Annotated in this window: 58 protein-coding genes (1 of these 58 cut by a window edge); 44 read left to right on the top strand and 14 right to left on the bottom strand. The window is 52.7% G+C overall.

Features of this window, described 5'->3' with window-relative positions; all coding sequences use genetic code 11:
• Positions 1–268, bottom strand: the 5' portion of a protein-coding gene (locus WNY38_RS16415) for an RNA polymerase sigma factor (protein ID WP_342858444.1). It extends 323 nt beyond the left edge of the window; the window shows 268 of its 591 coding nt (coding positions 1–268); it begins with the start codon at positions 266–268; the stop codon falls past the left edge of the window.
• Entirely contained in the window at positions 261–410 is a 150-nt protein-coding gene (locus WNY38_RS16410) for a NepR family anti-sigma factor (protein WP_342858443.1), read from the bottom strand. Before WNY38_RS16410 ends, WNY38_RS16415 begins: the two co-directional genes overlap by 8 nt.
• A gap of 108 nt (positions 411–518) precedes the next feature.
• On the opposite strand from WNY38_RS16410, the gene WNY38_RS16405 reads away from it, so the two are divergent.
• A complete protein-coding gene (locus WNY38_RS16405) occupies positions 519–1,331 on the top strand; it encodes a response regulator (protein WP_342858442.1) in 813 nt (270 codons plus the stop codon).
• A 207-nt stretch (positions 1,332–1,538) separates the two neighbouring features.
• On the opposite strand, the gene WNY38_RS16400 is transcribed toward WNY38_RS16405, so the two are convergent.
• Positions 1,539–1,712, bottom strand: a complete 174-nt coding sequence (locus tag WNY38_RS16400; RefSeq protein ID WP_342858441.1) for a DUF1328 domain-containing protein — start codon at positions 1,710–1,712, stop codon at positions 1,539–1,541.
• Between the two features lie 162 nt (positions 1,713–1,874).
• Here WNY38_RS16400 and WNY38_RS16395 point away from each other — a divergent pair, with 162 nt between their 5' ends.
• The 5 genes from WNY38_RS16395 to WNY38_RS16375 all read left to right on the top strand — a co-directional run bounded on the left by WNY38_RS16395 (position 1,875) and on the right by WNY38_RS16375 (position 4,158).
• Positions 1,875–2,201, top strand: coding sequence for a DUF883 domain-containing protein (locus tag WNY38_RS16395; RefSeq protein WP_342858440.1), 327 nt, complete (start codon positions 1,875–1,877; stop codon positions 2,199–2,201).
• A gap of 8 nt (positions 2,202–2,209) precedes the next feature.
• Positions 2,210–2,542, top strand: coding sequence for a phage holin family protein (locus tag WNY38_RS16390; RefSeq protein ID WP_342858439.1), 333 nt, complete (start codon positions 2,210–2,212; stop codon positions 2,540–2,542).
• A 588-nt stretch (positions 2,543–3,130) separates the two neighbouring features.
• Positions 3,131–3,316: a PLDc N-terminal domain-containing protein gene (locus tag WNY38_RS16385; RefSeq protein ID WP_342858438.1), complete on the top strand. Its 186-nt coding sequence runs from the start codon at positions 3,131–3,133 to the stop codon at positions 3,314–3,316.
• A gap of 99 nt (positions 3,317–3,415) precedes the next feature.
• On the top strand, positions 3,416–3,613 hold the full coding sequence (locus WNY38_RS16380; protein ID WP_342858437.1) for a CsbD family protein: 198 nt from the start codon (positions 3,416–3,418) through the stop codon (positions 3,611–3,613).
• A 50-nt stretch (positions 3,614–3,663) separates the two neighbouring features.
• Positions 3,664–4,158 (top strand): ferritin-like domain-containing protein, encoded by a 495-nt coding sequence (locus tag WNY38_RS16375; RefSeq protein WP_342858436.1) that lies wholly within the window; start codon positions 3,664–3,666, stop codon positions 4,156–4,158.
• Between the two features lie 338 nt (positions 4,159–4,496).
• Here WNY38_RS16375 and WNY38_RS16370 read toward each other — a convergent pair whose 3' ends face one another.
• On the bottom strand, positions 4,497–5,279 hold the full coding sequence (locus WNY38_RS16370; protein WP_342858435.1) for a GntR family transcriptional regulator: 783 nt from the start codon (positions 5,277–5,279) through the stop codon (positions 4,497–4,499).
• A gap of 158 nt (positions 5,280–5,437) precedes the next feature.
• Here WNY38_RS16370 and WNY38_RS16365 point away from each other — a divergent pair, with 158 nt between their 5' ends.
• Genes WNY38_RS16365 through WNY38_RS16340 form a run of 6 tightly spaced genes read left to right on the top strand, consistent with a single transcriptional unit; the run spans position 5,438 to position 11,523 of the window.
• Positions 5,438–6,976, top strand: a complete 1,539-nt coding sequence (locus tag WNY38_RS16365) for an ABC transporter substrate-binding protein (RefSeq protein ID WP_342858434.1) — start codon at positions 5,438–5,440, stop codon at positions 6,974–6,976.
• On the top strand, positions 6,976–8,634 hold the full coding sequence (locus tag WNY38_RS16360) for an ABC transporter ATP-binding protein (RefSeq protein WP_342858433.1): 1,659 nt from the start codon (positions 6,976–6,978) through the stop codon (positions 8,632–8,634). The genes WNY38_RS16365 and WNY38_RS16360 overlap by 1 nt, the downstream gene beginning before the upstream one ends.
• Entirely contained in the window at positions 8,631–9,587 is a 957-nt protein-coding gene (locus WNY38_RS16355; RefSeq protein ID WP_342858432.1) for an ABC transporter permease, read from the top strand. Before WNY38_RS16360 ends, WNY38_RS16355 begins: the two co-directional genes overlap by 4 nt.
• A complete protein-coding gene (locus WNY38_RS16350) occupies positions 9,584–10,414 on the top strand; it encodes an ABC transporter permease (protein ID WP_342858431.1) in 831 nt (276 codons plus the stop codon). Before WNY38_RS16355 ends, WNY38_RS16350 begins: the two co-directional genes overlap by 4 nt.
• A 4-nt stretch (positions 10,415–10,418) precedes the next feature.
• Positions 10,419–11,312 (top strand): metallophosphoesterase, encoded by an 894-nt coding sequence (locus WNY38_RS16345; RefSeq protein ID WP_342858430.1) that lies wholly within the window; start codon positions 10,419–10,421, stop codon positions 11,310–11,312.
• Positions 11,313–11,322: 10 nt separating this feature from the next.
• Positions 11,323–11,523 carry a hypothetical protein gene (locus WNY38_RS16340; RefSeq protein ID WP_342858429.1) on the top strand — a complete coding sequence of 67 codons (201 nt, stop codon included), beginning with the start codon at positions 11,323–11,325 and terminating at the stop codon, positions 11,521–11,523.
• A gap of 369 nt (positions 11,524–11,892) precedes the next feature.
• On the opposite strand, the gene ugpC is transcribed toward WNY38_RS16340, so the two are convergent.
• Together ugpC and WNY38_RS16330 are read right to left on the bottom strand one after the other, a co-directional pair.
• Positions 11,893–12,954 (bottom strand): sn-glycerol-3-phosphate ABC transporter ATP-binding protein UgpC, encoded by a 1,062-nt coding sequence (ugpC, locus tag WNY38_RS16335; protein ID WP_342858428.1) that lies wholly within the window; start codon positions 12,952–12,954, stop codon positions 11,893–11,895.
• Position 12,955: 1 nt separating this feature from the next.
• Positions 12,956–13,747: an IclR family transcriptional regulator gene (locus tag WNY38_RS16330; protein WP_342858427.1), complete on the bottom strand. Its 792-nt coding sequence runs from the start codon at positions 13,745–13,747 to the stop codon at positions 12,956–12,958.
• Between the two features lie 128 nt (positions 13,748–13,875).
• Between WNY38_RS16330 and WNY38_RS16325 the strand changes: the two genes are divergently transcribed.
• The 8 genes from WNY38_RS16325 to WNY38_RS16290 all read left to right on the top strand — a co-directional run bounded on the left by WNY38_RS16325 (position 13,876) and on the right by WNY38_RS16290 (position 23,393).
• Positions 13,876–15,111: an ABC transporter substrate-binding protein gene (locus tag WNY38_RS16325; RefSeq protein WP_342858426.1), complete on the top strand. Its 1,236-nt coding sequence runs from the start codon at positions 13,876–13,878 to the stop codon at positions 15,109–15,111.
• Between the two features lie 108 nt (positions 15,112–15,219).
• A complete protein-coding gene (locus tag WNY38_RS16320) occupies positions 15,220–16,125 on the top strand; it encodes a sugar ABC transporter permease (RefSeq protein ID WP_342858425.1) in 906 nt (301 codons plus the stop codon).
• Between the two features lie 4 nt (positions 16,126–16,129).
• Complete coding sequence (locus WNY38_RS16315; RefSeq protein WP_342858424.1) at positions 16,130–16,978, top strand: carbohydrate ABC transporter permease; 849 nt, start codon at positions 16,130–16,132, stop codon at positions 16,976–16,978.
• Positions 16,975–19,062 carry an alpha-galactosidase gene (locus WNY38_RS16310; protein ID WP_342858423.1) on the top strand — a complete coding sequence of 696 codons (2,088 nt, stop codon included), beginning with the start codon at positions 16,975–16,977 and terminating at the stop codon, positions 19,060–19,062. Before WNY38_RS16315 ends, WNY38_RS16310 begins: the two co-directional genes overlap by 4 nt.
• 95 nt (positions 19,063–19,157) lie before the next feature.
• Complete coding sequence (locus WNY38_RS16305; RefSeq protein WP_342858422.1) at positions 19,158–19,922, top strand: SDR family oxidoreductase; 765 nt, start codon at positions 19,158–19,160, stop codon at positions 19,920–19,922.
• Positions 19,919–20,809 (top strand): 2-dehydro-3-deoxygalactonokinase, encoded by an 891-nt coding sequence (locus tag WNY38_RS16300; RefSeq protein WP_342858421.1) that lies wholly within the window; start codon positions 19,919–19,921, stop codon positions 20,807–20,809. The genes WNY38_RS16305 and WNY38_RS16300 overlap by 4 nt, the downstream gene beginning before the upstream one ends.
• A complete protein-coding gene (locus tag WNY38_RS16295) occupies positions 20,806–21,408 on the top strand; it encodes a 2-dehydro-3-deoxy-6-phosphogalactonate aldolase (RefSeq protein ID WP_342858420.1) in 603 nt (200 codons plus the stop codon). Before WNY38_RS16300 ends, WNY38_RS16295 begins: the two co-directional genes overlap by 4 nt.
• An 80-nt stretch (positions 21,409–21,488) precedes the next feature.
• Positions 21,489–23,393: a beta-galactosidase gene (locus WNY38_RS16290; RefSeq protein WP_342858419.1), complete on the top strand. Its 1,905-nt coding sequence runs from the start codon at positions 21,489–21,491 to the stop codon at positions 23,391–23,393.
• Positions 23,394–23,458: 65 nt separating this feature from the next.
• Here the strand turns inward: WNY38_RS16290 and WNY38_RS16285 are convergent, their stop codons facing one another.
• Complete coding sequence (locus tag WNY38_RS16285; protein WP_342858418.1) at positions 23,459–23,887, bottom strand: glyoxalase superfamily protein; 429 nt, start codon at positions 23,885–23,887, stop codon at positions 23,459–23,461.
• Positions 23,884–25,275, bottom strand: a complete 1,392-nt coding sequence (locus WNY38_RS16280; protein WP_342858417.1) for an MATE family efflux transporter — start codon at positions 25,273–25,275, stop codon at positions 23,884–23,886. The genes WNY38_RS16285 and WNY38_RS16280 overlap by 4 nt, the downstream gene beginning before the upstream one ends.
• Before the next feature lie 482 nt (positions 25,276–25,757).
• Here WNY38_RS16280 and WNY38_RS16275 point away from each other — a divergent pair, with 482 nt between their 5' ends.
• The 15 genes from WNY38_RS16275 (at position 25,758) to WNY38_RS16205 (ending at position 40,366) form a co-directional block, all read left to right on the top strand.
• Positions 25,758–26,717 (top strand): MYG1 family protein, encoded by a 960-nt coding sequence (locus tag WNY38_RS16275; RefSeq protein ID WP_342858416.1) that lies wholly within the window; start codon positions 25,758–25,760, stop codon positions 26,715–26,717.
• 309 nt (positions 26,718–27,026) lie between these two features.
• A complete protein-coding gene (locus WNY38_RS16270; RefSeq protein ID WP_342858452.1) occupies positions 27,027–27,878 on the top strand; it encodes a metal ABC transporter substrate-binding protein in 852 nt (283 codons plus the stop codon).
• A 78-nt stretch (positions 27,879–27,956) separates the two neighbouring features.
• Positions 27,957–28,796 (top strand): manganese/iron ABC transporter ATP-binding protein, encoded by an 840-nt coding sequence (locus tag WNY38_RS16265; RefSeq protein ID WP_342858451.1) that lies wholly within the window; start codon positions 27,957–27,959, stop codon positions 28,794–28,796.
• Positions 28,793–29,677, top strand: a complete 885-nt coding sequence (locus WNY38_RS16260) for a metal ABC transporter permease (RefSeq protein WP_342858415.1) — start codon at positions 28,793–28,795, stop codon at positions 29,675–29,677. Before WNY38_RS16265 ends, WNY38_RS16260 begins: the two co-directional genes overlap by 4 nt.
• Positions 29,674–30,519 (top strand): metal ABC transporter permease, encoded by an 846-nt coding sequence (locus WNY38_RS16255; protein ID WP_342858414.1) that lies wholly within the window; start codon positions 29,674–29,676, stop codon positions 30,517–30,519. Before WNY38_RS16260 ends, WNY38_RS16255 begins: the two co-directional genes overlap by 4 nt.
• Before the next feature lie 540 nt (positions 30,520–31,059).
• Positions 31,060–32,316 carry an imelysin family protein gene (locus tag WNY38_RS16250; RefSeq protein WP_342858413.1) on the top strand — a complete coding sequence of 419 codons (1,257 nt, stop codon included), beginning with the start codon at positions 31,060–31,062 and terminating at the stop codon, positions 32,314–32,316.
• Positions 32,317–32,467: 151 nt separating this feature from the next.
• The gene (locus tag WNY38_RS16245) at positions 32,468–34,003 is read left to right on the top strand and encodes a di-heme oxidoredictase family protein (protein ID WP_342858450.1); all 1,536 of its coding nucleotides are present in this window, start codon (positions 32,468–32,470) and stop codon (positions 34,001–34,003) included.
• Positions 34,000–35,040 carry an imelysin family protein gene (locus WNY38_RS16240; RefSeq protein WP_342858412.1) on the top strand — a complete coding sequence of 347 codons (1,041 nt, stop codon included), beginning with the start codon at positions 34,000–34,002 and terminating at the stop codon, positions 35,038–35,040. The genes WNY38_RS16245 and WNY38_RS16240 overlap by 4 nt, the downstream gene beginning before the upstream one ends.
• Before the next feature lies 1 nt (position 35,041).
• Positions 35,042–36,127, top strand: coding sequence for a DUF1513 domain-containing protein (locus tag WNY38_RS16235; RefSeq protein WP_342858411.1), 1,086 nt, complete (start codon positions 35,042–35,044; stop codon positions 36,125–36,127).
• A 9-nt stretch (positions 36,128–36,136) separates the two neighbouring features.
• On the top strand, positions 36,137–36,352 hold the full coding sequence (locus WNY38_RS16230; RefSeq protein WP_342858410.1) for a hypothetical protein: 216 nt from the start codon (positions 36,137–36,139) through the stop codon (positions 36,350–36,352).
• 383 nt (positions 36,353–36,735) lie between these two features.
• On the top strand, positions 36,736–37,365 hold the full coding sequence (locus tag WNY38_RS16225) for an ATP-dependent Clp protease proteolytic subunit (RefSeq protein ID WP_342858409.1): 630 nt from the start codon (positions 36,736–36,738) through the stop codon (positions 37,363–37,365).
• A gap of 157 nt (positions 37,366–37,522) precedes the next feature.
• Complete coding sequence (gene clpX / locus WNY38_RS16220) at positions 37,523–38,791, top strand: ATP-dependent Clp protease ATP-binding subunit ClpX (RefSeq protein ID WP_342858408.1); 1,269 nt, start codon at positions 37,523–37,525, stop codon at positions 38,789–38,791.
• A 193-nt stretch (positions 38,792–38,984) separates the two neighbouring features.
• Positions 38,985–39,368, top strand: a complete 384-nt coding sequence (locus WNY38_RS16215) for an NADH:ubiquinone oxidoreductase subunit NDUFA12 (protein ID WP_342858407.1) — start codon at positions 38,985–38,987, stop codon at positions 39,366–39,368.
• Positions 39,369–39,827 (top strand): outer membrane lipid asymmetry maintenance protein MlaD, encoded by a 459-nt coding sequence (gene mlaD, locus WNY38_RS16210; RefSeq protein WP_342858406.1) that lies wholly within the window; start codon positions 39,369–39,371, stop codon positions 39,825–39,827.
• Positions 39,827–40,366 carry a DUF2155 domain-containing protein gene (locus WNY38_RS16205; RefSeq protein WP_342858405.1) on the top strand — a complete coding sequence of 180 codons (540 nt, stop codon included), beginning with the start codon at positions 39,827–39,829 and terminating at the stop codon, positions 40,364–40,366. Before mlaD ends, WNY38_RS16205 begins: the two co-directional genes overlap by 1 nt.
• Here the strand turns inward: WNY38_RS16205 and aat are convergent.
• The 3 genes from aat to accB all read right to left on the bottom strand — a co-directional run bounded on the left by aat (position 40,330) and on the right by accB (position 42,903).
• Positions 40,330–40,974: a leucyl/phenylalanyl-tRNA--protein transferase gene (gene aat / locus WNY38_RS16200; protein ID WP_342858404.1), complete on the bottom strand. Its 645-nt coding sequence runs from the start codon at positions 40,972–40,974 to the stop codon at positions 40,330–40,332. The genes WNY38_RS16205 and aat overlap by 37 nt on opposite strands.
• An 87-nt stretch (positions 40,975–41,061) precedes the next feature.
• Complete coding sequence (gene accC, locus WNY38_RS16195; protein ID WP_342858403.1) at positions 41,062–42,408, bottom strand: acetyl-CoA carboxylase biotin carboxylase subunit; 1,347 nt, start codon at positions 42,406–42,408, stop codon at positions 41,062–41,064.
• 12 nt (positions 42,409–42,420) lie between these two features.
• The gene (accB, locus tag WNY38_RS16190; RefSeq protein WP_342858402.1) at positions 42,421–42,903 is read right to left on the bottom strand and encodes an acetyl-CoA carboxylase biotin carboxyl carrier protein; all 483 of its coding nucleotides are present in this window, start codon (positions 42,901–42,903) and stop codon (positions 42,421–42,423) included.
• A gap of 261 nt (positions 42,904–43,164) precedes the next feature.
• Between accB and WNY38_RS16185 the strand changes: the two genes are divergently transcribed.
• Positions 43,165–44,505 carry an NAD(P)-dependent oxidoreductase gene (locus WNY38_RS16185; protein WP_342858401.1) on the top strand — a complete coding sequence of 447 codons (1,341 nt, stop codon included), beginning with the start codon at positions 43,165–43,167 and terminating at the stop codon, positions 44,503–44,505.
• 3 nt (positions 44,506–44,508) lie between these two features.
• Positions 44,509–45,813 carry an NAD-dependent dihydropyrimidine dehydrogenase subunit PreA gene (gene preA, locus WNY38_RS16180; protein ID WP_342858400.1) on the top strand — a complete coding sequence of 435 codons (1,305 nt, stop codon included), beginning with the start codon at positions 44,509–44,511 and terminating at the stop codon, positions 45,811–45,813.
• A 187-nt stretch (positions 45,814–46,000) separates the two neighbouring features.
• Here preA and WNY38_RS16175 read toward each other — a convergent pair whose 3' ends face one another.
• Together WNY38_RS16175 and WNY38_RS16170 are read right to left on the bottom strand one after the other, a co-directional pair.
• Positions 46,001–46,636: a hypothetical protein gene (locus WNY38_RS16175; RefSeq protein ID WP_342858399.1), complete on the bottom strand. Its 636-nt coding sequence runs from the start codon at positions 46,634–46,636 to the stop codon at positions 46,001–46,003.
• A gap of 104 nt (positions 46,637–46,740) precedes the next feature.
• Entirely contained in the window at positions 46,741–47,367 is a 627-nt protein-coding gene (locus WNY38_RS16170; RefSeq protein ID WP_342858398.1) for a TetR family transcriptional regulator C-terminal domain-containing protein, read from the bottom strand.
• Between the two features lie 276 nt (positions 47,368–47,643).
• Here WNY38_RS16170 and WNY38_RS16165 point away from each other — a divergent pair, with 276 nt between their 5' ends.
• The 7 genes from WNY38_RS16165 (at position 47,644) to WNY38_RS16135 (ending at position 55,543) form a co-directional block, all read left to right on the top strand.
• Positions 47,644–48,972, top strand: coding sequence for an aspartate aminotransferase family protein (locus tag WNY38_RS16165; RefSeq protein WP_342858397.1), 1,329 nt, complete (start codon positions 47,644–47,646; stop codon positions 48,970–48,972).
• A gap of 224 nt (positions 48,973–49,196) precedes the next feature.
• Positions 49,197–50,453: a Zn-dependent hydrolase gene (locus WNY38_RS16160; RefSeq protein ID WP_342858396.1), complete on the top strand. Its 1,257-nt coding sequence runs from the start codon at positions 49,197–49,199 to the stop codon at positions 50,451–50,453.
• Positions 50,454–50,519: 66 nt separating this feature from the next.
• Positions 50,520–51,974, top strand: coding sequence for a dihydropyrimidinase (hydA, locus tag WNY38_RS16155; RefSeq protein ID WP_342858395.1), 1,455 nt, complete (start codon positions 50,520–50,522; stop codon positions 51,972–51,974).
• An 85-nt stretch (positions 51,975–52,059) separates the two neighbouring features.
• The gene (locus WNY38_RS16150; protein ID WP_342858394.1) at positions 52,060–52,836 is read left to right on the top strand and encodes an ABC transporter ATP-binding protein; all 777 of its coding nucleotides are present in this window, start codon (positions 52,060–52,062) and stop codon (positions 52,834–52,836) included.
• On the top strand, positions 52,833–53,729 hold the full coding sequence (locus WNY38_RS16145; RefSeq protein ID WP_342858393.1) for an ABC transporter permease: 897 nt from the start codon (positions 52,833–52,835) through the stop codon (positions 53,727–53,729). The genes WNY38_RS16150 and WNY38_RS16145 overlap by 4 nt, the downstream gene beginning before the upstream one ends.
• Positions 53,726–54,502: an ABC transporter permease gene (locus WNY38_RS16140; protein WP_342858392.1), complete on the top strand. Its 777-nt coding sequence runs from the start codon at positions 53,726–53,728 to the stop codon at positions 54,500–54,502. Before WNY38_RS16145 ends, WNY38_RS16140 begins: the two co-directional genes overlap by 4 nt.
• A 57-nt stretch (positions 54,503–54,559) precedes the next feature.
• Positions 54,560–55,543, top strand: coding sequence for an ABC transporter substrate-binding protein (locus WNY38_RS16135; RefSeq protein ID WP_342858391.1), 984 nt, complete (start codon positions 54,560–54,562; stop codon positions 55,541–55,543).
• Between the two features lie 62 nt (positions 55,544–55,605).
• Here the strand turns inward: WNY38_RS16135 and WNY38_RS16130 are convergent, their stop codons facing one another.
• A complete protein-coding gene (locus tag WNY38_RS16130) occupies positions 55,606–56,463 on the bottom strand; it encodes a hypothetical protein (protein ID WP_342858390.1) in 858 nt (285 codons plus the stop codon).
• Positions 56,464–56,740: the final 277 nt, after the last annotated feature.

The raw sequence follows: 56,740 nt of genomic DNA, 5'->3' as shown, positions 1-56,740 counted from the left end.
CGCTGTCTTGGACTTCGCGCTTGCGTTTGCGTTGGTCTGAATAAAACGTGTTGCGTAAAATCGTAAACAGCCACGCGCGCATATTTGTGCCAACCTCAAAACTGCTTAGGTTTTCCCAAGCTTTCATAATCGCGTCTTGAACAAGGTCATCTGCGTGACTTGAACTGCGTGTTAAACTTAACGCAAATGCACGCATCGCGGGCAGGTGCTCTACGATTTCCTGAGTAGGGTCCTTCATAGCGACACCATCTTTGGATATATTATCCATGTTTTTCATCTTGCTGGCGCAATTTTTCAAGCAGGTCCATGAAACGATCTGGAACCTGTTCGTTGAGTGTCTTTTGATACACTTTGCGTAGATTTTCCTCGATTTGTTCCTCGAGGGGAGTTTTTGATCCGTGTTGGTCCATTACTCTGCCTACATCCTACATTTATTTTAGATTATTTTCACTTCTTACGGAACCTAACGCATAAGATCTGCGTTAGGTTCCCGAGAAAACATAAAAAGGACGAAAAAAATGTCGACAGCTCCAACGCAGGCGTCTTTGGCCACAGTGGTGGCAAACCTTTTGCCGTATTTGCGTCGGTACGCACGCGCCTTAACGGGGGATCAAATTACTGGTGACAAATACGCCGCCATCACGCTTGAGGCGCTTTTGAGCGACCGCACAGTGTTTGATGAGATCGAAGAGCCAAAGGTGGCGCTGTTTCATGCCTTTCACTTGATATGGGCCAGCGCGGGCGCGCCAACGGGTGAGGATGAAACAGGGATTGCCAAGCGCGCTCAGGCGCATTTGCGCCGTTTGACTCAAAACACACGCGAGGCACTTTTGTTGCGCACAATCGAGGGGTTCACCCTTGATGACATCGCGGTGATCATGGCGATCGATGTGGATGACGTTGAGCATCTTTTGTCTGTTGCACAGGATGAGATGTCCGAGAGTGTTTGCGGCCGTGTCATGGTGATCGAAGACGAAGCCATTATTGCGCTCGATTTGCAGGGCATTGTCTCTGACATGGGACACAAAATTACAGGCGTCGCAACGACACGCACACAGGCACAAGCGCTGTTCTCACAAGACACCCCTGATCTGATTTTGTCCGACATCCAGTTGGCTGATGGTTCCAGCGGAATTGATGCGGTCAATGATATCCTAAAGACAAATTCGGATATCCCAGTGATCTTTATCACTGCTTTCCCCGAGCGCCTGTTGACAGGAGAACGCCCAGAGCCAGCGTTTGTTATCACCAAGCCATACAGCGAAGAGCAAGTGACCTCAGCCGTAAGCCAAGCGATGTTCTTTGCAAGCACAGAAACTTTGCTGGCCTAACGGCGCCGTAGGCTGATCCAACAATGCATGATGACTGCACGATGACTGTAAAGTTCATCTCATCTGCTTTGCTCAAAGCAAACGCCCCGCCGGATAACCGTGCGGGGCGTTTTTTGAGGTGCGCAATGCGGAACCCCAACTGCGCGGGTCTCATACTAGGGGATGAGAGGGAGACCCGCGCAATCACAATTGATCGAAGGGATCGTTTTAGACTGGCGGCTTGCCGCGTACGGCCCGCACAACCATTGCGAGAACAAACAACACAACAAACACAAAGAACAAGAATTGTGCGATCCCTACAGATGCACTTGCGATGCCACCAAAACCGAACACGCCAGCGATAATCGCAACGATGAGAAATGTAATTGCCCAACCTAACATAGCTAAACTCCTTTAAATTATTCACGCGCCAAGATGACGCTTTCTGGTGGACCAACGCGTCGACATGCAGATTGGTTCCGAAGTTTTAAAAACTTATTTTTTGGAACGTTTGTGCTGAGCCATGCGTTGAGTAAGCGAAACCTAAAACAAAGGAGAACCACAATGCCACGTACTCAAACAGCCACACCCGTTGAAAAAACAACCGCCGAACTGGAGGCCCAAATCGCAACTCTGAAATCAGATGTTGCAGCCTTGACCTCTACATTGTCTGACTATGGTCAGGCACAAAAAGCCCAGCTGGGCGATGCTGCCTCTGAAACTTTGGACCTCGCACGTCAAAAAGGTATCGAAGCGGCAGAGCAAGCCCGCCTGCAAACGCGTGATGCAATTGCGTCGGCAGAGAAAACCGTTCGTGCAAATCCTGGAGCTTCAATTGGTATTGCCGCAGGCGTTGGTTTTCTTGCGGGTATTCTGGTCACACGTCGCTGAGGTGTAGCATGATAAAAAAATTTCAAAGACAGTTGGCCCAAGGCGCGCGACGCGCGGCTTGGGCCACCGCAGGCACCCTCCTCTTGGTGGTGGGCATCGGTTTCTTAACCGCTGCGGCTTGGATGGTGCTCAGCACCCTTAAAGATGCGCAATTTGCTGCTCTTGTGATTGGCTTTGTCTACGTTGGCCTCGGCGGCCTTGTTGTCGCCATCGGCATGACATCAAACCGAGCTCCTGATATCCGGCCCTTACCACATCCTGTCGGTCCAGACGACACGCTTGAGCGCATGGCCGCTGCGTTCTTTACAGGGTTCCAATCGGCAAAAGACTTTCGCCGATAAGCCACAAGCAACCAACCGCGATTCAAATGCGCAAAGGTACACCTTCGCAAGTTTGGATCGCTGCACGAGGTGACGTTTTTGCAGTGCCTTGAAGTGATGCGGCTTATTCCGGCGGATAGGAAGCTGCAAAGGTGTCATTTCATGGTCACCTCATGATCACCGCTGGTCACTGCCAAAAAAGGCGCTGGGCCAAAAAGGCGCTGGGCCAAAAAGGCGCTGGGTCTGTGAGGGCAAGGGTGAAAGCCTGAGCCAGCATAGACCGGCTCGTCGCCTGTATAGCCGCCTGTATGATTGTAATTCATGCCGGCGGCGTCGGCTAAAGGCAAACGCATACTCCCACAAACAACATAATCCCAAATATGTCTGGTCGATCCGTGTAAGATTTGAACTGGATGTAAATCATCGAGAGCATGCTCTATTCAACATCGCGAGCGACAGAAAGCTGCGCAGATTGGATTTTGTGCGACCGAAATTCGTGGATGTTTAGTGGGTGTTTATCGGTGCGCCAAGAAAAAAAACAATATTTTGAGGAACCTTTTGGTGGTTCGCGTGTTGGTTAAGTGAAACTCACATAGAAGGACATTCTCAATGGAATATGGCATTTTTGGACTACTCGTTCTGGTTGCTGATATCTATGCGATCATCAGCATCATATCGAGCCGAGCGTCTGTGGGCGCAAAAGTGATCTGGACACTTCTCGTTCTTTTGCTGCCGATTTTGGGCTTCGTCATTTGGTTCTTTGTCGGACCTCGTGGCAGCGCAAAGATCGCCTAACACAACGTAACTTCTGCAAGACTGATATCAAATCGATGACCGACCTGTAGATGCACTGTGGGTCGTGTGACATCGCTTGGAAATTGAAAGGAAATTAAAATGAACTGGGATCAAATCGAAGGTAAATGGAAAGAGATGACTGGCTCCGTGAAAGCAAAATGGGGCGAGTTGACGGATGACGATATCGCCGAAATCGACGGCAATCGCGAAGTGCTTGAAGGCAAAGTCCAAGCCAAATACGGCAAGACAAAAGAACAAGTAAAGGCTGAGGTCGACGCGTTTTTGGACAGTCATTAATCGCCGAATTTCGGGTAGTTTAGAAACCTCTCAATAGAAGGATCAAACTCATGACCTTGAACACACTTGAAGACGTTTACCATGATCAGCTCCAAGACATTTGGAGCGCAAACAAGCAGGCCCTAAGCGTGCTGACCGAACTCGGTCAGGCCGCCAAAGATGAAGACTTATCCAAGGCTTTGATCGCGGGTTCCAACGGAATCCGCGATGGGATGAATATGATCGAATCAATCTGCAGCAAGCACGATATTGATCCAAACGGCGAACATTGCAAAGGCATGGAAGGCCTCGTTGCAGAAGCCGCAGCCCATGTTCTGGAAGAAGACTTCGGCGACAATGATGTGCGCGACGCAATGATCATCACACAGTATCAGCGTATGGTGCACTATGCCTTGGCCGGTTACGGGTGCTTGGTCGCATTTGCCAATCGTTTGGGGCACGATGACGATGGCGCAGTCCTTCAGGATTGCCTGAATCACACCTACGACGGCGACAAAACGATGACAGCCATCGCAACCGGTGGCGTTAACGCGAAAGCTGCCTAAGATTTCAAACAATCTCAGGTTTAGATATGGCCTGATGGGAGGGCGGCGAAAGATTCGCCGCCCTCAAACGCCTTTCACATATTTGCCCCTGACACGCAGCGAGACACGGGGGCTTGAAGTGCAAGGTGGCGTCGCACTTGCGTGAATTTCGAAAGAGAGTAACGCAGAATTGCGATCCGTCACACGCGATTGGTGGGTAAGGCCCGCGTGGTCAGTGTACGCAAAATTGCTGTGATCGCGAACTGCGCGTCCAAAGCTGCGGCTTGAAATATGCGTCTGCGCAAAACCAAAGTGCCATCATATCCTTCGAGCGTCTCACAAAGGTAAATTTGAACGGTTTACTTTGGCGTATTCTCAAATTCCAACTCGACAGCGTCGCTCAACCAAAAACTCCGGTCTACCAAAACAACCTGTCCTTCTAACTTTCGGACATGCGTCATGCTGATTCCCATTGTATCAGTGGGGACGCCTAAGTGTTTAGACGGCACAAATGGAATATTCGTGACCCGCATACGTGCCGACACTTCATTTGCTTTGAGGCCATAGTTTTTATGCAAATTTTGCGTCATGGGCGAAATGTAAGGCTGCTCCGCATATCCGGGGGCCGCCTCCAAAAGCAAACAGTCTTCGCCATACACAAGGCGACGCCCCTCAATTTGCACAACGGATTTCTCAAGAACAAGTGGGGTACCGATTGGGACTTCAAAGCGATCTGCATACCACCCCTTTGCCTCCAAGATTTCGCGACCAATGTAGATATTTTCAGTGAGCAAGCCTTGGTTGCGCATCTGCCGCATAAGGTTGACTGAACTCAACGGATTATACAGCACACGTCGCTTACTGACAAAATAACCACGACGATCAGAGCTATAGATTGCGCCCTCAGTTTCTAGAATACTGAGGGCCTTGCGTGCGGTCATGCGCGCCACCCCGTGGTCTTCAGCAATAGTGCGCTCTGATGGCAACCGGTCACCGGGGGCGCGCAAGCCGGAACGAATTTCTTCGATCAAAACGTCACGGATTGTCAGATAAAGCGGTAGGTTGAGATTCACCTCGATGGGGGATTGCTGCGTCAAAAGCGTAGGATCGCTATGGGGGCCAGAAGGCGTGTCAGCAGTCAAGTTAGATCCCTTTTCGTCTTGCTGGACAGCTCAATCAGAACTGCAAAATGTCAAAAGCCAGTGTCATGAAAGCTATACAAACCTGAGATAGGTCACAATCAAGTTCTCTGGTCTATACCAGATCTTCAGAGGCTAAATGTAGTTCAAAGGAACACCCCATGTCGACACATCACTCCATCGCGTTTGCCGCATTGGCCGCATTCTTTATTGCAACCGGTCCTGGCGATGCCCAAGCGAATGACCTGATCATCGCCGTTCAGGATGTTCCCGACAGCCTTGATCCTGTCACAGAGAATTCAAACGTAAATCTGCGGATGGTCTATTCCCTTTACGAAACGCTGGTGAAAACGGATTATCGCGATGGCGGTAAGTTGAAGCCAGGTTTGGCCAGTGAATGGACCGTAATTGACGGTAAAACATTGGAATTCAAACTGCGCGAAGGCGTAACATTCCACAATGGCGACACTTTGGATGCAGCTGATGTTGTTGCCAGCTTTGCGCCTGTGCGTCGCGGATTGGACGAGAATGTGCCTGTTGAATCTCGCCAGTTTTTTAGTGGTATCGACAGTGTCGAAATCATCGATGACATGACGGTGCGTATCCACATGAAGGCTAACGACGCGATTGCGCTAAACCGTTTTGCATCCTTCCCATCGCATATTATCTCCGCTGATGCCTTTAATGCCGCCGAAAGCTATGCAGATTTCGCAGCGCAGGCAATCGGAACTGGGCCTTATAAACTTGCCACGTATGAAGTCGGCAATAAGGTCGTTTTTGAAGCTTTCGATGGCTATTGGGGCGAACCCAAAGCGGCAGCTGACACCGTGACATTTTCCGCAGTCGGCGAACTGTCTACACGGATCGCGGGTCTGTTTTCCGGCCAGTTTGACATCATCACCGAGATCGGCGCAGACGATTTTGCCCAGATCGAAGGAAACCCGCTAACCGCAGTTGCGGGTGCTTCAAGCGAAAATATTCGCGGCTTGTTTTACGATTCCACAAATGAGACACTGAAAGACCCACGTATCCGTCACGCGCTGAACCTGTCCATCGATCGTCAACTTTTGGCGGATACGTTTTATGCGGGTAAGACAGTTGTGACCAACGGGTGGCAAATGCCAACCTTTGGCGACATGTATCTCGCGGATCGCCCTCAGCCAGAATACAACGTCGAAAAAGCCAAAGCCCTGCTCAAAGAAGCTGGGTATAAGAACCAAGAAATCGTCTATCGCGTCCTCAACGGCTATTACACCAAACAGTTGGAAACAGCTCAAGTTCTGCAATCTATGTGGCAAGAAGCAGGCCTGAACGTAAAGCTTGAGGTCAAAGAAAACTGGGACCAAATCAACGAAGATACGGAAACACGCCATATCTTTGATGGATCGTTCACGGCCTATTACCCTGATCCTATGGGGCAGTTCTGGCGTCGCTTTGGTCCCAATGGCGGTCGTGCAGGCAGTCACTTCATCATCACGCCAGAGATGTTGGCCCTCGGCGAAGTTCTTGCAACATCGACCGACACCTCCGAGCGCCGCGCCGTCTTTGCCGAGATGTTGGACACCTTTGAAGCTGATCCAAATGGTGCAATCCTGCATGCGCTTGCTGGTTTCAAAGGCATCAGGGCTGACCGGTTGTCTTATGATCCCATCGCATCGGAATACATGGACCTCACCACTGACAGCGTGAAGTTCAAATAATGACCCAGACGTGTCTTTCCAGCCAAGTGACCGCCCCCTTGCTTTCAATGCAAGGGGGCGGTGTTCGCTTTGCCCAAGTCGCTGAGTTGCCGGCTTGTGATGGGATTTCCTTTGATCTTCATCCTGGTGAAATACTCGGCATCGTCGGCGAAAGCGGTGCTGGCAAAAGCGTGATTTGCCGTGCGTTGATGGGAATGTTGCCTGTGACGGCAACAGTTTCAGGATCAATGTGTTTTGAAGAACAGACCCTAGACTTGTCGAATACACGCGCCACGGCACGCTTGCGCGGACCAAACATTTCGATGATTTTCCAAGACCCGATGAGTGCGCTTGATCCTTTAATGACAGTGCGCAGGCATTTGGCGTTGCGCACAAAATCAGACCCTATTCCTATTTTACAGCAAGCAGGTTTATCAGAGCCTGAAAAGCTGATGGACAGTTATGCTCATCAGCTTTCGGGCGGCCAATGCCAACGCATCGCCATTGCCTGTGCTCTTGCGCATAATCCCAAAGTGTTGATTGCCGATGAGCCCACAACCGCGTTGGATGTCACAGTTCAGGCGAGCATTCTGAAACAATTGAAACGGCTGGCATCCGAGCGCGGTATGGCGATGATCCTTGTCACGCATGATCTGGGTGTCGTCTACCAGCTATGCGATCGTGTGCTTGTCATGCAACAAGGACGGGTTGTGGAGCAAGGTCTTGTCCAAACGGTTCTGACCGCGCCGCAACATCTCTATACCAAACAGATGCTGGCAGCACTGCCGAGGCCTGCGTCGCGCGGGCGTCGTTTGGGTCTTTGTGAGAACGACACGCCCCCGCCGTTGGCCGCGCCAGCACGTATTTCTTCAAACGAACCCGTATTGAAATTTACGGATGTGTCGGTCCAGTACCGGCGCGGAAACGGTGATGCTTTCAATGCTGTTGATGGCGTGTCTCTTTACTTAAGGCGGGGTGAAATTCTTGGTCTTGTGGGCGAGTCCGGTTCGGGCAAAAGCACATTGGCAAAAACCGCTGTTGGTCTTGCGACCCCGTCAAAAGGCAAAGTCTTGCTGGACGGCGAAGCCCTGAATTGGGCCGACGCAAAAATGGCGTGGCGCCGCGATGTGCAATACATCTTTCAAGACCCGCGCGGTGCGCTTGACCCCTCGGCGCGCATTTTAAATCAAGTGCGTCAACCGCTCGACATTCACCGCGTTGGCACCGTTGTCGAACGCGACGCGCGTGCCCGTGCATTACTTACCGAGACGCGGCTTGATGAGACGCTCTTTCTTCGCAAACCTGGCAGCTTATCGGGAGGCCAACGTCAACGCGCCACGATTGCCCGTGCGCTTACATTGCAGCCCAAAGTGCTGATTTGTGATGAATCTGTTTCCGCCTTGGATGCGACCATTCAGGCACGTGTTTTGAATTTGCTTATGGATTTGCGGGAAAAATTTGGTGTTGCGATCCTGTTTATCAGTCATGATTTGTCCGTGATCCATCAAATCTGCGACCGTGTGGCCGTGATGCGGCAAGGGCAATTGCTTGAGCTAAACCATACGGAGCCGCTGTTTGCGAGACCTTCACATCCCTACACGCAGGCCCTGCTTGATGCCGTGCCAGTCTTGCCCGGATCTATGCAAACGCCCTTGTTAACGCCGATGGTGCACGCATGACTTGGGTATTTGCACGTATAGGGCGGGCGATACTCACGCTGTTACTGCTCATAGCCTTTACCTTTTTCACCTTGGCGATCAGCGGCGATCCGGCCGTGGCAAAATTTGGTGAAGACATCGATATGGCGACCTTGGAAGCCTTTCGCGCCAAATGGGGGCTCAATTATCCGCTTTGGAAACAGTTCCTGATTTATCTAAACGGCATCGTTCATTTGGATTTCGGCGTTTCATTTCGCACGGGCGAACCTGCTTGGGGTCTTGTGGTCTCGCGTTTGCCTGCAACACTGTCCTTAATGCTGCCGACAATGGTGTTTTCTATTCTTATTGGTGTGCCGCTTGGGGTCTTCGCGGCGATGAACCGCGGCAAATGGGCTGATCGATTTACGATCGTGCTGGCCGTCGTGGCGCTGGCTATCCCATCCTTTCTTTTGGGGTTATTGCTGATGTTTGTGTTTTCGGTTTGGTTGGCATGGTTGCCGCCCTCTGGAATCGTTGGTTGGCAGTCCTACATCATGCCGTCCGCAACGCTTGCCATCGCGACGGCGGCGATCTACGCGCGGTTTACCCGATCGGCGATGGTCGAGGTTTTGTCACACCCGATGATCGAGACAGCGCAAGCCAGCGGTCTTTCGCGCCGCGTGATCTTGTGCATGCACGGCTTGCCCAACGTGCTTTTGCCGCTCATCACCATTTCAGCGCTTGAGTTCGGCAATATCCTCACCTTCGCCATCGTGGTTGAAAGCGTGTTCAGCTGGCCCGGCGTTGGACGTTTGTTGATCACAGGGATCGCCAATCGCGATTATGCCGTGGTTCAAGCCATTTTGCTTTTGACCGGAACAACCGTGATCGTGGCCAATCTTTTGGCGGATATTGCCTATGGTTATGTCGACCCGCGCATTGCGGACGCCCGCCTTAAAGGGCGCAGACACAACGCCGTATTGGATAAGACATGAAAACACTTCGACATCTGCCATGGCTGATTTTGCTGTCTTTAGCCGTCGTCGCGACGCTGCTTATTTGCGCGATTTTCGCCAATTTTTTGGCGCCGCATGACATCACGCAAGTCGATCTGCGCAATCGATTTCAATCGCCCATTTTCCTTGGCGGGGCTTGGGGCAACCCGCTTGGCACCGACAGCCTTGGGCGCGATATCTTAAGTTTGCTGCTGCGCGGCATTCAAGTGTCGATGACAATCGCAGCACTTGGCACCATCGGAGGGGCTGTTCTCGGGGTTACCTTGGGATTTGTCGGGGCTTGGGTTGGCGGTTGGGTCGATAACTTGATCGGCGTTCTGATCGATTTTCAATCCACAATCCCAAATCTCATTTTGGCGCTCGCGTTGATCGCGGCCTTTCCTGAGGTCAATTTTGGTGTCTTCGTGCTGATTATGGTCATCTATGGATGGGAACAATACGCCCGTTTGGCCCGTGCCATCGCATTGTCCGCCAAAAGCCAGCCTTATGTGCAGGCCCAGATCGTTTTTGGGGCGAGCCCTCTGCGCATCATCACCCGTTCTATTTTGCCAAATGCCGCTGCGGTGCTGTTGGTGAACATGTCGATCAACTTTCCCAGAACCATCTTGGTTGAATCGACGCTGAGCTTTCTGGGGATCGGCATTCAGCCGCCAGATACCTCGCTTGGTGTGTTGATCGGGCAGGGGCGTGACCAGCTTTACAACGCGCCTTGGGTGGCTTTGATGCCTGGCTTTGTTATTCTGATCGCCACAATTTCTATTTCACTTTTGGGCGATTGGGCCCGTGACCTTGTTGATAAGGACTAAAAATATGACCAGCTATGAAGACCGCGTTCTGAAACTTGTCGTGATGAGCGATATCCACCTGTTCCCAAAGGGCGAAATCAGGAAAGAACTAGACACTGCCGCACGGTTTACGCAAGCGATTGATGATGCAGATCGTCTGTACGCCGATGCTGACCTTTGTGTCTTTGCAGGCGATATCGCCGATAGCGCAGAGGTCGCGGCCTATGAGCAGTTCGACCATATTCGCCAAGTATTTTCTGTGCCACAACGGGTGATGTTGGGCAATCATGATGACCGTAATGTATATGTGGCATGTAGCAAAACGCCGATGCTCGATGAAAATGGTTTTGTGCAGGGCTATGAGGACATTAAAGGTCATCGGATTTTGATGCTCGACACATCCGAGCCCGATATGCACATTCGCTACAGCCTTTTGTGTAACAAAAGACTGGCGTGGATCGCAGACCGTTTGGCTGAGGCAAAAGACCTAGAGCTTAAGGTTATTATCTTACTTCACCACAACCCCTGCGCCTTTCAAATGCCAGTGGACACCTACCGTTTGAACGAGCCCGATCGTCTGTTGAAAGTTCTGAAAGAAAGTGGCGCGGATATTATCCAAATTCTGGCCGGTCACTGCCATATCACAACGGCTGGAAGCTGGGGAGGCTATCCTTGCGCCACGATCAAGGGAAACCAGCACAGTGTTGAACCCTATTTTCGCGGACGTACAGAACAGCAAGCGTGCTATTCTTCACCGGCACAATTTGCGGTGATTTTATCTGACACGGTCAATTGTGCTGTTCATTTCCATGACTATTTAAACACTGCAACAGTCATGGACCCAGACCTTTTCCCTCACAAAGCAAACCAGCTTTTCGAGGATGTCGATAAAAACTATCCATTTCCAGCACAAAATTAACGAAGCATATGTGGTCGATGCGCCGGCCGGTGGAAACCCCAGTGTTGGTATTGGTCGCTATAGCGATCATATCATTGTCGGTATTGGTGAAGACGACATGGCCTATGTCGATGGTGAAAATTTAGAAGGCATAAGCGCAGATGACATTCTTCTACCAGACACATCCGAAACAGGTTTTGCATACGAAAACTTGGTTGCTGGTGCGAGTTGAGGACGTAGCGAATTGACGGTTTGTATCTGCGGGGATCAGGGCACGGGTGCAGGCGTGAACCTTAGATCACCCGCAGTGGCGCGGCAACGCTAGAGCTTTTCGAGGAGTTGATCCCAAATCTGACCTTTGCCAACAGCTCGAATACGCTAACGACCCGTCGCGATGTTGTACTTAAAGTTATCGATGCGGCGAGTTTTGGCGTCACATCGCGGCGGGATTCCATTTAAAGTTAAAAATGGCAATTGGAATCGGTGGGGGGCAGGACGATGTAAGACTGTCGTTTTGCATCACATGCAAACGGGGGATGACGTCTCGATCCCCCGCATAAGTTTTGTTAGGCTGTTTACGATAAAGCCTAGATGCATCGAACTAAGACATGATGCGCCGTTCGGTTTGCGCATCGAAAAAGTACAGGTCGCTTTGCGCAAGTTTGACGCCGATTTGATCGCCAAACTTTGGCAGATCAAGCGAGCGTTCCTCAAAAACAAGCCTTTCCCCCTGTGCAGTGAAAGCATGCACATAGGTGACGCCACCGAGCATTTCGACGACTTCCACGCGCAAGCCTGTGCCCGCGCGGTCCAGTTCCAAATTCTCAGGGCGCAAGCCAATGGTAATCTCATCAAAAGTGGCGGCAGGGGTGGGCACGGCAAAGCTGAGACCGGGTAGGGCGTCGGCGGTGATCTGGCCGTCCTTTATCACGCCTTTGACAAAATTCATCGACGGAGACCCGATGAAGCCCGCGACGAATTTGTTGCTTGGGTTTGTGTAAAGCTCCATGGGGGATCCGACCTGTTCGACGTGGCCCGCACGCAGGACGACGATTTTATCGGCCAGAGTCATGGCTTCCACTTGGTCATGGGTGACGTAGATCATGGTCGCGCCGATTTCGTGGTGCAAGCGCGCGATTTCGACGCGCATGTCGACGCGCAGCTCAGCATCTAGGTTTGAGAGCGGCTCGTCAAACAAGAACACATCAGGGTCACGTACTAAAGCGCGGCCAATGGCGACGCGTTGACGTTGCCCGCCTGACAGGGCTGCGGGTTTGCGGTCCATGTAGTCTTCGAGCTTTAAAATGGCAGACACACCATCGACCTTGGATTTGATCGTGGCTTTGTCGACGCCGTTCATTTTTAGGCCAAAACCCATGTTTTCACGCACAGTCATATGCGGGTAAAGCGCATAGGTTTGAAACACCATGGCAATGCCGCGATCTGCTGCATCCACATGGGTGACGTTGCGCCCACCGATGATCACGTCGCCGCAGTGGGTTTCCTCTAGCCCTGCGATCATGCGCAGCAACGTGGATTTGCCACAGCCCGACGGGCCAACGAAGACACAGAATTCGCCTGGTTCGATCTCAAGATCCACACCGTGAATGACCTGCATCGCGCCATAGCGCTTGATCGCCTTCTCAAGTTTAACCCCTGACATCTTAGCCTCCCAGCTTTGGCAGCATCCAAGCGGCAGCGCTTGCGCCGATTTGTTGTGCCGTATTTTGTAAATCCGTTTTGTACTGTTCTAAGTCTTGCAGCGTCGCACGTTCGGTCGAACTGGTGATAGACATCGCACCGTAAAGCGCGCCTTGTGGCCCCAAAACCGGCACCGCGATACAGATGATGCGCGGCTCATGTTCCTCGTCGTCGAAAGACACGCCGCTGCGTTTGATCGCATCCAGTTCGGCGTTGAAATCCGCTGCATTGGTGAAAGTTTTCGGCGTGTAGCCATAAAAACTTTGTTGCGCGACGTGCTTGTCGCGTGCCGTTGGACCCAGATGCGCCAGCATGGCTTTGCCCACGCCGGTGCAATAGGCAGGGCCGATTTTGCCAGCGTTCGAGAACATCTCGATGGGTTTAAGTGCATTGCGTTTGTCCAAGTATAGCGTCTGCGCGTTGTCCAGCTTGGCCAAGTGAATTGTTTCGCCTGTGGCATTGGACAGCGCGTCCAAATAGGGCGCCGCAATGGGTGCCAGCGAGGCATTTTTCCAAGCAGAATGCGCCAAGCGGATCAGGCGTGACCCGATGGCGTAATGGCCGCTGTCTTCGTTGTGGCTTAGCATCTCTTGGCTCACGAGTGTTTGTAATAAGCGGTAAGTTGAGGGCTTGGGGAAGGGGCTTTGTTTCAAGATGTCATTGAATTTCACCGGCGCCTTAAAGCTTTCGACAATGTCGAGCAGGGCCAGCGCTTTGCCAACGGTTCCGTCTTTGAATTCAGCCTCTGTGGTCATGATGTCTTCCCAATTTGCGCATTGACTCACTAGCGCGTCCATGTCTAGATATCAATACTTAAAACAAAGTTTCAAATAATGAAATTAAATTGTTTGCCAGATGAAAGTTTTTTTGGGAGGAAAACACGATGAAATTTAAAGCGACAATGATGAGCCTTTGCACAAGTGCATTGGTTGCCGGTGCGGCGGGCGCAGGGGATCTTGTGATCAACTTTGACGACCCAGGCCCCGCACCAAAGGCTGCGTTTGAAGCGGCTGTTGCAGCGTTTGAAGCTGCAAATCCAGATGTGAATGTGACCGCGAACATCAATGACCGCGAAGCGCATAAAACAGCGATCCGCAACTTCTTGTCTGCAGACGCGCCAGACATCACAGCATGGTACCCGGGCAACCGCATGGCACCATTCGTAGACGCGGGCCTGTTCGAAGACATTTCTGATTTGTGGGCGTCTGATCCAAACCTGTCCACAAGCTTTGAGGCGATCAAGCCAACGATGTCGCGCGACGGCAAACAGTGGGGCGTGCCTTACTCGTACTACCAATGGGGTGTTTATTTTCGCGCAGACATCTTTGCCGACAATGGTATCGAGAAGCCTGCCACTTGGGACGAAATGCTTGGTGCGTGTGATACGCTCAAAGCGGCTGGCGTGACGCCATTCACCATCGGCACCAAATACCTTTGGACGGCGGCTGGCGTGTTTGATTACCTGAATTTGCGCACAAACGGCTATGACGTGCACAACGCGCTGACGGCTGGCGAGATCAAGTACACAGATGACCGCATTCGCGCAACATTTGCCAATTGGAACACCATGCTTGAGCGCTGTAGCTTTGTCGACAATCACGCGACTATGTCGTGGCAGGACGCACTTGCACCTTTCTCTCAGGGCGAAGCGGGCATGTATGTAATGGGCAACTTTGCGGTGGCGGCGATGAAAGACGCGGGGCTGACAGACGACCAAATCGGTTTCTTCCAGTTCCCAGAAATCACACCAGGTTTGCCACGTGCCGAAGAAGCGCCAGCAGATGCTTTGTTCATCCCATCAGGTGCGAAAAACAAAGAAGATGCGCGCAAGTTTCTTGCTTTCATCGCGCAGCCTGACGTTCAGGGTGAGTGGAACAAAGAGATTGGGCAGCTTCCGCCAAACTCCAAAGCCACAATCAACATGGATGACAAATTTATCGTTCAAGGCTTTGAAACTGTGTCCACAGCCTCTGGTTTGGCGCAATTCTATGACCGTGATGCGCCTGCTGAGATGGCCAAGGGTGGCATGGAAGGCTTCCAAGAATTCATGCTGAAACCTGAGCGTCTGGATGCGATTCTTAAGCGCTTGGATAAAATCCAAGAGCGCGTTTACAAGTAATCCTCCCGCGCCGATCGCCGCCTTGCGTGGCGGTCGGCGTATTCTGTTTCTTGATACATTTGTCCTGAAATTCACCCCTCACATGTGCTTGCCCAAAAGGACTGTACCATGCCCGATACCGCTCTGCCGCGCCGAAGCTGGCTCAAAGCCAACCGCCAACGTGTGGCACCTTGGGTCCTTTTGGCACCGGCCATCGTGTTTTTTGTCGTCTATGTGATCGCGCCGATTTTCCAATCGATGTGGTTCTCATTTTATGCATGGGACGGGCTTGGTGAAAAAGAATGGGTGGGCATGGCCAACTATGTTGAGCTGTTTGATGATGACCGTTTCTATACCTCATTGAAAAACAACATTATCTGGCTGGTGCTGTATCTTTTGGCCGTACCTGCGGGGCTTATGGTGGCGCTGTTTCTCAATCAAAACATCGCAGGTATGCGGTTTTACAAGTCGATGTTCTTCTTTCCGTTTGTGTTCTCGCAAGTTGTTGTCGGTTTGATTTTCACGTGGTTTTACAATCCAAGCTTTGGCATCGTCGGCAAAGTTTGGGATTTCTTCGGTGCCTCTGCGCCCTCCATTCTTGGGGATGAACGCTTTGTCACCTACGGCATTATTTTCGCGGGGCTCTGGCCGCAGATCGCCTACTGCATGATCTTGTACCTCACCGGTCTCAACAATGTGTCGTCCGATCAGATCGAAGCGGGACGTCTGGATGGGGCGCGCGGGTTTCGGATGCTGCGTCACGTGATCTTGCCGCAGCTTTGGCCCGCGACCTTTTTGGCCATTGTTGTGACCGTGATCGGCGCGCTGCGCTCGTTTGATATGATCGCTATCATGACCCAAGGCGGCCCCTACGGCACATCCAATGTGCTGTCCTATTTCATGTTCGAACAAGCGCTGTCGGAATACGGGTTCCGCATGGGCTACGGTTCTGCCATCGCGGTGATCTTGTTCTTCATTATGCTCATATTTATCAGCTACTTCTTGTGGGTGATGTACCAAGACGAAAAGAGGTAACATCATGTTTCCAGCCCCCATTGAAAGCAAATCCATCGCCCGTCAGCGCCTGTATAAAATCATGGTGCCACTGGTGTTGTTCGTCTGGCTTTTGCCATTGATCGCGGTCTTCATGACCTCGATCCGCCCTGTGTCGGACATCAACTCAGGCAATGTCTTTGGCTGGCCAAGCCAGTTTCAGATGCTTGAAAACTACATGGCCGTGTTCCAGCGCTCCAAAGCGTTGCTGTACTTTTGGAACTCGATCAAGATCACGGTGCCAACGGTTATCATCTCGGTAAGCTTGGCCTGTCTTGCGGGCTATGCCTTGTCGATCTACCGCTTTCGCGGCTCGTTGACGTTGTTTTTCATCTTTGTGGCGGGCAATTTCGTGCCATTTCAAATCTTGATGGTGCCCGTGCGCAATCTGTCTGTCAGTGCTGGGCTTTACGATACCGTCTTGGGCTTGGTGTTGTTTCACGCGGCGTTTCAAACGGGGTTTTGCACGCTGTTCATGCGCAATTTCATCAAAGCGCTGCCATTCGATTTGATTGAGAGCGCGCGCATCGAAGGCATTGGCGAGTTCAAAATCTTTTGGCACATCGTCTTGCCGCTGGTGCGTCCGGCTGTGGCAGCCTTGAGTGTCTTGGTGTTCACATTCGTTTGGAACGATTTCTTTTGGGCGACTGTGCTAACCCAAGGTGAAGCGTCAAAGCCGATCACCGCTGGGGTGCGTGCGCTCAATGGACAGTTCGTGTCGCAGTGGCACTTGGTCTCTGCCGCGTCACTTTTGGCCGCGGTGCCGCCCGTGGCCTTGTTCTTCTTGATGCAGCGTCACTTTATTTCAGGCCTCACTCTTGGAGCCGTCAAATGATCCAAACTTGGCGCATTGATACGCCCGAGCAGACGCTTGTGTTGGCCGCAACTGACGCAAAGCTTGCGCGGGTTGTCTATTGGGGGCCCGTGCTGGCGCAGGGCACCGATCTGGGCGTGCTGGCGAATGCCAGCGCGCTTGATGTGGCCGCTGGGATGCTGGATGAAAACCCTGAGCTGTCCATTTGTCCTGAAGCGTCCCAAAGCTTTCCGGGGCAGGCGGGTCTTGTGGTGTTTGACACGACAGGCGCGCAGATTCATCCAAAGTTTCGCCAGACCGCGAGCGATCAAGAGGGCGCTTGCTTGCATTTGACCTATGCGGATGAGGTCCATGGTCTGACGTATGTTGCGACGTTCACGGCCAGTGCCGACACCAATATGATCGTGGCGCAGGCGTCTTTGACATCTCAAGCCCCAGTGCGTCTGCACTGGTTGGCCGCTCCTGTGATGCCCGCTTCGCAAGCTGCCAGCCATATGATCGACTACGCTGGTCGCTGGTGCGGTGAGTTTCAAGAGGTCAAAACGCTGTGGTCTGCGGGCATACGCCTGCGCGAAAATCTGACAGGGCGCACGGGGCATGAACATTTCCCTGCGCTTGTGGTGCCTGAACTGGATGGCACCTACACGCGCGGTGGCGCGCATGCGTTTCACTACGGCTGGTCCGGCGGTCACAGGATGGTGGCCGAAGAGCTGTCCGATGGCCGCCGCCAAGTGCAATTTGGTGCCGCCTCTGGCATTGAGAAAACTGCGGGTACAACATTTGAGACCGCCCAACTTTATCTGACCTATTCCGAACTGGGCATCAACGGATGTGCGGTCGCGTTTCAGCGCCACGCCCGCAAGCATATCGTCACATTCCCCGATCCCAATCGTCCGCGCCCTGTGCATTACAATTGCTGGGAATCTGTCTATTTCGATCACAATGTGCCAGAGTTGCAAGACATCGCCACCCGTGCGGCCGCTTTGGGCGCTGAGCGGTTTGTGTTGGACGATGGCTGGTTTGGTACCCGTGATGACGACACGCGTGCCTTGTCCGAATGGACTGTTGATGCGCGTAAATATCCCGATGGTTTAAACCCGCTGATTGATCACATTCATGCCCAAGGCATGAGCTTTGGCATCTGGTTCGAACCCGAAATGATCAACCCTGTGTCAACGGTTTATGATGCGCACCCCGAATGGGTTTTGGGCGATACAGATCAAATTCTGGGGCGCAATCAGATGGTGCTCAACATGGCGCTGCCTGAAGTGCGTGATTTCTTGTTTGGCCACATCGCAGCGATCTTGCGCACATTTGATGTGGATTACATCAAATGGGACCACAACCGCGTCTTGCCGCAGCCCGATGCGGCGCAAACACGCGGGACCTATCTGTTGCTTGATCAGCTGCGTGCCGCGTTTCCAAAGGTGGAAATTGAGAGCTGTGCCTCTGGTGGAGGGCGGATTGATTTCGGCATTTTGCAGCGCACCCAACGGGTTTGGCTGTCCGACAGCAATGACGCGCTGGAACGGGCTCGTATTCAACACAGCGCGTCGATGTTTTTACCGGCCAGCGTGACCGGCAGCCACGTTGGACCACGCCATTGCCATACCTCTGGTCGCGTGCACAGCATGGAATTTCGCGGCTGGATTGCCGCGCAACGGCATATGGGGTTTGAAATGGACCCACGCGAACTGACGAATGAGGAAGCAAAAACACTGACTGAAATTACTGCATGGTGGAAAGCCGAGCGCGCTTGGCTGATGCAGGCTGATATTCTGCGCTTGGACAGCCTTGATCCGTCTGTTTTGGCGGAACTGCACTTGGCGCAAGATGCACAAATATTCGCTGTGTTTGCCAATAAAATCGACAGCTCGCTGCAAACCCTGCCGCGTCCTTTGCGTTTGACGGGGTTGGACGCAGATGCGCTGTATCAGATCACGCTAGAGAACCGCGACGCGCAGAACCGCCTGTCGCGTGGGCCTGCGGTTTTAAAGCTGCATAACGTGACGCTGAGTGGGCAATATTTAATGCATCAAGGTCTTAATCTGCCGTGGAGCTTTCCCAATCAGACATGGGTGATCAAAGGGCTGCGTCAACCGTGATACTACGACCGCACAGCACGGACTTGATGTCTTAAACACATAAGATGCGCGGATGGTGATCCGCAGACGTCTTTAACTCTCAAAGGGATACCACTATGGATTACCAGTTTCATGACCTGAAAGACAAACATGTGTTCATCACCGGTGGTGGCTCAGGTATCGGTGCTGCCTTGACTGAGGGCTTCTTGGCGCAAGGGGCAAAGGTGAGCTTTGTGCAGCGCTCAGATGCCAGCGACTTTGTCGAGAAAATGCAAAAGGCGCATGGCGTCGCGCCCAGCTTTTTCGCCTGCGATTTGACCGACGTGGATGCGATCAAAACCAGCATGACAGAGGCGCAAAAGTGTCATGGCGATATCGATGTGCTGGTGAACAATGCCGGCAATGATGTGCGCCATTCGGTCGAAGACTTGACCCCAGACCAATGGGATTTCAACCATGCAGTCAATCTGCGCCCATATTTTTTCACTGCGCAATTTGTGGCGCCTTTTATGTCAAAAAATGGCGGCGGGGCGATCATCAATTACTCGTCGATCAGTTACATGATGGGCAACGAAGGCTACGCGGCTTATGTGACCGCCAATGCTGGCATCACCGGTTTGACGCGTGCTTTGGCGCGCGAGTTGGGCCCGCAAAACATTCGCGTCAATGCCATCGCCCCCGGTTGGGTTTTGACGCAAAAGCAATTGGATCAATGGGCCAGTCCAGAGGGTTTGCAAGACCACTTGGAGCGTCAATGTCTGAAAACCCATTTGGCACCAGAAGACATGATTGGCGGGACGTTGTTCTTGGCCTCGAGTGCCAGCAAGATGATGACAGGACAAGTCATGGTCATCGATGGCGGCGTGGTGGTGACAGGATGAGCACCGTCACTTGGATCGCGGTGGATTGGGGTTCTAGCAACCTGCGCATTTGGGCCATGGGCGCAGATGGCGCAGATGGTGCGGTGCTTGAGCGTATCACCACCGATCAAGGCATGTTGGAACTGACCAAAGATCAGTATGAGCCTGTGTTGCTGAGCCATATTGCGCCTTGGCTTGGGGATACTGCGATGCCTGTTGTGGCTTGCGGTATGCTTGGGTCGCGCCAAGGCTGGATCGAAGCCCCCTACGGAACTGTGCCTGTGAGCCCCGCGTCACAGACGGTGACAGTACAAACCCATGATCCGCGGATCGATGTACGCGTGATCGCAGGGCTGCAACAGCTTGAACCAGCCGATGTGATGCGGGGCGAAGAAACACAAATCGCGGGCTATTTGGCGCAAAATCCAAGCTATTCTGGCGTGCTGTGCTTGCCCGGAACCCATAGCAAATGGGTGGCTATTGATGCGGGTAAAGTCACGTCTTTTCAAACGGTTCTCACCGGTGAGTTGTTTAATCTCTTAGCGGATAAATCGATCTTGCGTCACAGCATGGGCGCTTGGGATGAAGCCAGTTTCTTGCAAGCCGTCGCGCAGAGTGCGCAATCGCCTGAGGCTTTGCTGACGGGGTTGTTCGGCCTGCGCGCGTCGCAATTGCTACGCGGGGATGACACCGGAAAATCGCGTCTGTCTGGCATGGTGATTGGCACGGAACTTGGGGCAACAAAAGCCTTTTGGCAGGGCAAAGAGACTGTCATCATAGGTGCCGGTGAATTGGCGCGTCTCTACGGGGCGGCGCTGCAGCAGCTGAATGCGACTGTAAAAGTGGAAAAGGTCGAAGAAATGACCCTTTCCGGATTGAAGACTGTCTATGAAAGTGTGTTCAAATGAGCCGAAATATCATTGCAATTCTACGCGGCGTTCAGCCGTCCGAGGTGCACGCCATTGCGCAAACGCTGATTGCGCAGGGGATCGATAAGATCGAAGTGCCGCTCAATTCACCTGATCCGTTCACCAGCATTGAGACCTTGGTGAGAGAATTTCAGGGTCAAGGAACATTTGGCGCAGGCACTGTTTTGACGACTGCAGATGTGGCGCGGCTTGCAGGCATAGGCGCGCAGATGATTGTATCGCCCAATTGTAATGTGGACGTGATCAAAGCCACCAAAGCGGCAGGCATGCTCAGTTTTCCAGGGGTGATGACGCCCACGGAATGTTTTGCAGCACTGGAAGTCGGTGCGGATGCGTTGAAGTTTTTCCCCGGTGAGCTTGTCGGCCCTGTGGGGCTGCGGGCCATGCGCGCGGTGTTGCCAAAAGACGTGGATTGCTTTGCTGTAGGTGGTGCCAAGGCCGAGACCTTTGGCGCTTGGGTGGACGCTGGGGCCACAGGCTTTGGTATCGGATCAGCGCTGTACCGTGTTGGCGATACCGCGGCGGATGTGGCGCAAAAAGCGGCGGATATGGTGCGCGCTTATGATGCCGTTTTATAGAGCCGAATTGGCATGAGTTTCGACCAGACACAGCGTTTGGCGTGGGGTCATCAAGATATAAAGTGAAGTTAGGATAACAGATGAAGCCAGAACTTGGGGTGTGCTATTACCCAGAACATTGGCCGCAAGACACTTGGGCACGCGACGCGGAGCGCATGATCGAGACGGGCCTGAAATGGGTGCGCATCGGCGAATTTGCTTGGTCGCGCTTGGAACAGGTCGAAGGCGTTCTTACGTGGGACTGGTTGGATCAAGCTGTTGAGGTCTTGGGCGCGGCAGGGCTTGAGGTCGTGATGGGCACGCCGACCGCCACGCCGCCGCGTTGGGTGTTGGACAAATACCCCGATATGTTGGCTGTGGACGCCCAAGGCCAGCCGCGCAAATTTGGCTCGCGGCGTCATTACTGTTTCTCGCATCTGGGCTACCGCGCTGAAGCGGCCCGTATGGCAAAAGCAATGGCTGAACGTTACGGGCGTAATCCGCATGTGACGGCGTGGCAGATCGACAATGAATATGGCTGTCACGAGACCACGATGTCATTTTCGCCAAACGCATTGCACGGGTTTCGCGATTGGCTGGCGCAAAAGTACCAATCGCCGCAGGCTTTGAACACGGCTTGGGGCAATATCTTTTGGTCCATGGAATACGACAGCTTTGACGCTGTTGATTTGCCGAACCTGACTGTGACGGAAGCCAACCCGTCGCATTGGTTAGATTTTCGCAGGTTCACCTCGGATCAAGTCGTCGCGTTCAACCGCGCACAGGTGGCTGCAATGCGGCCCCATACAGATGCGCCGTTGATCCACAATTACATGGGGCGGGTGTTGGACTTTGATCACTTCGCAGTGGGCGATGATCTGGAGATTGCCAGCTGGGACAGCTACCCTATGGGGTTTTTGGAACAAGTCTTGCTCGAAGAAGACGAGGCATGGAAAGCGCAGTACGCCAACCAAGGCGATCCTGATTTTCAGGGCTTTCACCACGATCTTTACCGCGCTGTCGGCAAAGGGCGTTGGTGGATTATGGAACAGCAACCGGGCCCTGTGAACTGGGCACCGTATAATCCGATTCCGCAAGACGGGATGGTCAAGCTATGGTCGATGGAAGCTGTGGCCCATGGGGCCGAAGTGGTCAGTTATTTTCGCTGGCGCCAAGCGCCGTTTGCACAAGAACAACTGCATGCAGGGCTGCTGCGCCCTGATAGTGTCAACGCGCAAGGCCAGATCGAGGCGCGCGCGGTGTATGAAGAGTTGCAGGTCTTGGGCGAGATCGAGCATCCCGACGCGGATGTGGCGATTGTGTTTGATTATGAGAGCCAATGGGCGTGGGACATCCAGCCCCAAGGGCAGGGGTTTGATTACTTCCGTCTGGTGTTCGAGCAATACCGCGCGTTGCGCAAGCTTGGCTTGAACGTTGATATTCTGCCTGCCACCACCACCGACTTTGGATCGCGCAAATTGGTCGTTATTCCGGGGCTTATGGCGTGGAATGACGGGCTTCGTGGCGCGATTGAACGCTTTGGTGGTCAGGTTATTGTAGGTCCTAGATCGGGTTTGAAAACGCCAGATATGCAAATTCCGCCAAGCCTTGGGCCTGATGTGGCGGGGGCCAAAACGGTACGGTTTGCGAGCCTGCGCCCGAACGTGCGTTTGGCCTTGCGCAATGGTGGGCATGTCATTCGCTGGTATGAAGAGATCGAGGCGGGTCATGTGGTCGAGACCACTCGAGACGGCTTGAACATCCTGTGCCAAGAGGGGCATGTGTCCTATTTGGCCGCTTGGTTGGATCAAGACGCTTACTTGCGCATTTTTGAGACGCTTTGCGGAGCGGCGGGTGTTGCCACAGAAAACCTGCCAGAAGGGTTGCGCAAGCGCAGCACCAAAGATCAGGCGCTGTATTTCAATTATTCAAATGCGCCCGTTGTGCATAGGGATATGGAATTGGCCTCTGGGTCCTACCTTTGGGTTGCGACCTCTGATAGCTAAGGGACTTCGCATGTAAATATTGGAGGCATTGAGCCGTGTAGAGTGCTCAATGCCCCAAGTGCGCTTTAAAGATCAATTTGTAAATGCGGCGTGCCATCGGATGTTTTCTCGGTGGATATGCCCAAAGGCCCCACAGTGCCGTTCACACGTTTGCGCAGGTTTGAAAAGCTGTCAAAGGTGACGACATCCACGGGTTGATCTAGGTCTAAGGACAAGCGAAACCAACCGGGGCGGGTCATTTCAACCGCGATGACTGTCGCCGTAAAGGGCTGCGACAGATATTGGCCTGAAACGCGTTCGCCAATGGCCCACCCCTGTGGCGGACGGTTTGAAATGGCGGCAAAAAAGCCGTTCCAACCACGATAACCATATGTATGCGCGATCTGCTCAAGCGCGCTTGCATGGCTGATTGCGTGGCCCTGATCGGCCAGATCATGTCGCAATTGCCTGGCTTGGGTTTTGGCCTCAGTCAGTGTTGGTAAGGTCGTGGTCATTGGAGATCCTCCGATGCAGTGTAAAACAGGCCCCAGCGCAGGCTTTTGCGCCGTGCTGTGCTGGCCAAGACGGATAGGGTGAGTACAAGCACCAAGACTTCGGTCATGGGACTTGTGATCCAGATGCCTATTTCGCCGATGCGCGCAGACAGGATAAACGTCAGGGGGATGGCAAAGAGATAGGGTTTCGATAGGCCCAACAGAGCGGCCCGTTTTGCATCGCCGATGGCTTGGAAATGCGCAGAGATCATCATCAAAGGCCCTGTGAGCACAAAGGCCGTGGTCATCACCGGCAAAATACGCGCCACTTCGGCTATGATGACAGGATCGCTGATAAAGGCTTGGCCGATTTGCACCGCATAGACATGCAAGACGACCTGTAGCGTGGCACAAAACACGAAAGCCACCGTCATAGCAAACATCAGACTGGCGTTGGACCGCTGCCATAGACGCGCGCCATAATTGTTGCCTGTTATGGTTTGCATCGCCAAAGACAGGCCCAGCATGATCAGATAGGCAAAGGTCATCACGCGGGTGATAATGCCGTAAGCTGAGACAGTGCTCTCATAGAGCGGGGTCTCGACCCATTGAAGTGCTGCCATGATAGAGGCCGACCCCAAAGCAAAGCCGATAAACCCAAGACTTTGCGGCGCGCCCAAGGCCAAGATGTCAGACCAAGCAAAGGTCAGGCGATGCTGGAACAGCGCAGAGAGACGCAACTCGGTTTTGCCACGCAGTCGGAATAAGATGATTATCCCCAAAGCCAGTGCTTGTGCCAAAGCCGTCCCGTAAGCCGATCCCGCGACGCCCATGTCCAACACAGCGATCAACACATAGTTGAAAGCGATATTGGCCAAAGACACCAAAAGGCTCATCGCGGCCATAAAACCCACACGGCCCTCATTGCGCAGAGTGTCAGATTGCACGGATAGGACAAACAACAGGGGAGAGACCATAACAGTGATCCCAAGATAGGTCAGACCCATCTGTGCGAGTGCGTCTATACCGCCAGAGGCCAAACGGGCTAAGGTCGCCCCAAAGACCACAAACAGCACGATAAGACAGGCACTGGCGAGAAAGGCCAAACCATGCGCGCCTGTAAAGACGGCACGGGCCTTATCCAGCTCATTACCGCCGATATGGCGCGCCATAAGGCTGGACATGCCGCTGGACACCAACGTCGAACAGGCAGCGATCAGCATATACAGCGGAAACATCAATGTGACGGCAGCCAGCGCGTTTGGCCCGACATAGTGACTGAGAAACATCGCATCAGCGACAGACAAAAGCCCGTTCATCGACATGACAAAGATAATAGGAAGAGCGGTTTTCGCGTAGGTCGCCCCTAAAGGAGCAGTTAGGAACGCGTTGGTAGAGATCTGAGACATAGCCAAGTGGCCCTCATGCAAAGATCGCGCAACTTCAGGACAGGTACCCGCGTTACCATCCGCGCGATATGCGAGGAGGATCACATAGTTTGTCGATTGCCAGAACTTCACCAAGACAGACATGTCAGCGGGCGGCAGGCGTCGGCGGCCTGAGGACGCAATAGCTGAGGTCTAGGTTTGCGTCAAGGGGAGGGCCTTTGTGTTCATCTGCATCAAGACCACAGGGATGCGAGCTATAGGGGAGCCATAGAGACGGGAGCGCCATACCCGTAGAGAGACGCACTTTAGGAAGGCGAGACGCATAGATAGGGGGAAGACACTTAGACAGTAGAGGGAACACCCTAACGTCAGTCCATTGATATGCCACGCGCTGGGCTAAAACCCTGATCTGACGGTTTTCATTTGCAAAGCCATCGGGTAGGGCAAGGCAAAGGCGGCTGTCAAGGTCGCTCACATGTTGACGCCTCTTGAGGAGCACCCCTATGACCATCACTCACCTTGTCACGCATTCCGGCGGTTTTCATGCAGATGAACTTTTGTCCTCTGTCGTGCTCACACGCCTGTTCCCAGACGCGGAACTCATGCGCACCCGTGATCGTCAATGGATCACCCCTGGCGCGGACAAGATCATCTATGATGTGGGTGGGGCCTTTGATGCCGAGGCTCAAATCTTTGATCACCACCAACGCCCCGGTCCTTTGCGCGATGATGAGCAGCCCTACAGTTCCTTCGGATTGATCTGGGCCCATTATGGTCGTGATTATTTGGTGGCGCTGGGCGTGCCTGAGACAGACGTAGAGGCGATCCATAACAAATTCGACGCCAAGTTCGTCTTGCCGATTGATCTGTTGGACAATGGCGCGATGGAACCTTCTGTGGCTGGGCCTTTGTCGATCATGACCCTGCCGTCGCTTTTGGGTAGCCTGAAACCTGTGTTTGATGACACATCGCCCACCGCCGATGACGATGCCTTTATGATGGCCTTGCCCATTGCGCGCAGCTTTGTTGAGGCGCAAATCCGCAATCTGGCCGCCAAGGCCCGTGCGCAAAGCATTGTTGTCGCCTCAATCGAAAAAGCGGGCACATCCCCCATTCTTGAGCTGCCGATGGGCATGCCGTATCGCTCTGCTTTGGATAAGGCTGAAGCCGATCACATCATGTTCGTGGTCAACCCGCGTGGTGACGACTGGATGCTTGGCGGGATCAAGCTGTCCAATGAAACGTTCGAGCAACGCGCCGATCTGCCTGCCGCTTGGGCGGGTCTGACAGATGCGAATCTGGAAGAGGCTTGCGGCGTCAAAGGTGCTAAGTTTTGTCACAACGCGCGCTTCATTGCTGTTGCCAACTCGCGTGAGGCGATCATGCAGATGGCTGATTTGGCGATTGCAGAGCTGGCGCGGGTTGCCGCCAATGGGCAAGACCTGTCTCAGAACGACGATTAATTTACATCACAGTGGGGCGTGCGGGGCTATCTTTCGTGGCTGCGCGCTCTGCGAATGATTCGCAAGTTGGGCGTTTGTATCGGTTGCGAATAGGACCAAACGGCTCTTGGAAAGGTCCATTTTTGCCGCCAGTTGCGAAAACCCCCACTTTAGTTGCGAATGGTTCGCAACTGCTTGACAATCTATTAGGACTGGATTTTACAGATGCGGAATATCACCTGAATATCACCTTTAGGAGCCATCATGAAAAATCGATCTGCATTCCAAGCTGTGACAGCAGTAAGCGTACTAGGTTTAAGTGTTGGGCTGATGCCACTTGGCGCGGCCGCTGAAGAGCGTTTGAAAGTTGTGACCACATTCACCGTACTGGCCGAAATGGCACAGAACGTAGCGGGGGATGCGGCAGATGTTGTGTCGATCACCAAACCAGGGGCGGAAATCCACGGATACCAACCCACGCCGCGCGACATTGTGCGGGCGTCTGACGCGGATCTGATCTTGTGGAATGGGTTGAATTTAGAGCTGTGGTTTGAGCAGTTTTTGGGCAACCTTGGTGATATCCCTTCTGTGACATTGACCGACGGGATTGAGCCGATCTCAATTTCCTCTGGTGCCTATGAAGGCAAAGCCAATCCGCATGCGTGGATGGGCTTGGACAATGCGATGATCTATGTCGACAACATCGCCGCCGCTTTGTCCTTAAACGATCCTGATAACATCTTGATCTATCTGAACAATGCAGCCGCATACAAAGACGATATTCGCGCGACTATTGCGCCGCTGAAAGCCCAGCTTGACGCGTTGCCTGAAGACAAACGCTGGCTTGTAACCTGCGAGGGCGCGTTTAGTTATTTGGCACGTGATTTTGGCCTGAAAGAACTGTATCTATGGCCAATGAACGCCGATCAAACGGGCACGCCACAACAGGTGCGCAGTGTGATCGATGGCGTGCGCGACAATGACATTCCTGTGGTGTTTTGTGAAAGCACGGTCAACACTTCGCCCGCCAAACAAGTCGCCCGCGAAACTGGTGCGCGTTATGGCGGTGAACTTTATGTCGACAGCCTAAGTGCAGCGGATGGACCCGTGCCCACCTATCTCGATCTTTTGCGCGTCACCGCGCAAACCGTGGTCGACGGTCTCACTTCGACCGCCAATTAAAGCATCTTTTATTTCAAAAGGACGATCCTCGTGACCCAGCCCCATTCCCCCCTGAACACGTCACCAAGCGGCGGTATCATGGCGCGTGATGTGACGGTGACTTACCGCAACGGCCATATGGCGTTGCATGACGCGAGTTTCGAAATCCCGCGCGGGACGATTACGGCACTTGTCGGAGTGAACGGCGCGGGCAAATCGACTTTGTTCAAGGCGATCATGGGGTTTGTGCCTGCGGCCAATGGTGAAATTTTGCTGCTGGGTAAAACCGTCAAAGAGGCTCTGCGCGAAAACCTCGTGGCGTATGTGCCGCAATCTGAAGAAGTCGATTGGGCTTTTCCCGTGCTTGTTGAGGATGTGGTGATGATGGGGCGCTATGGTCACATGGGGTTCTTGCGACATGCGCGCAAAGCCGATCACGCCGCCGTCGATGAAGCACTGCGCCGCGTCAACATGCTGGAGTTTCGCAAGCGCCAGATTGGCGAACTGTCAGGCGGGCAACGCAAACGGGTGTTTTTGGCCCGCGCTTTGGCGCAAGACGGTCAGGTGATTTTGCTGGACGAGCCTTTTACCGGCGTTGATGTGAAAACCGAAGAACAGATTATCACGCTCTTGCGCGAGCTGCGCGACGAGGGGAGGGTGATGTTGGTCTCGACCCATAATCTGGGCTCTGTTCCAGAGTTTTGTGATCGGACTGTGTTGGTCAAAGGCACGATCTTGGCTTACGGCACCACAGAAGAGGTCTTTACCCATGACAACCTAGAGCGCGCCTTTGGCGGCGTTTTGCGACACTTCACTTTGGGCGGTAATGAGCTGCATGACGATGACGACACCCGCGAGGTGCGTATCATCACCGATGACGAGCGGCCCTTTGTGATGTATGGCGACAAATCGGATGCGTCAAAAGAAGATGCGTCATGATCGATTTGTTGCTCGAACCATTCACCTATAGCTATATGTTCAACGCTATGTGGGTCTCTGCGCTGGTCGGTGGCGTTTGTGCTTTTTTGTCAGCATATCTGATGCTTAAGGGCTGGTCTTTGATCGGCGATGCGCTCAGCCATTCGGTCGTGCCCGGTGTGGCTGGGGCCTACATGCTGGGTTTGCCTTTTGCTTTGGGCGCTTTTGTGTCTGGCGGTTTGGCAGCTGCAGCGATGTTATTTTTATCCGAGCGATCCGGTTTGAAAATCGATGTGATCATAGGGATTATTTTCACGTCATTCTTTGGTCTTGGCCTGTTTATGGTGTCACTATCGCCTGTATCGGTCAGCATTCAGACCATCATCATGGGAAATATTTTGGCCATCACCCCCGAGGATACGCTACAATTGGTGATCATCGGCGTGGTCTGTCTGTTGGTGCTTTTGGCCAAGTGGAAAGACCTGATGGTGACGTTTTTCGACGAAACCCATGCGCGCTCTATCGGGCTTAAACCTGAACTGTTGAAGGCTGTGTTTTTCATGCTCTTGTCGGCGGCTATTGTGGCGGCGATGATGACGGTTGGCGCGTTTTTGGTGATCGCATTGGTGGTCACACCGGGGGCCACGGCCTATTTGCTTTGCGACAGATTTCCGCGCCTGATTGCGCTGTCCGTGTTCATTGGTGCCACGACTTGTTTCATCGGGGCTTACCTGAGCTATTTTTTAGACGGGGCCACGGGCGGGATCATCGTCGTGTTGCAAACGGTCGTGTTTTTGGTGGCTTTCGTTTTTGCGCCGAAACACGGCATCTTAGCCAGCAAACGCATCGCACGCGAAGCCATCGCGGCCCAAACGGCGGTGATGAAGGGGGACGCGAAATGATCGACACCCTGTTGCAACCGTTTCAATTTGTCTTCATGCAAAACGCCTTTTGGATCATCTTGCTGATCGCACCTCCTACCGCGCTATTGTCGTGCTTTTTGGTGCTCAAAGGCTGGGCCTTAATGGGGGATGCTGTCAGCCATGCGACCCTGCCGGGGATCGTTTTGGCTTGGATACTGGGTCTGCCGTTGATCGTCGGGGCCTTTGTGGCGGGCATGGCTTGCGCTGTTGCCACGGGATATTTATCAGATCATAGCCGCGTGAAAAAGGACACCGTGATGGGCGTCGTGTTTTCGGGCATGTTTGGCCTTGGCATCATTATGTACACCTCGATCACCACCAACGAGCATCTGGACCACGTGTTGTTTGGCAATATGCTGGGTGTGGGCGCGCAAGATCTGTGGACGGCTGGGATCATCGGCGCTTTGGTCACTTTGCTTTTGGGGCTGAAATGGCGCGATCTGTTATTGCATGCCTTTGATCCCGCGCAGGCGCAGGCCTCGGGGTTGAACACCAAATTGCTGCACTACGGATTACTGGCGGCTTTGTCGCTGACCATCGTTGCAACGCTCAGTGCAGTTGGCTTGATCTTGGCCGTGGCCTTGTTGGTCACGCCGGGGGCGATTGCATTCTTAGTGGCACGTAGCTTCGCGCCGATGATGTTTGTGTCTATGGCGGTTTGCACCTTTGCGATGTTTGCCGGCACCTATGTGAGTTTCTTTATTGACAGCTCGCCCGCGCCGACGATTGTGTTGATCCTGACGCTACTCTTTATCATCGCCTTTGTGCGCCGGATGCGGATCACGCGGCGGATGTCGCAGCGCGCAGCACTTTCTGGCTGATAAGGCGGCTTGGTCAGGTCGCGTGATCAGGCATATTCACTATTTTATGTTAAAAAAACGCCACATCGTTGTCATGCGGGGTTTAAACATTTCCGTTAGATGCACACCTGTATTCGTCTGAGAATGCGCATTTTTGAAGGTGTCCTCATGGTGGAAATTAATCCAATTGCATTTGTTTTAGGCTGTCTTTTTGAGCCATCCAAATCAGGTCTGCGCGCTTCATTGCGACGTATTTTTGCGCGGTCTGTATAATACGCGATCAGTATATTACGCGATCTGTATAATATTGAGAGTGCTTTTCACTCTCAATACGTTGATCTTGTGACCATTTTGCAGTTCAATGTTCGAAAGTTTTTCGCTTGAAGTAATATGAAATTAATACCTGAGATAAAAAATCAGGATTGACATACCTTATAGAAAAAGTCAGATACAGCATCACACACAAAGTGGTGATGCTGGTGTTGAACGTTTAAAGCCTTCGGGTGGTCATGTGTCATAGCTTGCGCGCCAAAATTTTAGAGCCGAGATCAAGGATAAAACATGAAACGCATGATGACCGCTTTCGCACTGGCAGCTTTGCCTGCGGCCCCCGCCCTTGCTGGCCCAGCAGAGGTTGTGACCACCTATTCAGATATCGCCGAGGCAGCATACGGTGACAGCCTAACCAAAGCCCAAGCCTTGAACGCTGCCATTGACACACTGATTTCTGCCCCGTCTGACGTTTCACTGGCCGCTGCAAAAGCTGCTTGGATCGAATCGCGCGTGCCATATCAGCAAACCGAAGCTTTCCGTTTCGGCAATCCAATTGTTGATGACTGGGAAGGCAAAGTAAACGCTTGGCCTTTGGACGAAGGCTTGATCGATTATGTTGATGCGGCTTACGGCGGCGCGACAGACGAAAATGAATTTGCAGCACTCAATGTGATCGCGACACCAAAATTCACACTTTCTGGTACTGAAATCGACGCAACGCATATCACACCTGAGTTGATAAGTGATGCGCTTCATGAAGCAGACGAAATCGAATCCAACGTTGCCTCTGGGTATCACGCGATTGAATTCTTGCTGTGGGGCCAAGACTTGAACGGCACAAATCACGGTGCAGGCAATCGTCCGTTTACAGATTATGCTGCGGGCGATGATTGCACCAACGGCAACTGTGATCGTCGTGCTGAATATTTGTCTGCGGCCTCTGATTTGCTTGTGTCTGATCTTGCATACATGGTGGCACAATGGGGCGCCGATGGAGAGGCACGCGCGGCTGTTACAACAGACCCTAAAGCGGGGATCACAGCTATTTTGACCGGCATGGGATCACTGTCTTACGGCGAGCAGGCAGGCGAGCGGATGAAATTGGGCTTGATGCTCAATGACCCTGAAGAAGAGCATGATTGTTTCTCAGACAACACTTATAACTCGCATTTCTACGACGGCCTTGGCATTCGTAATGTTTATGTGGGTGAATATGCGTCTGCATCTGGAAAAATCGTATCTGGCGAAAGCTTGCAAGATTTGTTGAACGCAGCGGATCCTGCTGTTGAGGCGGAATTGACCTCAGCGATCAACGCGACAATGGCAGAACTTGGCCAAATCAAATCGGCCGCTGAAGCTGGATTTTCCTATGATCAAATGCTTGAACGCGGCAACGCGGCAGGTGAGGCCTTGATCTTGTCTGCTGTGGATGCTTTGGTCGCGCAAACGCGGTCAATTGAACGTGCTGTGGCCGTTCTTGATTTGGACGGTGTGGGCATTGAAGGCTCTGATAGTCTTGATAACCCAACAGCCGTTTTCGAATAAACGCACCCCAATCAACAGCATAGGCGGGGATAGCTCTGCCTATGCTGACAATTTTGCTGCGTTTGTATAAGCACGCAGGGTCTTTAGGAATACGACTATGGCAGGCATCCGCCCACTCTTCGTCTCTCGTTCGCTCAGTTCTGTACTTGCCATGACATTGAGCAGCGCCCTGCCACTCGCGGGCTACGCAACACCAGATTTGACAGAACCCTATCTGAATATCGTGCCACGGACCGCATCTGAAGCGCAGCGCATTCAGTCAGCTACGACACCGACGCAGGACTTTTCCAAAGCTGAATCCTTTGAAGAAAACCCTGCAGGCAAGGCGACGACCCGAGCGCGCACGGATCATGACGCGTTTTCACAGTCCTCTGACTCTTTGAGCTTTGAGCAGGAATTGGACTTTAAGCTGGGCAATGGGTTGTTCAAAAAGCTTTGGGTGTCGTCTCCGTCATCGACTTTGGCCTCTGATGGATTGGGGCCTGTGTACAATGCGCGCTCGTGTCAGCGCTGCCATTTGAAGGATGGACGTGGCCACACGCCCGAAGGCGCGGACGACAGCCGCGTGTCGATGTTCTTGCGCCTTTCTGTGCCAACGCCAGATGACATGCCTTTGACTGAAATTGAAACCTATTTGGCCGCCCTTGATGGCGATGCCGCCACGCCGCGTACAGCGCCAGAGCCCACATACGGTGGCCAGTTGCAAGATTTGGCGATCCAAGGCCATGCCGCTGAGGCGCAGATGGATATCAGCTATACAGAGCAACACATCGCGCTGTCAGATGGCGAGGTCGCAAGCCTGCGCGTGCCAAGCTATAGCATGAGCGACGCTGGCTATGGCGACTTTGCCCCGGACGTTCAAATCTCGCCCCGTGTTGCCCCGCCAATGATCGGGCTTGGTCTGGTGGAAGCTATTCCTGTGGCTGATATTTTGGCCCGCGAAGATGTAGATGATGCCGATGGCGACGGCATTTCAGGACGCGCACAGGTGGTGTGGTCCAGCGAATTTAACACGCCTATTTTGGGGCGTTTTGGTTGGAAAGCGGGCCACGGCACTGTCAAGGAACAGTCCGCCGACGCCTTTGCTGGCGACATCGGTATTTCGTCGCCACTCGCCAAGCGTCCTTTTGGCGATTGTACTGAGGCGCAAGCTGAGTGCCGATCTGCCGTTCACGGTGATGGGGATGCACGTGGGGATGAGATCGACTCCGAAGGCCTTGATTTGGTTGCCTTCTATTCACGCAACTTGGCCGTGCCTGCGCGCCGCGATGTGGACGATCCACAGGTCTTGCAAGGCAAAGAGTTGTTCTACAACATTGGCTGTGCGTCCTGTCATACACCGAAATATGTGACCCATCGCCTTGAGGATGAGAAAAGCAAAGCGCAAAGTTTTCAGCTGATTTGGCCCTATTCTGATTTTCTATTGCACGATATGGGCGAAGGCTTGGCAGATGGCCGACCTGAGCTGCGGGCAACAGGAACCGAATGGCGCACACCACCGCTTTGGGGCATCGGTATGACCGAGCAAGTCTCTGGGCACACGCAATTTTTACATGACGGACGCGCGCGCTCTTTGTTAGAAGCGGTGCTGTGGCATGGTGGCGAGGCCCAAAGCGCCCGCGACACCGTGGTGGACATGCCAAGTGAAGATCGTGCGGCATTGGTCCGCTTTTTAGAAAGCCTATGATGATGACACCTTTTGTTCGAATACCGCTTAGCGCGTTTGCCACGTCGATTGTTTTATTTGCAGGGGGTGGCGCATATGCTGGCCCGCAGGCTGATGCTGTGGCGCGCGTTGTGACGCAGCATGCCGTTCCTGCGGTTTTGGACTTCTCGGCGCAAACAAAAGCCCTTGAGGTTGCGGCTAAATCCGATTGCACAGCAGGCGCGCTTGCGCCGGCCTACAATGCGAGTTTTGATGCGTGGATGGGGTTGCAACACCTGAACATCGGACCTGTTGAAGCCGATGCGCGGGGGCTGACAATTGCGTTTTGGCCTGATAAAAAAGGCATGATCCCCAAAGCGCTTGCTGCCCTGATCGCAGATCAAGATGCAGCTGTAGCAGACGCCAGTGAATTTGCTCATGTGTCTATCGCTGCACGTGGTCTTTTTGCCTTAGAATTTATGATCTTCGATGATACATTTAACGCTTATGATCAAGGCAGCTATTCTTGCGAATTGGTACAAGCCATCACCCATGATTTGGCTCAAACCGCAGATCATATCGCACAAGAATGGACCCGCGAAGATGGCTTTGCCGCAACTTTGACCACGGCAGGTGCTGCGAACAATCAACGATATTTGTCAGAAACTGAGGCGGCTCAGGCGCTCTACACAATGCTGCTCACGGGGCTGGAAAACTCCGCCGAGCAACGCATCGGTCGCCCCCTTGGCAGCTTTGAGAAACCACGCCCCAAACGTGCAGAAGCCTATCGATCTGGGCGATCTGCGCGTAACGTGATGTTGTCGGTGCTGGCCGCACGTGAGTTCGCCGCTGCAATGGCCCCCGAGACCCCACAAAAGACCCTCGAGATTTTGGACGAAGTCGTGACCAAACTGCAGGATTTGGATGACCCAAGCTTTGCCTCAGTGAGTGACCCTTTCGGGCGTCTCAAAATCGAAATCATCGGGCAGCGTATTGAGGCCGCAACAGATGCCATTGCCAATGATATAGGTGTGCCTTTGGGCATATCAGCAGGATTCAACGCATCAGACGGAGATTGACATGACTTCTCGCCGTGGATTTTTATTTGGGGCTGTGGCTGCCAGCGTGACGCCACGTTTAAGTTGGGCAGATGCAGGCAACCCAGCGTTCCTTGGGGCTGCTCGTGACAAAAATGGCGCGTTCGCTTTATATGGTTTAAGCGCAGAGGCGCAGATCCTGTTTCGTGTTGATCTGCCTGCGCGCGGCCATGCTTCGGCGGCACATCCTACCCGACCTGAGGCCGTGGCTTTTGCCCGCAGACCAGGCACTTACGCGCTTGTGATAGACTGTGTCGGTGGGCAGGTTTTGCACAAAATGCAAGCCCCTGAGGGACGCCATTTCATGGGGCACGGGGTGTTTGTGCAAGACGGCGATATCTTGGTCACCACCGAGAATAATTACGCCGAAGGCAAAGGCTGTTTGGGGCTGTGGCAGCGCAGCAAAGGCTACGCGCGGATCGCAGAGGTCGACAGTCACGGCATCGGCCCACATGAGATTCGCGCCATGTCAGACGACACGCTGGTTGTGGCCAATGGCGGGATTCTCACCCATCCAGATCACGGTGGTGGGCGTGACAAGCTCAACCTTGATACGATGCAGCCCTCATTGGCCTATTTGACGCCTCAGTTCGAGCTTGAGGAACAACATGTGTTGGCAGACGATTTGCATCACGCCTCGATCCGCCACCTTGCGCTGCATGATGGTTTGGTGGGGTTTGCGATGCAATGGCAAGGCGACCCTTTTGATATCGTGCCTTTGTTGGGGCTTCATCGACGCGGGGCTGAGCCGGTCTTGTGCGAGGCACCTTTGGCTGATCAGCTCTCGATGAAAGCCTATGCAAGCTCAGTCGCGTTCAACGGTGCAGGCTCTGAGCTGGCCATAACGTCATCCAAGGTTGGGCGAATTCATCGGTTCGACCCTGATGGCACGTTCTTGTCAGCCATCTCGCGGGCCGATGTCAGTGGGATCGCTCCAAAAGATCAAGGATATTTGGCCTCTGACGGGCAGGGCACATTGATGTCGATTGACATGGATATGCGCGTGCTAAACGCGGCCTCTGACTTGGCTTGGGACAATCACCTTGTGTCTTTGCCGCGCTTGGGGTGAAGTGTCTGCATGAAAAAAGAAATGTGGAACGTGAAGACCCCCTTCTTTCGCCCGATTTGGCGTAGGGCGGTGGCTTGTTTGACCTGCCTCGCCTGGGCTGGCGTTGAACTGGTCTATGGAAATGCGATGTTTGGTGCGCTGTTCTTGGTTGCTGGGGCCTATTTGGTTTATCAATTTTTTATCACATTCAACCCAAAGGATTTCACGCCGCCCCCGGAATCATAACTGAAGAAGGGGCTTCGCGCGAGACGCCCGTTTTTGGTTTCATAATTTTCGATGACGATGACGATGGTGCTGAGTCGGCGATTTAAATAAATTTTTCTAAAATTTGATGCAAAGCGGCAACAGGCCGAACGCACGCGCATTTATACCCCAGTTGATCTAGCAAAGGACCGTGCCGAAAATTAATTGTAACATTTTGTATTCAAAAGAATAAAATCATTGTGTGTCGAAAAAAACGTTATCGGTTTGCACGGACTTGAAAAACGAAAGATCATTGCGCAAATACAAGACTTCCGGCGCACTTGCAGCTCCTCGATGGTCTTAATAACATTCGAGTAACACTTCCGCGCTAACCATCAAAAAAGACAGATAAGAGGCAGGGACCGATGAGAGACCCAATTGATACATATATGAATACGCTTGTTCCGATGGTGGTCGAACAGACCAGCCGCGGTGAACGTGCATACGACATTTTCTCGCGCCTGCTCAAAGAGCGCATCATTTTTCTGAACGGCCCAGTGCACGATGGCATGTCATCGCTGATTTGTGCGCAGCTGCTGTTTCTTGAAGCGGAAAATCCGTCCAAAGAAATTTCGATGTACATCAATAGCCCTGGCGGTGTTGTGACGTCTGGCCTGTCGATTTACGACACGATGCAGTACATCCGTCCAAAAGTATCGACTTTGGTCATGGGGCAAGCAGCGTCTATGGGCTCCTTGCTCTTGACAGCCGGGGAAAAAGGCATGCGTTTCTCGCTGCCAAACTCACGCGTCATGGTTCACCAGCCTTCTGGTGGCTACCAAGGTCAAGCCACGGACATCATGATCCATGCGCAAGAAACACAAAAACTCAAAGACCGGTTGAACGAAATCTACGTCAAACACACCGGTCAAACAATGAAATCGGTTGTGGATGCACTTGAGCGTGACAACTTTATGTCGCCGCAAGACGCCAAAGAGTTCGGTCTGATCGATGATATCGTCGAAACACGCGAGCCTCTCGCCGAGAAAGACTAGTATTTTGCTGTCCTGCCCATGTCTAGCGCTTGGGCAGGATTTTGGCATTGTACCCGCAAATACGCTGCCTTACACTTTCATGTAACGGGCAAACTGGTTGGCCCTTATGTGGGCCAATTTTACGGAAATAGAAGGCGATTAGCCTTAGGGGATTGTAATGTCGAACTCGTCCAGTGGTGACAGCAAAAATACGCTCTATTGTTCTTTTTGTGGCAAAAGCCAACACGAAGTACGCAAGCTCATCGCGGGACCAACCGTATTCATCTGTGATGAATGCGTTGAACTGTGCATGGACATCATTCGTGAAGAAACCAAATCTACCGGTTTGAAAGCCTCCGAAGGTGTGCCGTCGCCCAAAGAGATTTCTGGCTTCCTTGATGATTATGTGATCGGTCAAACAACAGCCAAACGCGTGCTGTCTGTTGCGGTTCACAACCACTACAAGCGTCTCAATCACGCGAGCAGCGGTGCGGGCGATATCGAATTGTCAAAATCAAACATCTTGCTGATGGGGCCAACAGGCTGTGGTAAAACGCTTCTTGCTCAAACCCTTGCGCGGATTCTTGACGTGCCCTTCACTATGGCTGACGCGACAACCCTGACCGAAGCGGGCTATGTCGGTGAAGATGTCGAAAACATCATTCTCAAACTGCTTCAAGCCTCTGAGTACAATGTTGAACGTGCTCAACGCGGCATCGTGTATATTGATGAAGTCGACAAGATTACCCGTAAATCTGACAACCCATCGATCACGCGCGATGTGTCTGGTGAAGGTGTTCAGCAAGCCTTGCTGAAAATCATGGAAGGCACTGTGGCGTCTGTTCCTCCGCAGGGCGGTCGCAAACATCCACAACAAGAGTTCTTGCAGGTAGATACAACCAACATCTTGTTCATCTGTGGTGGTGCGTTTGCTGGGCTCGATCGCATTATCGCTCAGCGCGGTAAGGGCACATCCATAGGCTTTGGCGCGGACGTCAAAGAATCCGAGAATCTCGGTGCCGGTGAATTGTTGAGCGAACTTGAACCAGAAGATTTGCTAAAATTTGGCCTAATCCCAGAGTTCGTGGGGCGTTTACCGGTTCTTGCAACGTTGGAAGATCTCGATGAAGACGCCTTGATCACCATTCTGACGCAGCCTAAAAATGCCTTGGTCAAACAGTATCAGCGGTTGTTCGAGCTTGAGAAAACCAAACTGACATTCACTGAAGATTCACTGTCGGCCATTGCAAAACGCGCGATTGAGCGCAAAACAGGCGCACGCGGTTTGAGGTCTATCTTGGAAGACATCTTGCTCGACACGATGTTTGATTTGCCTGGAATGGACAACGTCAGCGAAGTTGTGGTGAACGAAGAAGCGGTTAACACCGATGCACAGCCTTTGATGATCTATTCAAAAGAAGATGTTAAGGAAGCAAGTGCAGGCTAAGTCTGGTTGCTGATATACTTAAAAAGGAGGCCCCAGTACGATTGTGCTGGGGCCTCCTTTTTTACAACAACGGCGTGATAGTGAAAAAGGGTGTGCTAGATTTCGCTTCCCTACCGTTCAAACGCCCCAATCCTCTGGACCTTGTCGTGACAATGGTTCATAGAAAGAGCAACGCAATTCGAAAGGCTTACCCATGGGCATCGTGAACTCAGTTCTCCGCGGGCTCGTCTGGTGGAAAGATCAGACGCTCGGCACGCAACTCTTCACATGGCGCAACGGCATCAAAGTTGGTGACGATGCGCAGGGCAACATCTATTACCGCAATAAGGACGACAGCAGACGCTGGGTGATCTTTAATGGTGAAATAGAAGCTTCGCGCATCAGCCCCGATTGGCACGGGTGGCTACATCAGACCTTTGATGAAGCTCCTGGCACAACGCCACTTGTGCACAAAAATTGGGAAAAACCACATCTTGCAAACCAGACTGGGACAGCTGAAGCCTACGCACCCGCTGGATCCATTCGTCGTGCACGCCCAGCGGGTCGTCGCGACTATGAGGCATGGCAGCCCGAATAAATGTCTGAAAACACAACAGAAATCGCCGTTGGGGCCGGAGTTCTTGCGCTTGCGCTCGGTTTTTTGGTCTATGCAGGTCAAGTCACTGGGTTTTCCACCGGCTCAGATGATCGTTATATGCTGACCGCGTCTTTTCGGTCAGCCGAAGGCGTGAGCGTCGGTACAGATGTCCGTTTGGCTGGTGTCAAAGTCGGTTCGATTTCTGATTTGACATTGAATCGGGATACCTTTCGCGCAGAAGCTGCTTTGTCTTTGGATCGCGGTATCGTTTTGCCCGATGACACAGCCGCGATGATTGCTTCAGAAGGCCTTCTTGGTGGCAATTTTATCGAGCTAGTGCCTGGCGGATCGGCTTTTAATTTTGAAGATGGTCAAGTGATTGCTGATACTCAGGGGTCAGTGAGTCTGATCAATCTGTTGTTGAAATTTGTCACTGCCAGCAGCGGCGGTAGTGAATAATGCGTGCCGGCCTCGTCGTTACTTTGGCCTTGGCTGTGTCGATAAACACGCCCGCTTGGGCGCAAGACAATGGTCTTGGCGAGGACTTTCAGACTGGTATTGACCAAATTCTAGTTCAGCCTTTAGATGACAGCGGTATTGGCTTTGGTGGCGACGGGTTGTCGTTGGAAGATCTCCAAAGGCTTCCCGAAGCTGGATTTCAGCAAGAGCTGCGCGACATCACCACTGAAACACAAGTGAAGGTGACAGAGGGCACAGGTGTAAATCTGCGTGCGCTTGATAAGCTTACAGGCGAAGTCAAAGATCTTACCATTGCGACGGGTCAACCAGCCGTTTTTGGTCGTATTTCCATCTATCTTGCTGATTGTCGTTACCCAGAGGGAAACCGATCAGGCGATGCATACGCATACTTGATGGTGCACGCCCAAGGTGTTGATGAACCTGTGTTTTCTGGCTGGATGGTCTCGTCCAGCCCCGCGCTGAATGCGATGGATCATGCGCGTTATGACATCTGGCCGTTGACCTGCAGCACGTCTTGAGGCGTGAGGGCGGCAGGTAAGGCATCGATATCGGCGCGATGTACAAGCGCCTCCTCCAATAATTCGTGATAATCTGCACGCGGTATTTCAATGGCGCCGAGGGATGCCAAATGCGGCGTGATGAACTGTGTGTCGAACAAAGTAAACCCCGTGGCGCGTAGCCGGGCGACCATATAGGCCAAGGCCACTTTTGACGCGTCTGTACGTCGCGAAAACATGCTTTCGCCAAAGAATGCAGTGCCAAGTGTCAGGCCGTAGACGCCACCAACAAGTGCATCTCCCTCATAGACTTCCAGAGAGTGACAAAACTTCATCGCGTGCAGTTGTCGGTAAAGATCAAAGATCGTGGCGTTGATCCAAGTTTCGGGGCGATCTGCACAACCTTCGACAACAGCGTCAAAATTGGTGTTGAAGCAGATCGAAAAACGCTCAGACCTGATGGTTTTGGCCAAAGACTTTGAGATGTGAAACCCATCGAGCGGAAATATTCCGCGATCAGTTGGATCCACCCAATACAGATCCGGGTCATCACGGCTGTCAGACATCGGAAAGACGCCGTTGGCATAGGCGTTGAGCATCATCTGCGGTGTCAGGGTCACGTGGTCCATAGAGTTTCTATGTATCGCTTTGAGGAACATGTAATAGGAAAAGAAAAGGCCGCCCGAAGGCGACCTTATCAATGTTTGAACAAAGCCTTAGCTTAGGTTCTTCTCAAGCCATTTTTCCAGCCAGTGGATATTGTAGTTGCCGGTTTGGACATCTTCTTCTTGCAAGAGCATGTCAAACAACGGGATCGTGGTTTCAACGCCATCAACAATCAACTCGCCCAATGCGCGGTGCAAACGCGCCAATGCTTCTGGACGGTTGCGCCCATGCACGATGAGTTTGCCGATCAAGCTGTCGTAATAAGGCGGGATCGAATAGCCGTCATACAATGCGCTGTCCATACGCACGCCAAGCCCACCCGGGGCGTGGTATTGCGTGATTTTGCCGGGGCATGGCGAGAAGTTTGGTAGCTTCTCTGCATTGATTCGCACTTCGATAGCATGGCCATTGAGCACCAGTTCGTCTTGGGTAAAAGACAGTTTTTCTCCGGCAGCAACACGGATCTGTTCGCGCACCAAGTCTTGGCCAAAGATGGCTTCGGTTACAGGGTGTTCCACCTGTAAACGGGTGTTCATCTCAATAAAGAAGAACTCGCCGTCCTCGTACAAGAACTCGACAGTGCCAGCGCCTTTGTAACCCATTTTTGCGATCGCATTGGCACATATGCCACCGATTCGAGCGCGTTCTTCTGGCGTTATGCTGGGGCCTGGGGCCTCTTCGAAGACCTTTTGGTGACGACGTTGCAAAGAGCAATCGCGTTCGCCCAAATGCACACCACCGCCTTGGCCATCGCCAAAGACTTGTATTTCGATGTGACGTGGTTTCTGGAGATATTTCTCCATGTAGACTTCGTCATTGCCGAAGGCGGCTTTGGATTCCGAACGGGCTGTACGAAAAGATGTTTCCAGCTCGTCTTCATTGAGCGCCACTTTCATGCCGCGACCACCGCCGCCAGCTGTGGCTTTGATGATGACAGGGTAACCCATTTCGGCAGCCGCTTTTTTCGCAGAAGCGACATCAGGCACGCCACCGTCAGATCCAGGCACAATGGGAATACCCAAGATTTGTGCGGTTTCTTTGGCGGTAATTTTGTCACCCATTTGGCGGATGTGTTCGGCAGAGGGGCCAATGAACGTCAAGCCGTGATCTTCGACGATTTGAACAAAGGCTGCATTTTCAGACAGAAAGCCGTAACCAGGGTGAATCGCTTGAGCGCCAGTGATTTCACACGCGGCGATGATCGCAGGGAAGCTCAAGTATGAATCAGTGGACGAATTTGGACCAATGCACACAGCTTCGTCAGCCATGCGCACGTGCATTGCATCGGCATCGGCTGTTGAGTGAACTGCGACGGATTTGATGCCCATTTCACGACAAGCGCGGATCACGCGAAGCGCGATTTCACCGCGGTTGGCAATGAGAATTTTATCGAACATGTGGGCGCCCACCTATTCGATGATCATCAAAGGAGCACCAAATTCGACTGGCGTTCCGTCATCCACAAGCACACGTTTCACTGTGCCGGATTTTGGCGCAGGGATATGGTTCATGGTTTTCATAGCTTCAATGATCATCAGGGTTTGACCCTCAGTGACCTGATCGCCGATTTTCACGAAAGGCGCAGAGCCCGGTTCGGCGGATAGGTAGGCTGTGCCAACCATTGGGGAGGGCACTGCGTTTGGATCGTTTGATGGATCCGCTGCTGCTGCAGGTGTTGCTAATGGTGCGGCGGCAGGCGCTGCAGCTGCAACGGGGGCTGCGGCAACAGATTGGACAATTTGCTGAACTGGAAGCTGGCGGCTGACGCGGACATTCAGACTGTCACTGTCGCCGTATTCACGCATCACTTCAAGTTCTGTGAGATCATTCGCAGTGAGCAATTCTGCCAGTGCTTGAATGAATTTTACATCGGAATCGTTTGTCTTGGTCATGTTACTTAACCCAATCTAGCCGCTTGTATCGCGGATTGTTTCTCAGCGTTGCCCGCTTATACGGCAGCGGGCTTTGGGTGAAAACCCTTTAATTCTTGTTCGTTCGCGATCAAAGTTTGGGCATTTTGCTCATGTCTTGGACGAATTTGTGATGGTGGGCCGTCAAATCGAGGTGCTTAGGAAAAACATTTATTTTACCACTTGATAAAAAAAGTGAATGTGGCACGTTGATCGCAGGATTTAAATGCGATGGAGCCAAAGATGCAAAGCAGGGAACGACACAGCGGTATTGTGGCAGGCAGGCTGACCACAGATGCCCTTGCCGAAAATTTCACCGACCTTCACGAGCCTTTGGCCGATCATGAGGCGCAAGTCGCCGCCGACAGGTGCTATTTTTGTTATGACGCGCCCTGTATGACGGCCTGTCCGACCTCTATTGATATCCCTATGTTTATTCGACAAATCGTCACCGGCACGCCAAAAGCGGCTGCCAAAACGATTTTTGATCAAAATATTTTAGGCGGTATGTGCGCGCGGGTTTGCCCTACGGAAACTCTGTGCGAAGAAGTTTGCGTGCGCGAAATCGCCGAAGGCAAGCCGGTCGAAATCGGCCGTTTGCAGCGTTACGCTACCGACACGTTGATGGCTGAGACCGCACATCCTTATACGCGTGGTGAAGCGACTGGAAAAACCGTTGCGGTTGTCGGGGCAGGGCCAGCAGGTTTGTCAGCGGCACACCGTTTGGCGATGTTGGGCCATGATGTGACCTTGTTTGATTCACGCGAAAAACTGGGTGGTCTGAACGAATTTGGTATCGCGAGCTACAAATCCACCGACGATTTCGCTCAAAAAGAAGTCGATTGGCTGTTGTCTATTGGTGGCATTCAAGTTCAATCGGGTCAAAAGCTTGGTAAAGACATCACGCTGGACGGATTGAAATCCGACTTTAATGCGGTGTTTCTGTCCATCGGACTTGGGGGTGTGAACAACCTGCGTGCTGACGGGGTTGACCTTGACGGCGTAGATGACGCAGTCGATTTCATCGCGAAATTGCGCCAGTCTGACGATCTGTCGACGCTGCCAATCGGACGCAATGTCGTCGTGATCGGTGGCGGTATGACGGCCGTTGATGCGGCTGTGCAAGCCAAGCTTTTGGGCGCGCAAAACGTGACGATGGCCTACCGGCGCGGCAAAGACCGCATGGGAGCGTCCGAATATGAGCAAGATTTGGCGACGTCAAAAGGGGTTAACATCTTGTATGACGCGCAGCCATCAGCGGTTTTGGGCGAAGGGTCCTGTTCTGAGGTTGTGTTCGAATACACCGCTGAAGTGGACGGCTCGCTCAAAGGCACAGGCGAAATGGTTCATATCGTGGCCGATCAAGTATTGGTGGCTATTGGTCAGACCTTGCTTGGCGCACCTGAGGGTTTGACAATCGAAGGCGGTAAGATCGCGGTCGATGTCTTTGGTAAAACCACGGTTGAAAATGTCTGGGCTGGCGGCGATTGCGCCTCTGGCGGGGATGATTTGACAGTGACCGCCGTTGCCGAAGGACGTGATGCGGCGATGGATATTCATGCAGTTTTGATGGGCGAGGGCTAAATCATGGCAGATCTTACAAGCGAATTTTGCGGCATTAAATCGCCCAACCCATTTTGGTTGGCCTCAGCGCCGCCCACAGACAAAGAATACAACGTGCGCCGCGCTTTTGAAGCGGGCTGGGGCGGTGTCGTTTGGAAAACACTCGGCGAAGCAGGCCCGCCCGTGGTCAATGTCAACGGGCCGCGGTATGGCGCGATATATGGCGCGGATCGCCGTCTTTTGGGGCTTAACAACATCGAGTTGATCACGGATCGGCCGTTGGAGGTGAACCTTGCGGAAATGACGCGGGTGAAAAAGGATTATCCTGATCGCGCATTGATTGCTTCTGTGATGGTGCCTTGCGACGAGAAAAGTTGGAAAGATATCCTGCCGCGTATCGCGGAAACAGGCTGTGACGGATTCGAGCTGAATTTTGGCTGTCCGCATGGGATGGCAGAACGTGGCATGGGTTCGGCGGTTGGCCAAGTCCCTGAGTACATCGAGATGGTGACGCGCTGGTGTAAAGAAGCGACGGGTCTGCCGATCATCGTTAAACTGACGCCAAATATCAGCAACATTTTGCTGCCAGCGGAGGCGGCGAAACGGGGCGGAGCGGATGCTGTGTCTTTGATCAACACGATCAATTCGATCTCCAGCGTTAATCTTGATAGCTTTAGTCCTGAGCCTATGATCGACGGTAAGGGCACTCATGGTGGCTATTGTGGCCCTGCGGTCAAACCGATTGCGATGAATATGGTCGCAGAGATTGCGCGCAATCCTGAAACCCGTGATTTGCCGATCTCTGGCATTGGCGGGGTGACCACATGGCGCGATGCGGCTGAGTTCTTGGCGCTCGGCGCGGGCAACGTTCAGGTGTGTACGGCAGTGATGACCTATGGGTTTAAAGTTGTTGAGGAAATGATCTCTGGCCTGTCCGAATATTTGGACAGCAAGGGCATGACTTCGGTGGCTGAGCTGTCTGGAAAAGCTGTGCCCAATGTGACCGATTGGCAGTATTTGAACCTCAACCACGTGACCAAGGCCGTGATAGACCAAGATGAATGCATCTCATGTGGTCGCTGTTATGCGGCCTGTGAAGACACGTCGCACCAAGCGATTTCCATGACAGCTGATCGCGTGTTTGAAGTTATGGATGACGAATGTGTTGCCTGTAACCTGTGCGTCAATGTCTGCCCGATCGAGGGCTGCATTACCATGAAAACGCTGCAACCTGGCGATTTGGATGAGCGGACAGGCAAGATTGTATCATCAGAGGCCAGCGATTGGACCAAACATCCAAACAATCCGTCGTTCGTCGCAGCTGAATAACATCTATCGCGTAGGCGAGATCAACGCATAGATTTCGAGTTGGCGCACAGAATACCCCCGTACTTTAGAGTGCGGGGGTCTTACGTTTAAGTTTTTGTATTAAAATGATTTTTTATATGTGCAGGCAATTCTTGCCTTTTCGCTGCATTTGAAATGCACAGTGCCCCAAATGGGAAACTGGTCAAGTTTAAGACAGATCTGTAGCGTTAGGTTTGCTATAGGGTGTCTGTGGTGTGGCTGCGGGCCCTGAATAGGCAGCCTCGCGATCTGAAGTTTCAGTTTGAACCGAGACTTGCGGGGCTTTGACCGTTACTGTCGGTGCAGGTTGTGTTTCCGCCTTTGGCGCGTCGTCACGCAAATCACGTCGGGCCGTAGGCGATATCGCAACGGTGCCTTGCGATCCAGAATCGCTGTTGGTCGTGTTCATCTGAGGGGCCGGCGCAATGGCGGCGGCGTCAGAGGCCTGAGCGCGTTCGGCTTCGACACGCGCGATGACATTGCGCAGATCGCTTTCGACCTCAAGCAAGCTTGCTTGAAAGGCTGGTGTCGGACCTGTCAATGTATCGACATCAAAGCGTGGCTTCTGTGTGTATGTGTCGCGCGGATCAGAAGGCGCGTAAGCGCCCGCAGTGTCGCGGTTCAATTCAGAGGTGTCGAAGCTGTCGCCGTTCTGGCCAGGGAGATTGCTCCCTTTGTTAAATGTGGCCGAAGTGTCATCCGCAATTGCGGCGACTTCCGGCACTGTTTGCCCTAGATTTTGAGGAGGAGATCTAAGTGAAACCCCTCCGCCACCGAAAGCTGGCACGCCAAACATGTCGGACATGCTGAACTCCTTATGTTAGGAGCCCCCACACACATATGTATAAAGAATTAAACTTGCCAATGGGTTAACGTCCACAGTTTTTTAAACTGCTGGTTAATGCTCGATTATACTAACGTGTCGGGCGTGAGCACTTGACGAAACATTCGATTCAAAAAGACACGCGCATCGTCAAAATGAGACGCGCCATCCGTTTCAATGATTTTACAGACCTGCGCGTCAAAATCTGCGTAATGTTGGGTGGTCGCCCAAATTGAGAAAATAAGGTGATAAGGATCGATTTTGGCAATACGTCCGGCCTCTGACCAACCTCGAATGACCTTCGATTTTTCATCAACAAGAGATTTCAATTCGCCTTCGATCTGATCTGCGATATTGGGTGCGCCTTGAACAATTTCGTTGGCAAATAGACGGCTTTCACGGGGGAATTCGCGGGCCATGTCAAGTTTGCGTAAAACATAGGCAAGTATTTCTTCAACCGGATTCCCTTGCGGATCTAACTTGTGCAAAGGGTCAAGCCAATTGGCCATAAGACGTTCGAGCAAGGCGCGGTGAATCGAGACTTTTGACGGAAAATAATACAATAAGTTTGGCTTAGATAGGCCGGATTCAAGGGCTATTTGATCCAGTGTCGCGCCGCGAAATCCGTGCCGAGAAAACACATCCAAAGCTGCCTCAAGTATGGTTTCATGGTTCTTTTTTTGGATTCTTGTCCGCGGTATCTTGCCTGGCATAGGGTGCCGATTCCTTTTTTACGCGTCTCGCCGTTCAGTACAGCTACAGCGTTGCTGAAAAAAACGCCATTCCCAAGCTGATATTACCCTAAAAAGTGGAAATTTTTTGGCGGCGTGGTTTTAAGGTGCGTGACTGTCCTTGACCCGTGTTGGCGCGCTGTTAACGTAGCCTTGACCATTTGGTCAAAGTGGAGCAACGCACGTGAACGCATGCGCTTAAAAGCTATTGCAATGCGCAGCAGGCGCGCGCTCTATTGGATGACAACGAGGTACACTATGGCTATGGACGGCAACACACGCCCAAACGACTTATCGGCTTTTTGGATGCCGTTCACATCGAACAGGCAGTTTAAAAAACAACCTAGAATGTTCGTGTCTGCAGATCGTATGCATTATACGACAGATGACGGCCGTCAGGTGTTGGATGGAACAGCTGGGCTTTGGTGCTGCAACGCGGGTCACAATCGGCCGAAGATTGTTGAAGCGGTGCAAAAGCAAGTCGCTGAACTTGATTACGCGCCAGCGTTTCAGATGGGTCACCCAAAGGCGTTTGAGCTGGCGACGAAACTGGTTGAACTGGCGCCAGCGCCGTTTGAACATGCGTTTTTCACCAACTCTGGCTCTGAATCTGTTGAGACTGCGTTGAAAATTGCCTTGGCCTATCATCGCGCCAAAGGGCAGGGCGAACGTACCCGTTTGATTGGCCGCGAACGCGGCTATCACGGGGTGAATTTCGGCGGTATTTCTGTTGGCGGTATTGTCACCAACCGCAAGATGTTTGGCACGCTTTTGGCTGGGGTTGATCATTTGCCGCACACCCATTTGCCAGAGCAAAACGCCTTTACCAAAGGCCAACCCGAACACGGCGCCTATTTGGCCGACGAGCTTGAGCGCATCGTAACACTGCACGGTGCCGAGACTATCGCCGCGGTGATTGTCGAGCCTATGGCGGGGTCTACGGGGGTTTTGCTGCCACCAAAAGGCTATCTGCAACGCCTGCGCGAGATTTGTACCAAACACGGTATTTTACTTATTTTTGATGAAGTTATCACAGGGTTTGGACGCCTTGGATCAAGCTTTGCCGCCGAACATTACGGGGTTATGCCGGATTTGATCACCACGGCCAAAGGGCTGACCAACGGTGTGATTCCTATGGGGGCGGTTTTGGCCACGGCTGAAATTCATGATGCCTTTATGCAAGGCCCCGAACATATGATCGAACTGTTCCATGGCTATACCTATTCGGGCAACCCGATGGCTGCTGCCGCAGGTCTTGCGACGTTAGAGACCTATGCAGAAGAAGACTTGTTTGCCCGTGCCGCTGGTCTTGAGGGCTATTGGCAAGATGCGTTGCACAGCCTGAAAGGTTTGCCGCATGTGATCGATATTCGCGGCATGGGTCTAATCGGCGCGATTGAGCTTGAACCCATCGCAGGCGAACCCACTAAGCGCGCATTCAACGCGTTTTTGAAATGCTATGACAAAGGCGTTCTCGTTCGCACGACGGGTGATATCATTGCCCTGTCGCCGCCTTTGATCATTGAAAAAGAACACATCGACACGCTGATCGGGACCATTGCCGATGTGCTCAAAACGCTAGACTGACAGGTTGAGTGACCCCGTTTGGGGTCACTCAAACATCATAACCAAAAGCGCAGGTGCGCCGACCATGAGACCCGTGATGATTGCGATGGATGTTGTGAGACCTTTGAACATGATGTCCTCCATTGGTTGTGTCATACTGAAGTAGAACGATCGACAGCAGTGTCGAGAACAAAAAACGCCGCAGCCTATTTGGGCGTTTCAAGACCAAAAATTGGAGAAAAAAGATGAGCAGTTCAGTAGATAAAAGCAACATGCGGATCGATGGGACGCGTCTTTGGGACTCTTTGATGGATATGGCCAAAATCGGCCCAGGCATTGCAGGCGGCAACAACCGCCAAACGCTGACTGATGAAGACGCCGAAGGGCGCGCCTTGTTCCAATCATGGTGCGAGGCCGCGGGTATGACCATGGGCGTTGATACCATGGGCAATATGTTTGCGACACGTGCGGGCACAGATCCTGATGCTTTGCCGGTTTACATGGGATCGCACCTTGATACGCAGCCCACAGGTGGCAAATATGACGGTATCCTCGGTGTGCTTGGCGGGCTTGAGGCTGTGCGCACGATGAATGATCTTGGCCTGAAAACCAAACATCCCATCGTAATCGCCAACTGGACGAATGAAGAAGGCACACGGTTCGCCCCTGCGATGCTGGCCTCGGGTGTTTTTGCCGGCAAGCATACGCAAGATTGGGCTTACGATCGTGTGGATGCCGAGGGCAAAAGCTTTGGCGATGAATTGAAACGCATTGGTTGGGTCGGCTCCGAACAAGTGGGCGCGCGTAAAATGCACGCCATGTTTGAGCTGCACATTGAACAAGGGCCGATTTTGGAAGCCGAGGGCAAAGACATCGGCGTGGTCACCCACGGGCAGGGCTTGCGCTGGATCGAATGTACCGTGACTGGCAAAGAAAGCCACACAGGGTCTACTCCGATGCCCATGCGCAAAAACGCAGGACGCGGATTGGCGCGGATCACCGAGCTGGTCCACGAGATCGCGATGAAACACCAACCCAATTCTGTGGGCGCTATCGGCCATGTGGATGTCTACCCCAATTCGCGTAACATCATTCCGGGCAAAGTGGTGTTTACCATCGACTTCCGTTCGCATTTGCAAGACGTGATTGATGCGATGCTGGAAGAGTTCTACGAGAAAGCGCCCAAACTTTGCGAAGAGATCGGCGTGTCGCTAGAAACCGAAATCGTCGGCCAATTCAATCCGCCTGCCTTTGATGAGGCCTGCGTGACAGCCGTGCGCAACGCTGCCGAAACACTCGGTTACAGCCATATGGATATCGTTTCAGGTGCGGGTCATGATGCCTGCTGGATCAATGACTTATACCCAACGTCGATGATCATGTGTCCTTGTGTGGATGGACTTAGCCACAACGAAGCCGAAGAAATCAGCCTTGAGTGGGCCGCCGCTGGTGCAGATGTGCTGTTGCATGCGGTTTTGGCAACGGCTGAGATCGTCGAATAGTAATTGAATATAGAAAAAGCAGGCGCGCAAAATACGACGCACCGCATTTCAAAACGGGAGACTAATATGACTAAAGTGATCAAAAACGGTACCATCGTCACCGCCGACCTGACCTATGTGGCGGACGTGAAAATCGATGACGGCAAGATTGTCGAGATCGGCCCTGACCTATCGGGCGATGAGGTGATTGATGCAGCGGGATGTTATATCATGCCCGGTGGCATTGATCCGCATACGCACCTTGAAATGCCGTTCATGGGCACCCATTCGGCAGATGATTTTGCCTCTGGCACCCGCGCGGCGCTTGCAGGCGGCACAACTATGGTGGTTGATTTTTGCCTACCAAGCCCCGGTGAAAGCCTGCTGGATGCGCTGAAGGTTTGGGACAATAAATCTGCCCAAGCTTCATGTGATTACTCGTTCCACATGGCGATCACATGGTGGGGCGAGCAGGTGTTCGAGGACATGAAGGTCATCACCGAAGAAAAAGGCATCAACACTTTCAAACACTTCCTTGCCTATAAAGGCGCGTTGATGGTGAATGACGACGAACTTTACGGCTCGTTCAAACGCTGCGCAGAACTGGGCGCGACGCCGCTTGTGCATGCGGAAAACGGCGATGTGATTGCGGAACTCACCGCGCAATTGCTGGAACAAGGCAACACAGGCCCCGAAGGCCACGCCTATTCACGTCCCCCACAGGTCGAAGGTGAGGCCACAAATCGCGCGATCATGATCGCCGATATGGCCGGCGCACCTTTGTATGTGGTGCACACCTCTTGCGAAGAAGCCCATGAGGCCATTCGCCGTGCTAAAATGCAAGGCAAACGCGTTTGGGGCGAACCCTTGGTGCAGCATCTTGTGCTGGATGAGTCTGAGTATTTTCACGAGGACTGGGACCACGCCGCCCGCCGCGTGATGTCACCGCCGTTCCGCAATAAGCAGCACCAAGACAGCCTTTGGGCCGGTCTGGCCTCGGGCACTTTGTCTTGTGTGGCGACCGATCACTGCGCCTTTACCACAGACCAAAAACGCAATGGCATCGGTGATTTCTCGAAAATCCCCAATGGCACAGGCGGTCTTGAGGATCGCTTGCCGGTTTTGTGGACCAAAGGCGTCAATACAGGTCGCATCACCATGAATGAATTCGTGGCGGTGACCTCGACCAATATCGCGAAAATCCTCAACTGTTACCCACAAAAAGGCGCTGTTCTTGTGGGCTCTGACGCCGACCTGATCGTTTGGGATCCGAAAATCAGCAAAACCATCACGGCAGATGCGCAAGTCTCAGCGATTGATTACAATGTTTTTGAAGGCATCGAGGTCACAGGCCTGCCGCGCTACGTTTTGACTCGTGGCTATGTCGCTGTTGATAAAGGCGAATTGAAAGCCATCGAGGGCCACGGTGAATTCGTTGCCCGCGACGCCAATGCAACTGTGAATGCCGCGCTGTCGAAATGGAAAGACCTCACAGCCCCGCGTCCAGTAGAGCGCACGGGTATTCCAGCAACAGGCGTTTAAAACAAGGGATGGCCGTAGCTGCGGCCATCGCCATGACAGGGACACATAATGGAACTTGCGCCAAGCAGGTCCAGAAAGACCAACTATGACTTCGCCAGTGATTGATGTGTCCGGTGTGGACCTTACCTTTCAAACCAACGACGGTCCGATCCATGCGCTCAAAGATGTGAATCTTGAGATCGACAAAGGGGATTTCGTGTCCTTCATTGGCCCGTCTGGCTGTGGCAAGACCACCCTTTTGCGCTGTATTGCAGGGTTGGAAACGCCCAGCGGTGGCGATTTAACCGTGAATGGATTGTCACCAGAAGAGGCGCGCAAAGCGCGATCATACGGTTATGTGTTTCAGGCCGCAGGATTGTACCCTTGGCGAACGATTGGTGGAAATGTGAAACTTCCGCTTGAAATTATGGGGTTTTCTAAGGCTGAACAGGCAGAGCGTGTTCGAAAAGTGCTGGAGCTTGTGGATCTTACTGGCTTTGAAAAAAAGTATCCTTGGCAATTGTCTGGCGGGATGCAGCAACGCGCATCGATCGCGCGGGCACTGGCTTTTGATGCGGACATCTTGTTGATGGACGAACCTTTCGGGGCGCTTGATGAGATCGTGCGCGACCATTTAAACGAACAAGTTTTAAAGCTTTGGGCTCGCACCGAAAAGACCATCGCTTTCGTGACGCATTCCATTCCCGAAGCCGTGTATCTGAGCACCAAAATCGTTGTCATGTCGCCGCGTCCAGGGCGGATCACAGATATTATCGACAGTCCTTTGCCCAAAGATCGGCCTTTGAATATCCGTGACAGCGCAGAGTTCATTCAAATCGCCCATCGGGTACGTGACGGGTTGCGCGCGGGGCATGACGAATGATTCCTGGCAAACCTTCCACTTTTAGGTATTCGGTTTTGCCTGTGCTGACCGTCGTCGCCGTTTTGGTGGTGGTTTGGTACGCGTCAGCAATTAAGATGAATTCGACATGGACCTATGATCAGGCCGCTCGGGCGGGCACAGAGCCAAGTTTTTCCGAGGTCGTGAAAGACACCATGCAGCAAGATAGACCGCTGCTGCCGGTGCCGCATCAAGTGATCGCCGAACTTTGGGACACCACGGTTGAAAAGAAAATCACTTCGAAACGATCTATGATCTATCAAGGGTCAATCACTTTAAAAACAACGCTTTGGGGCTTTGCCTTAGGCGTCGTTGTTGGCATCGCCATGGCGGCGCTGATTGTGCTAAGCCGCGTGGGACGCCTGAGCTTGATGCCTTGGGCGATCATTTCGCAGACCATTCCGATTGTGGCTTTGGCACCGATCATTGTAGTGCTGAGCAACGCCATCGGGGCAGGGTCTCTGCTGGTGCCGAAAGCAATCATCGCCGCCTATCTGAGCTTTTTCCCCGTAATGGTTAGCATGGTCAAAGGGCTAACAAGTCCGGATCATATGCAGCTGGATTTGTTGCGCACATATGGCGCAAAGCGGTCTGCCGTGTTTTGGAAATTGCGGGTTCCTGCATCCATGCCGTACTTTTTTGCCTCATTGAAAGTCAGCATTGCCGCAGCTTTTGTTGGGGCTGTTGTGGGCGAGTTGTCCACCAGCGCGATTTCTGGCCTTGGGGCACGTATGTTGATTGGGTCACAATTTGGCGAACCTATGATCATGTGGGCCGCTTTGTTTGCCGCCGCAATTTTGGCAGCCGTGTTGATTTTCACTGTCGGTGCGATTGAGAAAATCCTGCGCCGCGCCATGGGAGGGCAGCCTGTATGACCCGTGCTGATACGCGATTTGAACGCATTGGATATCCTGTGGGGTTTGGTCTGTTGGTTTTGTTGTTGTGGGAAGTTGTGGTGTGGATGTTTGATATTTCACCTGCGCTTTTGCCGCCACCTTCGGCTATCGGAGTCGCCATTTTGGGATCGCTTCCGATCTTATGGGGTGACTGGGTGCAAACCGTTGTGAAAGGCGCGTTGAACGGGCTTTGGATGGGCAGTTTTGCAGGCATCGCTGTAGCCTTGGTGATCGATCGTTTCGCATTTCTCAAGCGCGGATTATTGCCTGTGGCCAATTTTTTTGCCGCATTGCCTATTGTGGGTTTGGCGCCCATTATGGTGATGTGGTTTGGGTTTGATTGGCATTCTAAGGCCGCCGTTGTGGCAATCATGGTGTTCTTTCCGATGTTGGTGAACACGCTTGGTGGGCTTGCCTCAACTGATACGATGCAACGAGATTTGATGCGCACCTATGCGGCGGGGCATGTCGCCACGCTTGTGAAATTGCGCGTGCCGGCGGCGATGCCGTTTATGTTCAACGGTCTGAAAATTGCTGTCACTTTGGCGCTGATTGGGGCGATTGTTGCTGAATATTTTGGCTCTCCGATCCGTGGGATGGGGTTCCGCATCACGACTGAAATGGGGCGCTTGGCAACGGACATGGTTTGGGCCGAAATCACGATATCGGCTTTAACGGGCACGGCGCTTTATGGGCTCGTGGCCTTGATTGAAAAGAGGGCGACCTTTTGGCATCCCTCGCAACGCGGGTAACCGCATGAATATTGCACAAGGAAAACCTTGGCAATTCAACAACTTGGAGGTTGTATTATGAAGAAAATACTTTTGAGCGCGACAGCGCTGGCGGCAATGACAACGGGTGCTTTTGCGACTGACGATGTGACGCTTCAATTGAAATGGGTCACGCAGGCGCAGTTCGCGGGCTACTATGTGGCGCTTGAAAAAGGCTTGTATGAAGCCGAAGATCTGAACGTAACGATAAAGCCTGGTGGCCCTGATGTGGCACCTGTGCAAGTGTTGCTTGGCGGCGGCGCTGATGTGATGGTTGACTGGATGCCATCTGCCTTGGCCGCACGTGAAAACGGAGCGCCTGTGGTGAATATCGCGCAGCCTTTCAAGTCATCTGGCATGATGCTGACCTGTCTTAAAGAAAGCGGTATCGAGACCCCTGAAGATTTCGCCGACAAAACACTGGGTGTTTGGTTCTACGGCAATGAATACCCGTTCCTAAGCTGGATGGGCAAACTTGGCTTGGCCACTGACGGATCGACGGGCGGCGTGACCGTTCTCAAGCAAGGTTTTAACGTTGATCCATTGTTGCAAAAACAAGCGGCTTGTATTTCAACTATGACCTACAACGAATACGGTCAGGTTCTTGATGCAGGTATTTCAGCCGATGATTTGATTACATTTAAGTATGAAGATCAAGGTGTTGCGACGCTTGAAGACGGCCTTTACGTTTTGGAAGACAGCCTGACAGATGATGCGTTCAAAGACAAAATGGCGCGTTTTGTCAAAGCCTCCATGGCGGGTTGGACTTGGGCTGCTGAGAATCCAGAAGAAGCTGCTGAGATCGTTCTTGAGTACGACGAAACCGGCGCACAGTCTGAGGCACACCAGATCCGTATGATGGGCGAAGTGGCCAAATTGATCGAGGGTTCCACTGGCGCACTTGAAATGGCTGACTATGACCGCACCGTCGCATCCTTGTTGTCTGGCGGGTCTGATCCTGTGATTACCACGGCACCAACAGGCGCTTACACAACTGACATCACCGATATGATGATGAAATAAGCGCGGGTCGTGAACATTTTGAGAGGCCTCAAGCTTTGCTTGGGGCCTTTTTTGCGTTGAGTTTAAAGCAATTGCGCGGGGCCTATTTGACGCGTCTGTGCGCCGCATCGCTGTTTGAACCTCGCGAGATCATGAGCGCGCTTGGGATCGATAGTGCCAAGATCAAGGCGCGTTACGCCGAGTTTTTGCAGCCGCTTGATGGCGTCCCACAGGATCAGGTTATGGGCGTTTAACATGCGCCCATCAGGGCCGTTTTGGCCCATGTGATAGCTGGCGGAATTGCCATGTCGTATGAACAACATTTGTGCGTCACTGGCTGTCAAAAGCAGCAAGGACTTTGGTGCAACGTCTTGAATAGATAATGTGAATTCGGGTGGGAGGCCACGATACCGACCTTGGGATTGTCGTTGTTTTTCGACCTGCAAAAGTGGTGTCAGGGCGGCTGGCGTCGCAGTGATCTGGACCACTTTCAATCGTGTTCCTTCGGCCTTTTTCAACGCATTGCGCCATTTGGCATGCTGAGCGGCGCGCAGGTCTTGCAAATCTAGGCTTAGATCCAATTCGCAGATTTTTGGTGTGGGAGAGAACGACAGACGTCGTAATTTTGTGTCAGGGGACATCAGTTTTAACGAGGCAGTTTTTAGGGTCGCACGAACAGAGTGCAGCACCTCGCATGAGAGACTGTTTTGCAAAAATACAGGCCCTCGGCTTATCAAAGAGACTTCGATACCCTTGATTTTGCGCTGCACGATTTGGGCGATGGCGACAGGTTCACCTTGGTGCACGACTGCTAAACGTAAAACATCCCGACCAATGCGCGTGACTGCATCGCCGTACAGCCAGCGTTGTTGCAAAGGGGCCTGGGCCTTATTTGCGAGGCGTTCCCACGGCTTAGGGTCTGTGATGATCATCGTTTCCATGACGCCAAATTGCGCCTTAAGGGACGAACTTTTGGTTAACAGAACCCTTTAGTTGGTTAAAAACACAGACCTCCATTGTCGTATGGATAGGACTTCCAATTGAACGGTATTGATGTCTTACGAAAAAGGCCGCGCGCTCAGTTGAGAACACACGGCCTTTCATGTTTAGGGGGAGGCTGCTTTAAGCGTTATAAATCGATCCATTGATGAGGTCTTCGACGACGGCGGGTTCGGCGAGTGTTGAGATGTCGCCCATTGTGCTGGTGTCGTTTTCGGC

The organism is Pacificibacter sp. AS14, from assembly GCF_038899935.1.
GTDB lineage: Bacteria > Pseudomonadota > Alphaproteobacteria > Rhodobacterales > Rhodobacteraceae > Celeribacter.
This window is presented reverse-complemented; position numbering and strand designations above follow the sequence as displayed.

Coding starts and splice junctions, on each gene's coding strand:
- WNY38_RS16410 (WP_342858443.1), bottom strand. CDS start 410: ATGGACCAACACGGATCAAAAACTCCCCTCGAGGAACAAATCGAGGAA.
- WNY38_RS16405 (WP_342858442.1), top strand. CDS start 519: ATGTCGACAGCTCCAACGCAGGCGTCTTTGGCCACAGTGGTGGCAAAC.
- WNY38_RS16400 (WP_342858441.1), bottom strand. CDS start 1,712: ATGTTAGGTTGGGCAATTACATTTCTCATCGTTGCGATTATCGCTGGC.
- WNY38_RS16395 (WP_342858440.1), top strand. CDS start 1,875: ATGCCACGTACTCAAACAGCCACACCCGTTGAAAAAACAACCGCCGAA.
- WNY38_RS16390 (WP_342858439.1), top strand. CDS start 2,210: ATGATAAAAAAATTTCAAAGACAGTTGGCCCAAGGCGCGCGACGCGCG.
- WNY38_RS16385 (WP_342858438.1), top strand. CDS start 3,131: ATGGAATATGGCATTTTTGGACTACTCGTTCTGGTTGCTGATATCTAT.
- WNY38_RS16380 (WP_342858437.1), top strand. CDS start 3,416: ATGAACTGGGATCAAATCGAAGGTAAATGGAAAGAGATGACTGGCTCC.
- WNY38_RS16375 (WP_342858436.1), top strand. CDS start 3,664: ATGACCTTGAACACACTTGAAGACGTTTACCATGATCAGCTCCAAGAC.
- WNY38_RS16365 (WP_342858434.1), top strand. CDS start 5,438: ATGTCGACACATCACTCCATCGCGTTTGCCGCATTGGCCGCATTCTTT.
- WNY38_RS16360 (WP_342858433.1), top strand. CDS start 6,976: ATGACCCAGACGTGTCTTTCCAGCCAAGTGACCGCCCCCTTGCTTTCA.
- WNY38_RS16355 (WP_342858432.1), top strand. CDS start 8,631: ATGACTTGGGTATTTGCACGTATAGGGCGGGCGATACTCACGCTGTTA.
- WNY38_RS16350 (WP_342858431.1), top strand. CDS start 9,584: ATGAAAACACTTCGACATCTGCCATGGCTGATTTTGCTGTCTTTAGCC.
- WNY38_RS16345 (WP_342858430.1), top strand. CDS start 10,419: ATGACCAGCTATGAAGACCGCGTTCTGAAACTTGTCGTGATGAGCGAT.
- ugpC (WP_342858428.1), bottom strand. CDS start 12,954: ATGTCAGGGGTTAAACTTGAGAAGGCGATCAAGCGCTATGGCGCGATG.
- WNY38_RS16330 (WP_342858427.1), bottom strand. CDS start 13,747: ATGACCACAGAGGCTGAATTCAAAGACGGAACCGTTGGCAAAGCGCTG.
- WNY38_RS16325 (WP_342858426.1), top strand. CDS start 13,876: ATGAAATTTAAAGCGACAATGATGAGCCTTTGCACAAGTGCATTGGTT.
- WNY38_RS16320 (WP_342858425.1), top strand. CDS start 15,220: ATGCCCGATACCGCTCTGCCGCGCCGAAGCTGGCTCAAAGCCAACCGC.
- WNY38_RS16315 (WP_342858424.1), top strand. CDS start 16,130: ATGTTTCCAGCCCCCATTGAAAGCAAATCCATCGCCCGTCAGCGCCTG.
- WNY38_RS16310 (WP_342858423.1), top strand. CDS start 16,975: ATGATCCAAACTTGGCGCATTGATACGCCCGAGCAGACGCTTGTGTTG.
- WNY38_RS16305 (WP_342858422.1), top strand. CDS start 19,158: ATGGATTACCAGTTTCATGACCTGAAAGACAAACATGTGTTCATCACC.
- WNY38_RS16300 (WP_342858421.1), top strand. CDS start 19,919: ATGAGCACCGTCACTTGGATCGCGGTGGATTGGGGTTCTAGCAACCTG.
- WNY38_RS16295 (WP_342858420.1), top strand. CDS start 20,806: ATGAGCCGAAATATCATTGCAATTCTACGCGGCGTTCAGCCGTCCGAG.
- WNY38_RS16290 (WP_342858419.1), top strand. CDS start 21,489: ATGAAGCCAGAACTTGGGGTGTGCTATTACCCAGAACATTGGCCGCAA.
- WNY38_RS16285 (WP_342858418.1), bottom strand. CDS start 23,887: ATGACCACGACCTTACCAACACTGACTGAGGCCAAAACCCAAGCCAGG.
- WNY38_RS16280 (WP_342858417.1), bottom strand. CDS start 25,275: ATGTCTCAGATCTCTACCAACGCGTTCCTAACTGCTCCTTTAGGGGCG.
- WNY38_RS16275 (WP_342858416.1), top strand. CDS start 25,758: ATGACCATCACTCACCTTGTCACGCATTCCGGCGGTTTTCATGCAGAT.
- WNY38_RS16270 (WP_342858452.1), top strand. CDS start 27,027: ATGCCACTTGGCGCGGCCGCTGAAGAGCGTTTGAAAGTTGTGACCACA.
- WNY38_RS16265 (WP_342858451.1), top strand. CDS start 27,957: ATGGCGCGTGATGTGACGGTGACTTACCGCAACGGCCATATGGCGTTG.
- WNY38_RS16260 (WP_342858415.1), top strand. CDS start 28,793: ATGATCGATTTGTTGCTCGAACCATTCACCTATAGCTATATGTTCAAC.
- WNY38_RS16255 (WP_342858414.1), top strand. CDS start 29,674: ATGATCGACACCCTGTTGCAACCGTTTCAATTTGTCTTCATGCAAAAC.
- WNY38_RS16250 (WP_342858413.1), top strand. CDS start 31,060: ATGAAACGCATGATGACCGCTTTCGCACTGGCAGCTTTGCCTGCGGCC.
- WNY38_RS16245 (WP_342858450.1), top strand. CDS start 32,468: ATGACATTGAGCAGCGCCCTGCCACTCGCGGGCTACGCAACACCAGAT.
- WNY38_RS16240 (WP_342858412.1), top strand. CDS start 34,000: ATGATGATGACACCTTTTGTTCGAATACCGCTTAGCGCGTTTGCCACG.
- WNY38_RS16235 (WP_342858411.1), top strand. CDS start 35,042: ATGACTTCTCGCCGTGGATTTTTATTTGGGGCTGTGGCTGCCAGCGTG.
- WNY38_RS16230 (WP_342858410.1), top strand. CDS start 36,137: ATGAAAAAAGAAATGTGGAACGTGAAGACCCCCTTCTTTCGCCCGATT.
- WNY38_RS16225 (WP_342858409.1), top strand. CDS start 36,736: ATGAGAGACCCAATTGATACATATATGAATACGCTTGTTCCGATGGTG.
- clpX (WP_342858408.1), top strand. CDS start 37,523: ATGTCGAACTCGTCCAGTGGTGACAGCAAAAATACGCTCTATTGTTCT.
- WNY38_RS16215 (WP_342858407.1), top strand. CDS start 38,985: ATGGGCATCGTGAACTCAGTTCTCCGCGGGCTCGTCTGGTGGAAAGAT.
- mlaD (WP_342858406.1), top strand. CDS start 39,369: ATGTCTGAAAACACAACAGAAATCGCCGTTGGGGCCGGAGTTCTTGCG.
- WNY38_RS16205 (WP_342858405.1), top strand. CDS start 39,827: ATGCGTGCCGGCCTCGTCGTTACTTTGGCCTTGGCTGTGTCGATAAAC.
- aat (WP_342858404.1), bottom strand. CDS start 40,974: ATGGACCACGTGACCCTGACACCGCAGATGATGCTCAACGCCTATGCC.
- accC (WP_342858403.1), bottom strand. CDS start 42,408: ATGTTCGATAAAATTCTCATTGCCAACCGCGGTGAAATCGCGCTTCGC.
- accB (WP_342858402.1), bottom strand. CDS start 42,903: ATGACCAAGACAAACGATTCCGATGTAAAATTCATTCAAGCACTGGCA.
- WNY38_RS16185 (WP_342858401.1), top strand. CDS start 43,165: ATGCAAAGCAGGGAACGACACAGCGGTATTGTGGCAGGCAGGCTGACC.
- preA (WP_342858400.1), top strand. CDS start 44,509: ATGGCAGATCTTACAAGCGAATTTTGCGGCATTAAATCGCCCAACCCA.
- WNY38_RS16175 (WP_342858399.1), bottom strand. CDS start 46,636: ATGTCCGACATGTTTGGCGTGCCAGCTTTCGGTGGCGGAGGGGTTTCA.
- WNY38_RS16170 (WP_342858398.1), bottom strand. CDS start 47,367: ATGCCAGGCAAGATACCGCGGACAAGAATCCAAAAAAAGAACCATGAA.
- WNY38_RS16165 (WP_342858397.1), top strand. CDS start 47,644: ATGGCTATGGACGGCAACACACGCCCAAACGACTTATCGGCTTTTTGG.
- WNY38_RS16160 (WP_342858396.1), top strand. CDS start 49,197: ATGAGCAGTTCAGTAGATAAAAGCAACATGCGGATCGATGGGACGCGT.
- hydA (WP_342858395.1), top strand. CDS start 50,520: ATGACTAAAGTGATCAAAAACGGTACCATCGTCACCGCCGACCTGACC.
- WNY38_RS16150 (WP_342858394.1), top strand. CDS start 52,060: ATGACTTCGCCAGTGATTGATGTGTCCGGTGTGGACCTTACCTTTCAA.
- WNY38_RS16145 (WP_342858393.1), top strand. CDS start 52,833: ATGATTCCTGGCAAACCTTCCACTTTTAGGTATTCGGTTTTGCCTGTG.
- WNY38_RS16140 (WP_342858392.1), top strand. CDS start 53,726: ATGACCCGTGCTGATACGCGATTTGAACGCATTGGATATCCTGTGGGG.
- WNY38_RS16135 (WP_342858391.1), top strand. CDS start 54,560: ATGAAGAAAATACTTTTGAGCGCGACAGCGCTGGCGGCAATGACAACG.
- WNY38_RS16130 (WP_342858390.1), bottom strand. CDS start 56,463: ATGGAAACGATGATCATCACAGACCCTAAGCCGTGGGAACGCCTCGCA.